A 57,671-nucleotide genomic window follows, 5' to 3' on the forward strand; every position below is an offset into this window, starting at 1 on the left:
GCCGCGCGAGCGCAAGGTGGAGGAAGAGCGGGACGACCTGCCCTTCAACCGCAACCTGCTCCGCAAGGTCGATGAGCTGGAGCTGTCGGTCCGCTCGGCGAACTGCCTGAAGAACGACAACATCGTCTATATCGGCGACCTGGTGCAGAAGACGGAGCAGGAGATGCTCCGGACCCCGAATTTCGGCCGCAAGTCGCTGAACGAGATCAAGGAGGTCCTCTCCTCCATGGGCCTCGGCCTGGGCATGACCGTCACGGGCTGGCCGCCGGAGAATATCGAGGATCTGGCCAAGAAGCTGGAAGAGCCGTTCTGAACGGCCGTTCCCGGCTTCTTGTCCACTGCTGAGTGAGCCGCTGCGCCGGCAACCTGGGAAGTTAGAACAATGCGTCACGGTATGGCCGGCCGTAAGCTCGGCGTCACCTCCACCCACCGGATCGCCATGTTCCGCAACATGGCGACCAGCCTGCTGAAGCACGAGCAGATCACCACCACCCTGCCGAAGGCGAAGGAGCTGCGCCCCTATGTCGAGCGCATCATCACGCTCGGCAAGCGCGGCGGCCTGCATGCGCGCCGCCAGGCCTATGCGCAGATCATGGACGAGAAGGTGGTGGACAAGCTCTTCACCACCATCGCCGAGCGCTACAAGGCCCGCAACGGCGGCTATACCCGCGTGCTGAAGGCCGGCATCCGCTACGGCGACGCCGCCTCCATGGCGGTGATCGAGCTGGTGGACCGCGACCCGGCCGCGAAGGGCCAGGACAGCGGCCCGAAGCCCGAGGTGGCGGAGGCCGAGCAGGACGCGGCGTAAGCCGCCAGGCCTGACGACGGGTTCTGAAGGGGCGGCGGGGCAACCTGCCGCCCCTTTCGCATCTCCGCCTCCCGGTGGCCAACCGGCATGGGCGGCGCTTGCTCTCCGGCGGGTTGGGTTTGGAACGGAATCCGCCGGGCTTGCACGCCCGGCTGCGGCCTGCGCTACCCCGGCGGCGGGTTCCGGCGCATCTCCTGCGGCACATGTCGGTCGAGGAACTCGCGCAGCGGCGCGCAGGCCGGTTGTGACAGGGAGCGGTCCAGCAGGGCCCAGCAGCGCGGGCCGTGCTGCAGGTAGTGCGGCTTGCCGTCCCGCCGGTCCAGCCTCACCCAGAGTGCGGCGACCCGCAGGTGCCGCTGCGCCCCGCAGGCCGCCATGGCGCCGAGGAAGGCGCCGCGGTCGAGGCCGGGACGGGCGCTGAGATAGGTGGCCAGCGCCGCCCGTCGCGTCGCCGGCGCCACGTCCCGCCGCGCATCCTCGACCAGCGAGATCACGTCATAGGCCGGGTGGCCCAGCGCGCCGTCCTGGAAGTCCAGGATGCCGGTGCGGCGTGGGCCGTCGCGCTCCTCCAGCCGCATCAGGTTGGCGGGGAAGTAGTCGCGGTGGACGAAGCCCTGCGCGCCGGCGAAGGGGGCCAGCATGGCGTGAATGGCCTCGTCCAGCTCCCGCCGCACGGTCTCGGCGGGCGTCTCGCCGAAGGCGGCGGGCCACCACCAGTCGAGGAAGGTGGCCGCCGTCGCGCGGGACATGGCGGCGGCATCCCAGGCCGGCAGGCCGGGCGGCGGCGGGGCGGCATGCAGCGTGGCCAGCGCCTCGGCCGCCTCGGTATAGAGAGGGACCGGATCGGCGCCGGCATCCAGCAGCGCCGCATGCGTCGCCTCGCCGAAATCCTCGATGAGGAGGAACCCCGCCTCGGCATCCTCAGCCATGATCTCCGGCACCGAGAGGCCGGCGGCCAGCAGGTGCCGGGCAAGGTCGCGGAAGGGCCGCACATCCTCGGGCGGCGGCGCGTCCATCAGCAGCGCCGGGCGTGGGCCGCCGACCAGCCGGACATAGCGGCGGAAGCTGGCATCGGCGGCAAGCGGCCGGCGCTCGGCGCCGCCATAGCCATGGGCGGCGAGGAAAGGCTCGGGGTATCTCAAGAATCCAGCTCCTTCAGCCGGTCCGGCCAGCCGGAGAAGGTGGCGATGCGCTCCTCCTCTGCCGCGCCATAGGCCATCCGCACCACCAGCGCCTCCGCTGGTCGCTGGTCGCCCAGCCGTTCCGGCCATTCGACGATCACCAGGCCCTGCCGGGCTTCCTCCCAGCCGAGCTCCGCCAGGTCGGCGGGACCGGAGAGGCGGTAGAGATCGAAATGATGCGCCTCCAGCCCGCCCGGCAACTCGTAGCTCTGCACCAGGGTGAAGCTGGGGGAGGGGACCTCGAGCCCCGGATCGCCGGCCAGCGCCCGCAGCAGGGCACGGGCGAAGGCGCTCTTGCCCGCGCCCAGCGGTCCCTCCAGCAGCAGCGCATCGCCCGGGCGCAGCAGCGGCGCGAGCCGGGCGGCGAGGCGCCCGGTGGCGGCGAGGTCGGACAGGGTCACGCTGATCGGGCCTTCCATCGCCACCCCTGTGGAAACGGGCCCGCCTTTCTGCCGGCTCGGCCGCGGCGCATCAAGCAGGCAGAAGGGTCACCGGCGAAGCCCCGCCAGGGCGAGGCGCTTGAAGGCCCGGTAGTCCTCGGGGAGATCGACGAAGCGCTCCTCCGCCTCGATGCCGCCCTCCCAGAACAGGCCGAGGCCGCTTTCCGCCTCGGTCAGCTTGCGCCCGACCTCGGCGCGGGTCAGGTACATCGCCGGGTCGAGATAGAGGGCCGCGGTCTTGGCGGTGAAGAGCAGCCGCGCGCCGCCCTCCGGGCCAAGCCAGCCTGGCTCGACGAACCAGCGATGGTGGTGGAAGCCGATCTCGGGCATGCCGCCGAAGGCCCGGCGCAGCCGGAAGCCGCGCTGCTTGCAGTAGATCTCCCGCAGCCGCGACGGCGTCTCGACATAGCCGGCCTTGGCCACCCGCGACATCTCCCGGCAGACCAGGAGGGGATCCCGCACATCCTCCAGCAGATGGCTGCAGAAGACGAAATCGAAGTATTTGTCCGGGTAGGGCCAGGGCGCGAGGCAGGCGTCGTGGACGGTCCAGGTCTCCGCGGTGACGCGCTCGGGCTCGCCGGGGTCGAGGGCCTCCTCCAGGCGGCGGGTCGCATGGGGTTGCAGGTCCATGGCATGGGTCGCCAGCCGCAGCGGGCGGTACCAGCCGCCGACATCCAGCACGCGCCCCGCGCCGCGGGCGATCTCGATCAGGCGCGGCAGATTCGCGTTCAGGATCATGCGTTCGGCGGCCCGGTGCGGTTGGGGGTTGGTTCCTCCTCATCGCCATTCCGGCGCGGACTGGCAAGGCCGGGGGAGGGGGGCTGGTGGCGTGGCCGGTCCGGGTGTTCCCAGGCGGGGCGTCGAGCGGGTATGACCGGCCGCTCCGGTTGGGAAGGACGCCGATGACGGCGGGAGTGAGCGGCATGCGCGCCTCGGGCAAGGCTTTCGGTTCGCACGCCTCCGGCGTGACGGTCGAGACGGATGTGGCGGTGATCGGCGCGGGGCCCGTCGGCCTCTTCGCGGTCTTCGAATGCGGCATGCTGCGCATGCGCTGCGTCGTCATCGACGCGCTGGACGCCATCGGCGGCCAGTGCAGCGCGCTCTATCCGGAGAAGCCGATCTTCGACATCCCCGCCCATCCGGCGATCGAGGGCGCGGAGCTGATCGAGCGTCTCGAGGCGCAGGCGGCCCCCTTCACGCCGCTCTACCTGCTCGGCCGCCGCGTGGAGCGGCTGCGGGAGCTGGATGGCGAGTGGGAGCTCGGCACCAGCGCCGGCGACCATATCCGGGCCAAGGCGGTGATCCTGGCGGCTGGCGCCGGCGCCTTCGGCCCGAACCGCCCGCCGCTGGAGGGGCTGCACGGCTACGAGGCATCGGGCGCGGTGCGCTACCTGGTCTCCCGGCGGGAGGATTTCCGCGGCAAGCGGGTGGTGATCGCGGGCGGCGGCGACAGCGCGGTGGACTGGGCGCTGTCGCTGAAGGAGGTCGCGGCGAAGGTCACGGTGGTGCACCGCCGGCCGAAATTCCGCGCGGCGCCCGAGAGTGCCGCACGCCTGGACCAGGCGGCGGCACGGGGCGAGGTGGAAATGGCCATCCCCTACCAGCTCCACGGGCTGGAGGGGGACGGCTCACGCCTCACGGGCGTCGTGCTCTCGACCCTCAAGGGCGAGACGAAGACCGTTCCGGCCGACTACCTGCTGCCCTTCTACGGTCTCTCGATGGAACTCGGCCCGATCGCGGAGTGGGGGCTGGGGCTGGAGCGCAGCCACATCGCCGTGACGCCCGCGACCTGCGAGACCAACCTGCCGGGCATCCATGCGGTCGGCGACATCGCCACCTATCCGGGGAAGCTGAAGCTGATCCTGCAGGGCTTCTCGGAGGCGGCGATGGCCGCGCATGCCATCCACCCGCGGGTCTTCCCGGGCGAGGCGCTGCATTTCGAGTACAGCACGACCAAGGGCGTCCCGGCGGGGTGATGCCGGCGGGGGCGTTCCCGGCCGAGGAGCGACGCCGCGAAACGTGACCCTGCCCCGGCGTGGGCGGGAGCGTTGTTGCGCGTGAACGGTACGGCGCGGCAACTCCTCTCCGGCCAGCCGCCCGTGCTGCATCGGCGCGGATAGGCGGCGCGGCCGCCAACGGGCTCTCCGGCGGGAGGGGCCGGGACGAGGCAGTCCGTACGCTGGCGCGACCTGGCCGGAGCGGAGATCGGCCATGACCAGGATCTTCACCGCAAGCCTCACCGGACGGCAGGAGGTGCCGCCCAACAACTCGGCGGCCAGCGGCGGCGGCATCGTCATCTGGGATGACGACGCCGACCGGGCGACCTACCAGTTCACCGCCAGGGGCCTGGATTTCGGGCCGGCCACCGGGACCGGGGCGCAGACGCCGTCCACCGCCGACGACGTCATCAGCATGCATTTCCACAGCCAGTTCCGCGGCGCGAATGGCGGCGTGGTCTTCGGGCAGATCAACCCCGCGCAGGATGCCGACGACCTCAGGATCACCCGCAATGACGACGGGTCCTGGACCATCGCCGGTGCCTGGGAACGGACCGACCCCGCCACCATCCCGGTGACCGATTTCGCGGCGGTGCTGGACCTGACGCCGGCCGGCCTCGACATCCCGCTCTATTTCAACATCCACTCCACGGCCTTCCCGGCCGGCGAGATCCGTGGCCAGCTGGTCTCGGCCGGCACGGTGGGAAGCTCCATCCGGGACGGCTTCGACGCCGACTTCTACAAGCAGACCTACCCGGACGTGGCCGCGGCGGCGCTGTTCGGCATCAACCCAAGGCTGCACTTCGACAATATCGGCTGGAAGGAGGGGCGCGACCCGAATGCGCTCTTCGACACCTCCGGCTATCTCGAGACCTATCGGGACGTGGCGGAGGCGGGCGTGAACCCGCTGGACCACTACATCGCCCATGGCGCCGCGGAAGGGCGAGATCCCTCGCGCTACTTCGACAGTTCCTCCTACCTCGCGGCCCATCCGGACGTCGCGGCGGCCGGGATGAACCCTCTCCAGCACTTCCTCATGCATGGCATCCAGGAAGGCCGGAACGCCTTCGCCGATGGTGTCTGGGGCTGAACGGGACCGGCGGGCATCCATCCGGGCGCAGGACATGCCGATGCATGTCCTGCCTCAGACGCCGGCGGCCCTCCGGGCCTTGGCCGCGGCGCGCCTTCGCGCGCGGCCTGCCCCGCGGGCCGCAGGTCGGGACGTCATGAGCCAGGCATGACTCCTGGCCCGGAGCCGTCATCGGGGCTGACGCCGCTTGCATGAATACATCGGCATCTGCGCAGGACAGTATGAAACGCCACCTGAGTGGCTCCACTCAGGCGGCGCAGCCTGCTCGTCCGGGCAAAGGGCTGGAGTGCCCGGCGCGCATCACCCTGCGCGGCGGACCAGTCTACAGCGGGTGGGCGTCCAGGACTGAACGCCCACCCGCTGGTGCCCTTTGTTTTCCGAGCAGAGTTTCGCTCCCAGGCGTCCACGCCCATCCACGATCTGCTCTAGGCTTCCATCCCGCCATGCTTACGCAGCAGCCCGTCCAGCCGCTCGCGGTCCGCGCGCGGAACCTCCAGCCGCATGGTCACCCGGTCATCGTCCAGGTCGATCTCGGCACAGCGCCGGTCGATCGGTCCCTCCCGCACCGCGGCCTCCAGCGCCAGCTTGGCGGTCTCGCTGTCCGGGAAGCGCAGGGAGAGCGTGACGCCGTCATCGCAGGGCGCGGGCTTCGAGCCCTTCGGGTCCATCATCGATTCGGGCGGCACGGCGCGGGAGCCCTGGTCGGTGGTGTAGGCGACCGGATCGCTCGCCGGGAAGGTCTGCTCCACGCCGGATTCCACATTGGCATCGGAGGTGTTCTCGGGATGCTCGGTGCCCTTCGGGTTGCGCGTCTGGGTGGCCATGGTTGAGGTGTCCCTCTCCTCTCGGGTCCCTCGAACGCATGGCGGAAGGATGGGTTCGCCCCGGATGTTGCGCTGGCGGCGAGATGGGAGGGCGGCGGATGCGGATCGAGCGCTGCGACGGGGCGGGGCTGGCGGACTGGGTGGCGCTGCGCCAGGTGCTCTGGCCGGAGGGCGGCGCGGCGGAGCACCGTGCGGAGGCCGAGGCGCTGCTCGCCCGCCCGGAGGAGGCGGTGGCCTTCCTGGCACGCGACCCGGCCGGCGCCGCCATCGGCTTCGCCGAGGCCCGGCTGCGGCGGGACCCTGTGAATGGCTGCGCGACCTCGCCGGTCGCCTTTCTGGAAGGCATTCTCGTGCTGCCGGGCTGGCGCCGGCGCGGCCTCGCCCGCGCGCTCTCCGGGGCGGTCGAGGCCTGGGCGCTGTCGCTGGGCTGTGCCGAACTGGCCTCGGACGCGCTGCTCGACAATGCGGCCTCGCACCGGATGCACCGCGCCCTACGCTTCGAGGAGACGGAGCGAGTGGTGTTCTACCGGAAGGCGCTGGCGCCGCGTCCCGGTTGACGCCGCGCCGGCAGGCCCCGGTCAGTTCCCGGCAGCCTGCCCGGGTTGCGGGCCAGCCATCCCAGGGCCTCCCTGGGGGCTCAGGCCGCCAGCCCCTCCAGCGGCCAGCGCGGCCGCGGCGCATGGCCGAGTTCGTCGGTGAGCCCGAGCCGCAGCCGTTCCACCCCCGCCCAGGCCACCATCACCGCATTGTCGGTGCAGAGCCGGATGGGTGGCGCCACCAGCGGCAGCCCGCGTTTCGCCGCGGCGGCCGAGAGCGCGCCGCGCACCGCCTGGTTGGCGGCGACGCCGCCGGCCACCACCATCGCGGTCGCCTCCGGCAGCATGGCCAGCGCATGCTTCGCCCGGTCGGCCAGCACCGCGGCGACCGCGGCCTGGAAGGCGGCGGCGATGTCCGCCTTGTCCTGGTCGGAAGGCGCGCCGCCCGGGCAGCGCGCGACGGCATGGGCGACGGCGGTCTTGAGGCCGGACCAGGAGAAGTCGCAGCCCGGCCGGCCCAGCAGGGGGCGGGGCAGCGGGATGCGCGCCGGATTACCGGCCTTGGCGAGCCGTTCCAACGCCGGCCCGCCTGGCCAGGGCAGGCCGAGCAGCTTGGCCGCCTTGTCGAAGGCCTCCCCCACCGCGTCGTCGAGGGTGGTGCCTAGCCGGCGGTAGCGCCCCACCCCTTCCACCGCGACGCACTGGCAATGCCCGCCCGAGAGCAGCAGCAGCAGGTAGGGGAAGCGCACCGGCGTCTCCACCACCCCGGGCAGGGTCGCGGTCAGGGCATGCGCCTCCAGGTGGTTCACCGCGACGAAGGGCAGGCCATGCGCCAGCGCGATCCCCTTGCCGAGGGTGCTGCCGACGATCAGCCCGCCGATCAGCCCGGGGCCGGAGGTGGCGGCGATGCCCGCCAATTGGGAGAATTCCAGCCCGGCCTTCTCCATCACCTGGGCCACCAGCCGCGGCAGATGCTCCAGATGCGCGCGCGCCGCGATCTCCGGCACCACGCCGCCATAGGGGGAGTGCTCCTTCTCCTGGCTCAGCACCGCCTCGGCCAGGATGGTGCCGTCGGCGCGGAGCACGGCCGCGGCAGTCTCGTCGCAGCTCGATTCCAGCCCCAGCACTGCGGCTTCCGTGTCCATCCAGCCTTCCTCATCCCCGGTCGCGGTTCTAAGACAGCGCCATGCCTTCCGGCCACCACCATGCCGCGGTCCCGCGCCACGGCCGTCTCCTGCCGCTCCGGGTCGGTACCCGCGGCTCGCCCCTCGCGCTCTGGCAGACGCGGCATTTCCTGTCGATCGTCACCGAGCTCTGCCCCGTGCTGCGCGCCGCGCAGGCCTTCGAGGAACATGTGATCGCCACCTCCGGCGATCGCATCCTCGACCGGCGCCTGGCGGATATCGGCGGCAAGGGCCTCTTCGCCAAGGAGATCCATGAAGCCCTGCTGGACGGCCGCGTCGATTTCGCGGTCCACAGCCTGAAGGACCTCGAGACCGAGATGCCGCCCGGCATCGTGCTGGCCTGCACCCTGCGCCGGGAGGATGCGCGGGATGCCATCATCCTCGGCGCGGGCTGCGCGGAGCCGGATTCGGCCGACCCCTATGCCTGCCTGCCCGCCGGGGCGGTCATCGGCACCGCCTCCGTCCGGCGGCAGAGCCAGATCCTCTTCGCCCGGCCGGATCTGCGCTGCGCCATGATCCGCGGCAATGTCCAGACACGCCTGTCCCGCGTCCGCGGCGGGGAGTTCGCCGCCAGCCTGCTGGCGCTGGCCGGCCTCCGCCGCCTGGGGCTGGAGGGCGAGGCGGCGGTGGTGCTGGACCCCGAATCCATGGTCCCCGCCGCCGGACAGGGCATCGTCGGCATCACGGTCCGCGAATCGGACGTGGAACTGTGCGAGCTGCTCTCGGCCATCGAGGACCGGGAGGCAGCGGCGGTCAGCCGGGCGGAGCGCGCCTTCCTGGCGGCCCTGGACGGTTCCTGCCGCACCCCGATCGGGGGCCATGCCCGCCTGCTGCCGAATGGCGACCTGCACCTGACCGGGCTGGTCGCCCGGCCGGATGGCAGCTTCCTGCTGAAGCGCGCCGCGACCGGCCCGGCGGCCGATGCGGCGCGGCTGGGTGCCGAACTCGGCCGCAGCCTGCGGGCCGACAGCCCCGCCGACCTCTTCGCCTGACGCCGTGGCGGCGGAGGCACCCGGGGTCCTGATCACCCGGCCGGAGCCGGGCGCGGCCGAGACCGCGCGCCGCGTCGCCGCGCTCGGCTGGCGGCCGGTCCCGGCGCCGGCGCTGGTGCTGGCACCGCGCCCCGTCCCCCTGCCGCCGGCCAGGGTCCTGCGGCCGGTCCAGGCGTTGCTGCTCACCAGCCGCGCCGCCGCCCGCGCCCTGCCCCCCACGGACATCCCGGTGCTGGCGGTGGGGGAGGCGACGGCGGCCGAGGCCCGCGCCCGCGGCTTCCCGCGGGTGGAGGCCGCCGCCGGCGACGCCGCGGCGCTGGCCGAGCATGCCGCGCGGCGACTCGACCCAGCGGCGGGGCCGCTGCTGCTGGCGGTGGGGGAGGGCTATGGGGCGGAGTTGGCGGCGGATCTCCGCGCCCGCGGCTTCCGGGTGATCCGGCGCGTCGCCTATGTCGCCCGGCCGGCCACCACCCTGCCGGCGGAAGCCAGCGCGGCCCTGCAACAAGATGGTGAGGTCGTTGCCGCGCTGTTCTTCTCGCCCCGTTCGGCCCGCTGTGCCATCTCCCTCATCAAGGCGTCCGGCCACGCGGCGACCGCGGCGGGGATGGAAGCGTTGGCGATCAGTCCCAGGGTGGCCGAGGCGGCGACCCGGGCCCTCGCACCCCTGGCCTGGCGCGCGGTGCGAGTCGCCGACCGGCCGGACCAGGACGCATTGTTGGCATTGCTCGGTCCCAGATAGGCTGCACGCATGAGCGAGACACCCGAGAAACCCGCCAGCGACACTCCGCCGGCCCCCCGCAACTCCCCGCTGGCGCCGCCGGCGCCGCGCCGGCTCGACCCGGCGGCCATCATGATCGGCGTCGGCGGCGTGGTGCTGCTGCTGGCGGTCTGGTGGCTGCTGACCACGCCGCGCTCGACCACCGAGGCGGCCGTCGATCCGGCGCGCGTGGCGCAGCTGGAACAGCGGCTCGGCACGCTGGAGGGCGTGCGGGGCGAGCTCGGCACGGTCACCGGCCGCCTCGGCGCCCTCTCCGCGGTCGAGGGCCGCGTGCAGGCGCTCGAATCGCGGCCCGCGCCGGCCATCCCCGACCTCCGGCCGCTGGAGGGACAGATCGCGGCGCTCAACGAGCGCATCGCGGCGAATGACCGCCGGCTGCAGGCGCTGGACGCCCGCCCGGCCTTCGATCCCGCCACGGTCGCGTCACGCTCCGCGCTCGATGCGCTCGGCACCCGTCTCGACCGGATGGGTGAGCGGATCGAGCAGACCACCGCCCGCGTGCAGCAGCAGGAGGCGGAGCTGAACCGCCGGCTGCAGGAGCAGCAGCAGGCCGTGACGCAGCGCCTGCAGGACGCGCAGCAATCCGTCTCCCAGCGCCTGCAGGAGGCGCAGCGCAGCGGCGAGCAGCGCGAGCAGTCTGCCCAGCAGGCGGCCACGCAGCGCCTGCAGGCGCTGGAGGAGCAGACCCAGCGGCGCCTGCAGGGGCTGGAGTCCTCGCTGACGCAGCGCATGGCGGCGCTGGAGGAGGCGCAGCAGAAGATGGCCGCGCTCGAGGCCCGCACCGCGCGGCTTGCCGCCCTGGACCGGGTGCGCAGCGCCCTCGTCGCCGGCCAGCCGCTTGGCGAGGGCTTGGCGCGTGTCGAACAGCCGCCGCAGGCGCTCGCCCGCTTCGCCCAGTCGGCGCCGCCGACCGAGGCCTCGCTCCGCCTCTCCTTCGAAGACGCGGCGAAGGCGGCCCGCGCCGCCTCCGACCCGGCGGCGCAGCCGGATGGCAGCCGGGCCGGGGTGGTGGACAGCGCGCTGTCCCGCATGGGCGGGCTGGTCACCGTCCGCCGCGGCGAGCAGGTGGTCTGGGGCGATGCCGCGGAGCAGCAGATCGAGCGCGCCCGCCGCGCGCTGGAGGCGGGAGACCTTGAGATGAGCCTGCAGCAGATCGAGAAGCTGCCGCCGCCCGCCCGGGATGCGATGCGGTCCTGGGTGGACCAGGCCAGGGCGCTGGTCGCGGCCCGCGCCGCGCTGCGCCAGCTGGCGGCGGGCTGAGCCGATGCGGAGCGCCATCCTTGTCCTGCTGATCCTCGCGGCCGGCGTCGCCGGCGCGATGTGGCTGGCCGATCTCGGCGGGACGGTGGAGATCCAGGTCGGCGAGGCCTTCATCGGCACCAGCTTCCCAATTGCCTTGCTGATCCTGGTGCTGGGCTTCCTCGCGCTGCACCTGCTGCTGCTGGCCATCGGCGCCCTCCGCCGCTGGCCGCGGCGGTTCCGCGAGCGCCGCAGCGCGAAGCGCCGCGTCCAGGGGGATGCCGCGGTGACGCGGACGCTGATCGCGCTGGCCGCCGGCACCGCGGAGGCGGCGCGGCTCGAGGTGCGCAAGGCCCGCAACTGCCTGGGCGACACGCCGCAGACCCTGCTGCTGGCTGCCGAGGCGGAGCGCATGGCCGGCCGCGAGGAGTCGGCCGCCGAGCTCTTCCGCCGGCTGGCGGAGCGCGACGATGCGCGCTTCCTCGGGCTGCGTGGGCTGCTGCGGCAGGCCATGCAGAAGGGCGACTGGGACGCCGCCCGCGCGCTGGCGCGGGAGGCCGAGGCGGTGCAGCCCGGCGCCGCCTGGCTGCGGGAGGAGCGGGCGCAGCTCGCGCTGCAGACCCGCGAGTGGGGGGAGGCGCTGGCCCTCTCGCCGCCCGAGGCGCCCAAGGCCGCACTGGCGCTGGCCGCCGCGGCGGAGGAGCCTGACCCGGCCAGGGCGCTGGACCTGGAGCGGCAGGCCTTCCAACACGACAAGGCCTTCGCGCCGGCGGCGCTGGCGCTGGCGAAGCGGCTGCGCGAGGGCGGCAATGCCCGGCGCGCCGGCGCCGTGCTGGAGGAGGCCTGGGCGGCCGCGCCGCATCCCGACCTGGCCGAGCCCTATCTGGATGCCGAGCCGGACCCGCTGATGCGGGTGAAGGCCGCCGAGCATCTCATCCGCCGCAATCCGGATGCGGCCGAGAGCCGGCTGCTGCTGGCGCGCACCTCCCTCGCCGCCGGGCTCACCGGCCGCGCGCGCGGCGCGCTGGATGCGCTGGTCGGCTCGGGCGAGGAGGACCGCCGGGCCTATCTGCTGCTGGCCGAACTGGAGGAGGCCGAGCACGGCGAGACCGCCGAGGCGCGCGCCGCCCAGTCCCGCTGGTTGCGCCAGGCGGCAGCGGCCCGGCCGGAGCCGCGCTGGCGCTGCACCCATTGCGGCGCGGAGCACGCGGCCTGGACGCCGGTCTGCACCAGCTGCGACACGGTCGGGCAGATCGCCTGGACGGCGGCGCCGCGCGCCTCGGTGCCGGCGACCACCGCGGCCTGACCATCGACAGCCCCGGGCGGGTTCGCCCGGGGCATCCCGCGCGGTGCAAGAATGCGCCGCCTGCATGCGGGAGAAGCCGAAAGGGGCGTTGCCCTGGAGCGGCCATGCGTGTATCCAGCCGCTCCTGGCGAAGCCGACATAGCTCAGCGGTAGAGCAACTGATTCGTAATCAGTAGGTCCCCGGTTCAATCCCGGGTGTCGGCACCATCCTTTCCCAAGGAGTCCAGCAGCTTAGGCGCGCGCTTGTCCTGCTCTCGGGACGGACTTACGCTCCCTACAGCGCACTACGGTGCGTCTCCGTTCCGTTCCTGGGCGGTGCGGCCAAAGGCGGCTGGCATGACTAAAGCTGCGGTTCCACTACGGGTCGCCGGGGTTTCACTACAGCCGCACGGTGGCCGGGACCCTGAAAGCGCCTCCGACGCGCACGCCTCCTTCAAGATCTGCGACGGCCGGGTGTTGGTCTTCCACCGGGCTGACAGCCCCAACTGGTTCTCGCTGTGGCGGACGGTAGAAGGGCAACAGGTCCAGCAAAGCCTACGCACGCCGGACCGGGCGATGGCCGCGGAGCGCGCGGCCAATACCTACTTGGAGTACGAGTTCCGCGTGCGGCACGGGCTGAGCGTGCAAACCGCCACCTTCGGCCACGTCTGCGGCGTCTACCTGGCCGAGGAGGAGCAGGAGGTCGCCCGCACGGGCAGGCGCGCGGCCCGGCTGAAGGACATCCGTGGGCGCATCGAGCGTTACCTCCGACCCTTCTTCGGGCAGAAGGCTGTCGACACCATCACTGCCGGCGAGATCGCCCGGTACCGAGATTGGCGGCGCACCTACTGGACCATCGGCCCAGGTAGCACGCAGGCGGAGCTGGCCTACGAACGCGGCGGACGGCTGGTGCGAGCGCCGCTAGGCAACCGGCGCCGCAGCGACGGCGCCAACACGCTGCCCGAGGACGTGGTGCTGCGGGCGATCTTCGCCTGCGCGGCGAAGCATGGCTGGATCAACCCCGAGCGCATTCCCGGCATCGAGACGCGCAAGCCGAAGGACAATCCCCGGGCGCATTTCACCGCCGAGGAGGCCGAGGCGCTGATCGACACCGGCAGCGCATGGGTCGCTGCGGGTAAGACGGACGAGGCCAGAGCACTCCGCCAGCTGACCGTGGACTTCGTCGAGCTGCTTTTGGCCACCGGCATGCGCCCGAGTGAGGCTGCCAAGCTGAGGTGGGGCGACGTCGAGTTCTTCAGGGATGCCAACGGCGTGAAGAACCTGCGCCTCTGGGTGAGCGACGACACCAAGACGGGCAAGCGCGAGGTTGTGGCGCTGCCTCGGGGCGAGCGAGTAGTCTACGGTATGGCGCTGGCGCGGATCAAGGAGCGCCGGGCGGCCGACAAGTGGCTGTTTGCAACGCCGGAGGCGCGACGCGTCACGGACTTCGGCAGGCTAGCGAAGCGATGGTTCGCGTTCGCGGGCATGACGACAAACCCTCGCGGCGAGGCGCGAACCCTCTACAGCTGCAGGCATACTTATATCACCAACGCCCTGGCGATGGGGCTCAGCACCCACCTTGTGGCGGTTAACTGCGGCACCAGCACGGCCATGATCGACCGCTTTTACTCCAAGATCACGGCAAGTCTGAACGCCAGCCTGCTCAGCGGGCGGGTAAGGCGCGGTGAGTCATAGGGGCGGCGACGGCGTGGTAGGGTAAGGTGCAGGGAACCGAAAGGAAGACAGCGGCCCGGCAAGGGCCGAAGGGTTGGGGTAAAGCCCGCTCAAGAAGCCCTCATCACAGGTCCGAAAAATCTTCTCGGGCCCCAGTCATACCCTGGCGAATCGATGGTATGATCTCCTTAGGAGGTCCGAAGGATCGACGCGGCCGAATATGGCTGCAGAATGAGCTCGGACCATTGGGCCTCCTGGAACCGCAACAGGAGACCCATGTGAACGATGTGTTCATGGGGCAGTGCGCCGCTATGGCGGCCTACCTGCCCATCGACTCGCTGAACACGCCCTGCGCCACCGAGGCGCATGACCTTGAGGCTGAAGAGATCGGCGACAGCGTCGCCGACCCCTCGGCCCCGACCGAGGCAGACCTGCACATCGCGCTGCTGAAGCCACGCGTCGCCGACTTCCTTGAGACGCTGCCGGCGCGCGAGCGCGACATCGTCCACCGTCACTTCTGGCAAGGCCAGTCCCAGGTCGCCATTGCGTGCGAGCTGGGCCTGACCCAGTCCGGCGTGAGCCGCGCCCTGGACCGCGTCGTCCAGCGCGGGCGCGCATTCTTCGGCCTGGGGCCGCACTAGCTCCAGCCTTCGGCCTGGGGCTGTACAGCCCCAGGCCGATCCCCGGCAACCCAGCGGCGTCCACGCCGGGAATTACAGTGGACGCCACGCAACGCGGCCGAACATGGCTGCAGAATGTGATGGAGATGAATATGCCCGATGTGAACCTGGCGACGGTGGAAGCCGACGAGCTCGAGAAGCAGCGGACCTATGCCCGTGGCCTTGCCTCTCGAGGCTTCGACTACGGCCTGGCGGTGGGCTCAGCATTCGTCGAGAGTATGCGGAACACTTACTATCGGCACACCGGAACTGCGCTCGATGAGCTGGTTGATAATGCAATTGAGGCGGGAGCCAAGCGAGTACACGTCGCGCTCGGCTATGACGGCAAGAGCGATGCGAAACCCGACGCGATTGCTATCATAGACGATGGCCATGGCATGGTTCGGGAGATGATCCGACTGTCCGTGCTGTGGGGCGGCACGCACCGCGAGGGCAGCCGCGCCGGGTTCGGCCGCTTTGGGTTTGGCCTCCCAAGCGCATCAGTCAATCAGGCGCGGCGCTTCTCCGTGTACTCCATCACGGAGAACGGTGGATGGCACGGTATTACCGTCGATCTCGATGATATCCGCGAGGGGAAGTACACCGACCAGAACGGCAAGGTGGTTGCTCCGCCGGTTTCGGAAATGCAGCCTCCGAAGTGGGTGTTCGAATACATCAGCGAGCATCACACTGGGAATTTCACGCATGGCACCATCGTCCTGTGGGAGAAGGTGGATCGCCTCAAGTGGAAGACCACGAGCGCGATGAAGAAGAACCTCTTGGAGCACTTCGGCATCACGTATCGTAATTACCTTGACCGTGTCTCGATTTTCTTCGACGGAACGAAGGTTGAGCCAACGGATCCGCTCTTTACCACTCCCGGCTTCCGCTACTTCGACCTGGACGAGGATCGCGCTACTGCCCTTGAGCCTACAAAGTTTGATGTGACGGTAAAGAGCACTGGCGAGAAGGCGCGCGTCGTCGTTCGGTATGCGCGCTTCCCTGTCACCTTCCACTCGGTGGACAAGTCGAAAGCAGCTGTCCGTGGCAATCAGAACCCTCGCTTCGCCATTGCGAACGAGAATCGAGGGCTCATCATAACCCGCATGGGACGCCAGATCGATGTGGTCGATCACACGCCCTGGGATGGCTTCGAGCGCTTCCTGAACAACGACCGCTACTGGGCCGCCGAGATAGATTTCCCTGCGGAGCTTGATGAGGAATTCACCATCGCGAACTCCAAGCAGGGCGTCGTGCTGTCTGATAGGTTCTGGGATCTGCTGGAAGATGCCGGCGTGTTGAACGCGATCAAGTCGCTTCGTAGGAGCGTCGGCGAAGACGGAAAAGCAAGGGAGCACGAGAAGGAGACCGGAAAGAAGCGTATCTCCGAGCAGTCTATGAAGGAGAGCGAGAAATTCCGTCGCAAGCGCGCTGGCACGAACCCTGTTGAACGTGAAAAGGCAGCGAAGGAGGCGCTGGACCAGTATGTGAAGCGCAAGTCGCGTGAGAAGCAGCGGCCAGAGGAAGAGGTGCGCGAGGAGGTCGTCAAGGAGACGATCGAGCATCCTTACCGCGTGAGCTTCGAGAGCATGCCTGGGGCGCCCTTCTTCCGCGTCGAGCAGCTCGGCGGCATGAGAGTGTTGCACATCAACACATCCCACCGCTTTTATACCGACGTTTACGCAGTGCCGCGCAATTCGCGTGCTGTGCGTGCCGGCCTGGAGGTTCTGCTCTTCTCGCTGGGAGAGTGTGAGCTCGACGCGCTCGGTAATCCGGATAAGCAGACGTTCTACGCGGTAGAGCGAGCTGCGTGGTCCGAAGTGCTGACTGCATCCCTCGAGATGCTAGCACGATTCGTTCACAATACGGATGTGAGCGAAGCGGACGCGGCGCCTGAAGCCGCGTAAACGCACGGAGCCGCAGGGGCGTGGCTAGCGACCACGCTCCTGCAGCATTCTTCATGTTTCAAAAAATATATTAGCTTGGTTGTGTACAGTGATGACCGCGTCCGACATCGAGTTCCGGCCTTCGCTTCTCGATCAGCTGCGGCGGTCGCTGCTGATTGCTGAAGTCCGAGACAGCGCCAATGCAGATCCCTTGACGCGCTCGGGGAAACTCAGGCGCATGGCCGAGGAGGCATCAGCACGATCATTATCGGCCGACGAAGTGGGAGAAATGCGGTTAGCAGTGGCCGCATCCGTGCTTGCCGACCTTGCCGAGCAGGGATGGGACCTTCACGCAGCTCCACACAGCGTTTTCCTAATACAACCCGACCCACATCCTCTTCCGGGTGAGACATTTGACCACGCGAAGGCGCGGGTTCGTGAGCAGCTCATGCGGGCCAGCAATCGCCAGCTGGCATCCGAAGCAGTTCAAGACTTTCTCCGCTCCGTCGAGCGCGACCGCGTCTACGCGGATCGAATTGTATCCATCAAAACACTCATTGATGACGGTACTACGCTGGCGAGCAAGTTGAGCACCGTCGCTGCGCTTCCACCCGATCGCCGCGCAGTCGCTCTCCGAAGCGTCGTCCAGCCTGCAATCCAACTCTGCGATGACCAGGCACGTTGCGAGTTTACGGGCCTGCCGTTGCAGGACGTCTGGCGTTACTTCCGGCACACTTGGTCCCTAGAGTACAACCCGCTCCCGGGCCGGACCATGCGCCTGCTGATACGCAACAAGGCCCGCCCCAACTGGCCCGTAATCGGTATTGCGATGCTGGCGAGCCCTGCCGCAAACCTTTATTCGCGCGACGAGTGGATTGGCTGGCGGCTAGATGATGTGATCGCGAGTATCCTTGATGATCGGTTGAGCGCCTCGCGCGTCGGCGAGGTGTTACTGCAGACGGTGCTGAATGCCATACGTGACATCCGCAGCGATGACCTACTTTCCCCGGCAGAGCTAGCCGATCCCACCGGGGCAGTGTTTTTGAAACTGCAGCAAGCTGCGGCAAGGGCGAGCGTTGAGCGTCAACGCGACTTAAAGCGCCGCGATAGGCAGCTATTGGCTCGACGGGATCGCGCGCCGCCCGACAGCAGCCTTGGCCTGTTTTCGGAGGAACCCTCCCTTGAGACAGAGCTGCTGCTCGGTCAACTTGCCGGCGGCGAGGAGGGCGATACTAGGGGCCAGGATTATGAAGTGCTGTTCGATGTCGACGAGAGCTCCAGCGGGCAGCCAGTCGACATTCGTGGCTTCGATCGTAGCAAGCTCACCGATGCTGACTGGCTGAAGCTTTCTGGTTCGTCGCTCTTTCGGCGAAAGCGGGCCGAGCAGCTCATCCCGCTCCTGCGGTGCCTAAAGCTGTTTAAAGCAGCAGGGTTCGAGGTCGCTCCTGGTGCCGCTCTGTGCGAGATCCTGCTCACCAAGGGCGGACGAAATGCGGTTACCCTCGCGCTGAGAGAGCTGCGTCGCCAGAAGTTAGCAACGGAAGTCGCTGACGTGGCGGTCTGCGGTGCAATAGCGCCCTACAACCACATACTGGGTGGGAAGCTCGTGACGCTCCTCATGTGCTCACAGGAGGTCCGCGATTTATATGCTGCGCGCTACGCGAACCAGGCTAGTGAGATCGCCTCTCAGCTCGCTGGCCGCACCATTACGCGTTCAGCAGATCTAAAGCTTCTCACGACAACGAGTCTCTACGGTATCGCGAGCAGCCAATACAATCGGCTCAAGGTCAAACCCGGTTGGCATCCAAAACTAAGCCAAGGGCTTGCGTGGGAAGAGTTGCGCCCCAGCGATGGGATCACAGTCACTCACCTAAGCAAACTTACGCTCGAGTACATGCGGCGTCTAGGTAAGGCTGTATATGGGACGAATCGCATTAACAGCGTCTTTGGTGAGGGCTCAAGCCCGAGGACACGCCAGGTGCGAGAGGGCCTGAACCTCATCGGGATTAACAACGATCGAGTGCTGAAGCAAAGTATTGGACGCCGAGTCTATGCGTGCGAGCTGTTTCCAGGCGCACGTGACTCTTTGACTGGGTTCGCGAAGGTGGCCGCCAGTCGCAAGAGCCCGGCTGCCGCCACGATCGCGCGCGTATGGCAGGAGCGATGGCTCTTGCCCAGGATTGAAAAGTCGTTCGTTCTCCAGCGAGTTGAGAAATGCTCGCCCGACCTAATCAGTCAAGACCTAAGAGAAAGAGCGAAGCGGGCGACACTTGAGCGCAGCGAATTTGAGTTCGAGCGGGCACCCGCCGATGCCCTAACCGCCGACGCCGTTCAGGATCGACTCGATCTCTAGGGCGAGAGATCGAGCGCTCGGATTCTGTACGAAGCCGTGCAGGCTCAGCAGGGACAGAGTTTCGATAAGTGCTGCCTTCATTCGTGGCGCGGCCCGAATGAGCGCAAGATCGGCCTCAAACCTTTCTAGGTGACGTTGGCTGCCCGCCACCAGCGTGCCGATGTGATACTCACGTCCCGGAGTTAGGCAAAAAATATTCTTCCGACCCGGGTATGGCGTATCAGTGACTTTCCAAGCGTCGACTTGGCGTTCTGGCTTCATTGTGCGCCCGATCTGAATAGGTTGTGTTAAGTTCGCTGTTATCACCACCGGTTTGGACGATCCAAGGTCAGGACGCAGCCGGGGCCGTATTGCGCTTCCAACATCGCTCTCGCTTTGCCGCTGTCATCGCTCTGAATAGTCACCCGCTGCGTGAGCCCATTGGGCAGGCGCACGATCGCCACAAACTCGTCCATGCTTCCGATCCTCCGCGTTCAAGAGCAAGCCAGCCATCGACGGCCGGCCTTGGTGGCTGCTGACGGTCGCCGTCACGCCGCCTTCGTCGTGGCGCTCCGGCGCTTGAACGCCTTGCTCCGCTCCTGCGCCGCCGTCGCCAACTGCGCGTCCAACTCGCCGGCCCGCACCGCCGCGAGCAGCGCGTCGATCACACCGGGCAGCGCGTCGAGTCCGCCGACCTCCACGCTGGTGCTTCCGGCCTTGTCCAGCAGCAGTGGCCTGGCACCATAACGGACCATGAAATGCACCGTGCCAGCTGTGTCCTCGAACCAGTCCCGCCGCACATGCACGGGCTGCATCACCCGCACCCGCTCGCCGGCCTCGTTGGTGCGGTAGACCGGCCGCGTCGCCTCGAGCGCGCGGCCCTCCCGGTGCGCCGCCAGCAGCTCCCGCTGCCATTCCAGATGGGCAATCACTTTGGCCTTCGCGCGGCTTTTCGCGTCAGCAGGCGCGGCCGTGGGCGCGGCCTTGCCCAACTTGAGGGTCTTGAGCACGGACATCCGGGGCTCCTGTTCTGCTTCCGTGCCAATCGCTCTACAGCCATCGTCCAAAAGGCCAACCGAAAAGGCGGGACCAACTCCACCTTTCTCGCCGTCACGGGGGCTGTCCGATTCGGCAGGCGTGCCCGGGCGGAGCCGGGCGCCATGGGCGCGCTACGGAGCCCGTACAGGGGCGGGAAGGGCTGAGACGCATACGGAGTGCAGGGCAGTGGCTATGCCCCTCGATGACCTGCGCAGGGGCGGGAAGGGACATTCTCCACACAAGGCCTGCGAAGCGTAAGCGTAAGCCTGTCGTGGCCTTGCGTTGACCACGGCGCGTCGTGGATGTCATGTGGATGCCCGACGACGCGACACCGCCTGCACCACTTGCAAACCGCTCATACGACGGTCGTAGGAGCGGTCCCGGATTGGGGCCCGACCCTGCCGTTGAGGTCCGCGTGCGCGCGGTCCGCCGGCGCGACTGGCCGCCGGAGGAGCGGCTCCGGATCGTGCGGGAGACCCTGGAACCCGGCGCGGTTGTCCAAACCGTGGCGGACCGATACGGGGTGAGCACGGGACAGCTCTACACTTGGCGCAAGCAGATGCTGGCGACCGCGATGGCGGGGTTCGCGCCGGTGGCGATGGTGCAGGAGCCGCCACCCCCTGCCTTGCCTGCCCCGCCCGCGGTGCCGGCAGCCGTGGAGGCGGCGGGCAGCCTGGAGATCGTGCTGCCGAGCGGCGCGAGCATCCGGGTGACGGGCGCCGTTGATGCGGTGACGCTGCGCATGGTGCTGGCCGAACTGGGTGGTCGGTGATGTTCGGCCCGCCGCCCGGTACGCGCGTCTACCTGGCCTGCGGCGCGACCGATATGCGCAAGGGATTCGACGGCTTGGCCGCGCAGGTGCAGACCGTGCTCTTGCAGGATCCGTACAGCGGCGCGGTATTCTGCTTTCGTGGGCGCCGGGGTGACCTGCTGAAGATTCTGGTCTGGGACGGCCAGGGCCTGGTTCTCGTGGCCAAGAGGCTGGAGAAGGGTCGCTTCGTGTGGCCGCAGGCGACGAGCGGTGTGGTTTCTCTGACCCCGGCTATGCTCTCGATGCTCTTGGAAGGCATAGATTGGCGCATGCCAGCTTGGACGGCCCGGCCCGAGGTGGTCGGGTAACACCATCCTCATTTGGCGCGACGCGGCGAAGCCGGCGACGATTCAGGCGTGGCCCCCGAGCTCGACACCGCGGCATTCCCGGACGACGTCGAGACGCTGCGCGCTCTGCTGGCGCAGCGCGATGCGGCACTGGCCGAACGCGATGCCGAGTTACGCAACGCGGGCTTCGAGATCGAGAAGCTGAAGATCCAGCTGGCGACGCTGCGGCGCGACCGCTACGGCCGGTCCTCCGAGAAGCTGGCGGCCGAGGCCGACCAGCTCGAGATGCTGATCGGCGATCTCGAGGAGGACCAGGCCGAGCGCGAGGCCGCGGCGGCGGAGAAGGAGCGCCGGACCAAGGGCAAATCTGGCAACCAGCGCAAGCCCGCCACGCGCCGGCCACTGCCGGAGCATCTGCCGCGCGAGACGGTCGTGCACGAGCCCGTCCTCGCCTGCCGCTGCGGCTGCACCGATCCCGCCCGCCTGACGCGGCTCGGCGAGAGTGTCACGGAAGTGCTGGAGAAGATCCCGGCACGGCTGAAGGTGATCCGGCACGTCCGGCCGCGCTATGCCTGCCGGGCCTGCGAGGCCATGCTGCAGGCGCCCGCCCCGGCCCTGCCCATCGAGCGGGGCCGGCCCGGTCCAGGCCTGATGGCCCATGTGCTGGTCTCCAAATACCTCGACGGCCTGCCGCTGTTCCGGCTCTCGGGTATCCTGGCGCGCGAGGGGGTGGCAATCCAGCGCCAGACCCTGGCCGACTGGGTCGGCCACGGCGCCTGGTGGCTGCGGCCGCTGGCCGAGGCGATCGGCACCTATGCTCTGGCGCAGGGCGTGGTCTGGACCGACGACACCACCATCCGCGTCCTTGCCCCGGGGCGCGGCCGAACGCGCATCGGCCGGTTCTGGGTCTATGCCTTCGACCCCAGGCCCTGGGGCGGCACCGGCCCGCCGGCGGCATTCTACTGCTACTCGCCGGACCGCAAGGGCGAACGACCAAGGGAGCACCTGGCCGGCTATGCGGGCTGGCTGCACGCCGATGCCTATGCCGGGTACGAGGCGCTGACCGCGGCGAAGGGCAGCAAGCCACCAGCGATCACCCATGTGGCCTGCATGGCCCATGCACGGCGCGAGTTGTTCAAGGTCTACGACAGCACCAAATCGCCGATCGCCGAGGAAGCCCTGCGGCGGATCGCCGAACTCTATGCCATCGAGGCGGCGATCAACGGCCAGTCGCCCGAGCAGCGCCGCGCAGCGCGCCAGGCGCAGAGCAAGCCGTTGCTGGAGGCCCTGCACGCCTGGATGCTGCAGCAGCGGCGCCGGCTCTCCGGCAAATCGACGCTGGCCAAGGCGCTGCAGTATGCGCTGAACCGCTGGGATGCGCTGGCGCGCTACATCGAGGACGGCAGGCTCTCGATCGACAACAACCTGTCCGAGCGGCAGCTGAGAGGGATCGCTGTCACACGCAAGAACTTCCTGTTCGTCGGCAGCGACACCGGCGGCCATCGCGCCGCAATCATCTACACCATCGCGGAGACCGCGAAGCTGAACGGCCTCGACCCAGAAGCCTACATCGCCGCCGTGCTCGATCGGCTCGCAGGCGGCCACCCCATCACCCGCATCCACGAGCTGCTGCCCTGGAACTTCAAGGCAGAACGTCAACCCGCCGCAATGGGCTGACGCTTACTGCGAAGCTCGTGCAGGGGTAGAATCAAAGTATACGACAGCCGATCTACGCGGCTTGACGGCTTGGCTTGAGGTTCCAGGGCAGCAGTTCATCGAGGCGGCTGATGGTGTGGCCGCGGGCCAAGCGATCGAGCACGGTGGCGATGTAGGCCTCGGGATCCAGGCCGTTCAGCTTCGCGGTCTTGGCGATGGTGTAGATGATGGCGGCGCGCTCGCCGCCGGCATTGGAGCCGAGGAACAGGAAGTTCTTGCGGGTGACGGCGATGCCCCGCAGCAGCCGCTCCGAGAGATTATTGCCGACCGACAGCCAGCCGTCTTCGAGGTGGCGGGTCAGCGCGTCCCACCGGCTGAGGGCGTACTGCAGGGCCTTGGCGAGACCCTCCGCGCCGAGACCGCCGGTCAGCAGGTCGCTGCCGTTGGCCTCGTCGTACCGGGTCACCAGGACCTCGCCGTGTACGAAGTCGGGCTCGGCGGGGCCGCTGGCAGGCCAGGCAGGACTCGCAGGGAGCAGCAGCGCGGCGGCGCCCAGCCAGAGCTTCAGCAAGGTCCAGGGGGTCATGTCGCGCTCTCCAACCGGTCCCGGCCATTGGCGTAGGCCTCGGGAAGGGCCGGCAGCGAAGATGGCGCCTCAGCCCAATTTCCGAAGGTCTCTCGCATCGCCGCGCCTAGCAGGTCGTCGAAGGCTTGCGCGAATTCCTGGACGATGCTGTCCATGTTGGTCGAGGTCATGGGCCCATCCTAGCGCCCGGTGCGCTTGGCATCACATGCCCTCGCCTCGCGAAGGGCAGTGGGGCGGTTTGCTCCGGCCGGGACCACGCCCGTACGGGCTTTGGGCCGCAGGCTAAGAAGATTGCGCGGAGAAATCGAAAAGGAATTTTTCCTTGCGCGATCTGTGCATTTCCGTTCTCGACGGGGACAGTCGTGGCCCCGCATAGGCTAACGGGTGGGCCGCCCCGCCGTCCTGTCAGAGCACCGCTTCCGGTCCGCCCACCAAATTCCTCGCTGCTCGTGCTTCAGGACGTCTCTGGCGTTACAGGCGCCTGCCGAGTGAGCGCATGATACTCTTGATCTGCCTCCGTCGGTCGGCATCATCGGCTGTCGTGCGCAGGTGCCGCTCAATTTCCGGCATGCTGAGGCCCAGCCGTCTCAGCTCAAGCCCGAAGCGGAAGAAGGCCGCGTTCCGCAGCCCCGCGCCCTTCGGAGTGGTGGCGTAGACCTGCCGCGCGCGGTCAACCTGCGGGTCGATGCCCGACGCAACAATTAGGCTGCACGCGGTGTCAGCTTCTGCCGAAGCCAGTGGCGGTGGGGCCGGGGACTGTGGCACGGGAGGCGTCGGCAACAGGATAGGCTCCGGCACGTCGAAGAGGCCGGCCACCGTCGGTCTGGCAATCCATGCTTGCGGATCCAGCTCCTCGCCTGGAAACTCGATGAAGAAGACGTCTGCTCCAGGCTGCCGACACGGTAGGAAGAAGAGGCTTGACGCAGTCAGTTTCGAGGTGTCGAAGCCGTGGCGCTTGCCCCTCTCGGCGCTGGCGTCGTGGTACCCCGCCTGGCACAACTGATCGAAGATCATGCGCTTAACCGCAGCGTCAGCCTCGACCGTCATGGGCTGGCTGGTGGGGATGAACACGCGGTACCTATCGCCCCCGCTGTAGGTGGAGAAGCACGCCATCCAGAGCCCTGGGAAGATTCCCCGCAAGGCATCGGGCGTGAGATCACCGCCGTCGTTGTCGAGCCAAATGCCGTAGACCTGGGTGATATTGTCCAGCCCGCGTCGGGTCTCCGCGCCTTTGGTGACCTCGAATAGTGCGGGGCTGATGAGGATATTCTGCTTCTTGCCGCTGACCTCCGTGTTAAGGGCGTGCCGGAGCTCCTGCATCAGCGCCTGGTTGGACGTGACCTCGTGATGCAGCACGTCGCGGCTGTAAATGCTGGGGATCAACGAGACACAGCTCTTTGCCTCCTGGTGCAGCGCCGCGAGCTCGCCAAGGACCCTGGCTCGGTTGCGCTCTGCGCGCTTGCGTGCTGCCTCGTCCCGCCAAAGTGCTGGACGGCCGACACGACCGCTCTTGGTCCTCGGCGTCGGTGCTTTGGCGACAGTCGCACCTAGGAACTGGGACGCTAGGTAGTCCGCGGCCATCCTATCCATGACCACAACGTGCTTGGGGCGCGTGCAGGAGGGATCGCGCAGGCTGGTGCGCATCACCGCCTGGTAGACCGACTGCAGGTAGTGGGCGCGATCGAGCTCGTCTCGATTGACATCTAGGGTTTCCAGGCACTTGTACCGGTCGCCGGTGAACTTGAGCGCGCTGAGGAAGACGCAGTTGTCGATGTGGCTATATGCGTTGAGCCCGTGGCAAACCGAGGGAACCTGAATCCCGCCCGGCAGCGCGTGACCTGCGATATCCTCGCCGTCCAGGTTGGCCACGTAGATGAATTCCTTGCCGGCCATGATCCCACAGGCGTGCCGCAGCGACGTCTCGAACACGGTGCTGCGGTCGGAAAGCGTGCTGTCGCGGAACCTCTTGCTCCAGTGGTGTTCCCACAGGTACTCGATGGTGAGCTGCGCACCGTTGTCGTGGCGGTGGTACCGCAATCTATCCTGGATCACCGGATGCGGCTCAAAGACCGCGCCGTGGCAGCGCCACACCATTGCGAGCACGCTCTCGCGGAACATGGCGCCCATCACCGTCAAGGACGCGAAGCCCCCCAGGGCCGCCGGAAGCATGAGTCCGAACAGCCCGAGAGAGCTCCCCCGTGCCGTGGCTCGACCGGTCGAGAACTTCTCATAGTTTGCGGTGTGGGCGAGCACCAGCCAGTTCGGGTCCAGGATGCGCGAGGCGGCAGGCGCGAAGATCTCTTGGGATTCATCGTCCAGCTCATTCTCGGCGATGGCCCGCAGGACCGCCTCCGCACCGTCGCGTGCTCCTATGCGACTGTAGACGTGGTTGCGGCCGTGGAGCTCGAGGTGCTGGGTGAGGGTGTGATGGCTAACGGGGACTCGTCGGGACAGGTCCTCGACGACGTTGGGGATCTCGTCGACGATGATGTGCCAGGCGGGCCGGTTGTGCCAGTAGGGCAGGCCGAAGAACGCGGCGTGAGTGACGAAGAGGATTTCGCCCTCGGGATAGGGCCTGTTGAGGTGCGCGATCAGTGCCGCTCGTACGCGCCTCGGATTGGTGCTGCTGTCCAGCCGCGTGATGAGGAGATCTGGCGCGATCTGAGTGGCTTGAATGTAGCTCTGCTGGATCAAATGCCTAGAGGGCTGGACAATAGCGACCTTGTCGCCGCGCCTTGCGCGCTCAATCGCGTGCTCGATAGCGCCGTGAGTCTTGCCTGCGCCCGCGAGGGCGTCGACGTAGTAGATGAGCATTGGCATGCCTTCTTGTTTTTGGTTCCTCGGTTGTCCCCGCGCTTGGCGACGCGTCCACTCGGCGGAAGATTGTGAGAGGAGCAAACAAGAAAGCTCACCGCCAAGTGAAAGAGGAACGAGCCCCTCTCACACATGTATTTATGACGGTAGATCCGAGATCAGGCCGGTCCAGCCATGTGCGAAGAAGTTGGCTGCCATGCCGATTTTGTAATGCCAGTCAGGTTCTGCAACCTAGCTTTGTCTCCTAGTTCTATCTCGCGTACGGAAACTCTTAAATTATTATAGTATTTCCGTACTCATCGACGGGCATACTCAAGGACAACGAGGGCACTGGCCGGCAGCCAGCCCATGCGCAATGACTCCTGGCCGGCTTCGGTGTTCGCTGCAGACGCGCCGAGCGGCGCAGCACTCAGTCGGTCCCTCGCACTACGAGATGGCCGGAATCTCCTGCTACCAGGACATTGGAACCCTCCAAGCGTGACTGAAAGACGATGAACAAGCCAGACCAGAGCTAAGAGACATCGTCAGCATAACAAGCACCCATCTTATAGATCAGCTACATGGCTCCCGCATGGCCGTCGAAATACCGACAATCACGGCTACATTTCACGCGACATCACGCACCCTCCGCCTTCTGCCACCTCTCGGCACGGCGCCGTCGTCGGGCTCCAGTTCCTCGCATATCTGGGCGTAGTCCATGCCTCGGCTGATCACGCAGGGGAGCAGCACCTCCAGCACGGCACCGCCGCCGAGCGGCGTCCTGAGCGCCACGCCCGCGTCCGCGACCTCCACGTCGACGAAGCTGCCGTCTGCCTGGATGTCGCGCGGCTCGAGCGCGCGGCACACGGCCTCCAGGTCCCTGACGGAGAGCCATCGCTCGGGTGCGATCTTCCCCCCGGCGTGCAGGCGGAAGAGTGAAACTTCGTGATTGGGTTCCTCCTCCACCGTGACCGCTACAGCACTGCCTACGGGGATGAGGCCTAGGCGCTCCGGCATGGGCCGAGCCTGCCTGCGGGAGAGATTGCGCTTCGCTACGCGGCCTCGGACCCCCTCGATCCAGCGCAGGTAGCCCGTCATCGCGTCGACGGTCAGCGTAAGGTGCTTGGAGTGGCGCATCGGCCTGGCCGCCGTGCGGAGCGGTGGCGCGCGATCGCTCGGTTCCAATGGCCGCAGCGGCACCGAGCACCTCGCCGAGTTCAGGTGGCAGGCGCCTTGCCCATTGTCCGGTCCTTCGATGCTCCACTCGTCCACGCCGGGAAAGGCTCGCACGAACCGCCTAGCGCCCGCCGCGTCGAGGAGGTACCGACCATTCGGCCCAATGCCCGCGGCGTGGTGCGGGACAGTGACCCGCGCGAACGGGAAGGTATGTGCCGCGCAAACTGACGAGACCCGGCAGATCGGCGCGCCGTCGTCCATGGCGTTCTCCACTAGTATTAGGCGCTCGTTCTTCTGCACCTCGTCTCCCGTCAGGGCGCTCACCAGACCGACGGCTTCGTGCAGCCGGGACAGCGGCCTGGCCACGAGCGCCTGCTGCCTCGCCTTCTCGGGCGGCCCAAATTCGAGAAGCACGGGCTCGAGCTTTTGTTCGTTCTGCTCGAGCACGGCGACAATCACGGCTTGGCCATCCGCGATGCGTACGAGCGCGGTGGCGTACCCGTCGATGAATCTCCGGCCACCGATGAGTTTCACCCGCGACGACATCGCCATCCTGTCGAGGTTATCGCGCGCGAGCGCCAGCCTGTGCCGCCTCGCGTCCTCCCTGACCTCGTGCGCCCCGGGATTGTAGTAGAGTCGGGCTTCCCCGTATCGACCAGCGATGCCACCCCCGTGGCCGAGCCACTCCACGAAGCCCATGGTCGCTGGCTTCGTGTCGTGGGCCAGCCTCAAAACGGAGCTGTACTGCGAGACACTCGCCTTGCTGATGTTCGGAAACGCCAGCCTTACGAGGCCATTGTATGGGTTAGCCTCGGTCACTTTGTTCCAAGGAAGCTTTCTCGACTGCAGGAATGCCTCGAGCAGCTGCGGCTCGGTCCGGAGCCGCTCTCCGAAGTCGAAGAGGGCCTCCAAGGCTCGGCCCAGGCTATGCCGCGCCACCTCGTCGTGACCCGACGCCTCGGTGGCAGCGGCGGCGACGGCCGCAAACTCGCGCTCGACTGCGCGCATCTGCACATCAGCGGCGCTCCGGCGGCTGCGTCGCCTGGCGTGGCGCATGGCCTCGTGTCCTCCCGCCCGTAGCGCATGGAAAGTTTAGGGCCTAAACTTTAAGCCGGTTCGCCGCGTCGTCAACGCGGCGCCGGGGATCTCAAGGATGATGCGGGCCACGGATGCCGGGCTGCCGACGTTGCCGGCGACCCTTTACCTGCCGGCGGTGAGCAGCACCTACGCCGAATTCGTGCTGGCCGGCGCGTTCCGGCGGCAACTACCCGTGCGGGTGCAGCAGCTGAACTTCCTGGCCTCCCCCGTGGCGGCGCTGCACAGTCATGGCGGCGACGTGCCGCACTCCAGCGGTCCGCTCTTCAGTTACCCCTACGCCCTATACAGCGCGGGTCAGGGCGCCAAGACGGCCGCAGCGGCGGCCAAGCCCAACATCTTCGATCATCGGGACCGAACCCGAACCTTCGTGGTGGCCGACAGCATCGGCCATCAGATTGAGAAGGGCACGGTGCCCTTTGAGGGAGTGGCAACGCTTGACCGGGTGCTGCGGTGGGAAGAGAGGACCGGCGACCTCCGCATGGTGCTCGACTTCGCCGTGGGCGGAATATCGAAGGGCTTGGCCCGGCGACACGTGAGGCGCTTGCTGGACGAGGGCCAGGACCTCCATGCCATGTGCGCCGAAAACGGCCAGGGGCTCGACTTCAATGCCTGCCTCAAGCAGACAATGATCAACAACGACTACTTCCTGGAGAACGCGGTCGAGCCAGAAAGCCTGCTGCAGGTGATCCAGGGGCGCAACGACGGGGAGAGCGGCACCTGGTATCGCACCATGAGACGGCACTACCCCTTCCGGGATTGGGCCATCCCCGGCAATCACGCGGCTAGCCTAGGCCTGCTGCTGCGGCGGCTGATCGACATGCGCGACGACGGCATCTTAGGCGAGATGCGGTGGCTTCATGTGCTAGGCGAGGCGAAGCTGCCGCTCGTGTGCCTCTACTCGACTATCCAGGAATGCGTCCGGCAGCACGGCAACCCGGAGTTCCAGCTCAGCTACGACAGCGCCGCTCCATTCCGAATGGGTGCCAAGTTGCAGGCATGCACCGGCCAGACGCTGGACGCACACGGCTGGGCCCTGCACGCGGTGAACGTCGCCAAAGTCGGCCGCATTGGTGATCCCACGTCGCTCAACGACTTCTGTGTTACCCGCCTGCCTCGAAGCCGGAGAGTGGGTGTGCTGCGCCGGCGCTTCCGGGCACGAACGCAGATCGGAGAGCGGATCGCGGTGGGAGACCTCTGCGTCGGCAGTGGAGGCTCCTCTGACCTCGACGGCGACAGCATCTACCTCCTCATGAACCACAACCTCGAGGCCTTCGTGCAGGCGCACGCGCGTGCCCAGGCGGCTTTCGCCAACGAGGAGTACGCTGCCTTCCCCGAAGGCTTGCTCCTCGCACGCCGACTAATCGAGATGGTGTTCGAGGCACCAACTCCGCGGCACCTAAGGAACATGGGACTCCGAGTGTCGGAACCACTGGAGCTGATCGGCCAGTGCGAAGCCCACCTGGATCGGTTCTCGTAGCCGAGCCGACAGAAGCTCACTCCCAAAGCCGGCGCGCATCCGCCACGGACAACTCCTCGTCCGGCCGGACTGAAACGTCTTGCTTCGATCCGCGTCCGGCACAATCGTTAACTGGTGCTGACCGATAGGAGCCCGGCGGATGGCCCACACTGATTCCATCGACAAGATCGTCACGGTGTACCTCGCTGGCCTGTGCAGGACGCCGTTCACCTACCGGGAGAGTGTGTTCGAGCCTCGCCCGGTTGTCGTCTCGCCGCTGCTACTGCGGGGGTTCACCTGCCCCTCGGGCTGCGGTGCGTGCTGCGCAAAGTACACGATGGATTACCTGCCGGGCGAGGCCCGACCGGGGCAGGAGGAGGCACGCACCATCGTGGTCAACGGACGACCCATCGACGTCTTCTCCGACCTGCAGGCGGACGTCGCCGGCAACCGGTGCCGGAACCTGGACACGACAACTGGGCGCTGCGGCATCTACGAGCGACGAGCCTTCTCCTGCGACTTCGAGCTTATCCGTGTGCTCCACTTTGCCGACAAGGTGTTGCTCACGCAGAAGCTGTACGGCCGCGGCTGGGCCATGCGCCGGGTAGACGGCGGCCAGGGTGCGCAATGCGAAATGCAGCCGCCCAATCCGCACACCGTCGCCGATGTCGACCGGAAGCTGCGCCGCCTCCAGGAGTGGGCCGACCACTTCGGCGTCAAGACCTGCGTGCCGGCTATCCTCGAGTGGGTGCGCCTCGGCGAGCATGGCCGAGCTTTGCTCGTCCCGATCTGATTGTGCCCGGGCGCTGAGCGCCTGGAGAACATTCGAGAAGACCGCACCGACTGCCAGATAACCCACCTGCTCGCGGTCCGACGAGAAGTTTGAATGCCGGAGGGCACATGCCGAAGAGCAAGACCAGGGCGCCAAGGCGGAAGGCGGTGAACGCAAAGTACAAGCGATTGACCCGCATTACCGAGAGCTATTTCGCCGCAATGGAGCGCGTCCCCATAGGGAGCCCGGACCGTCGTCCCGAGCACGATACGCGGCAAGAGCGCTTGTCGGCAAAACTGAACGGACTTTTGGTGCGGCTCGCAACGGCGCTGAGGCTGCTTGACCCCGCCTTGCTTACTGGGCGCGACAAGTTCGTCCTCGCGTTTGTAGCACTCCAAGACCAGGTCGCCGCTTTCGACTGGTCGAAGGTCACACCGGCGACCTTCCCCGCTTTCGCCACTCGCTTCGAGCAATACGAAGGGGTGTTCCTTGACGTGGTAAGCGGCCGCACGCGAATGGAATTGGCGTTGCTCCAGCTCGACGCGGCGGACGTCGGCTTCCGGCGAGCTGCGCGGGCGTATGTCGACCGCAAGGCTGCCGAATCCAGAGCGCGACGATAGTGGTATGCCTGCCCAGTGGCAGCCAGGTCGATGCTGGTAGCCTCACCTCACCGGACTCCGCCGAACCTTGCGCACCACGGCGTTTAGGCCGATGCTTCAGTTGTAGCCGACGCGGTGTGACGCGCGACAGCAAGCAAACGGCTCACTGTGGCCGGATCGACAGCGAACAACCTAGCCACCTCTGCGGCCGTCTTCTGGCCGCTCTCGACCAGCCGCACCACCATGGCCCGCTGCTCGCTGTTGAGCTTCGGCCGCCGGCCACCCTTCCGGCCCAGGGCCGCGGCAGCGGCAAGACCGGCGCGTGTCCTCTCCCTAATCATGGCCCGCTCAAATTCGGCAAACGCACCGAGAAGCTGCGTGAGCATGCGGCCGGCAGCGGTGGTCGTGTCGATGCGCTCTGTGAGTGAATGGAAGCCAGCGCCGGTGGATTCGATCCGCTCAAGGAGGAGGATCAAGTCCTTCAATGAACGACTTAAGCGGTCCAATTTCCAGACGACGACAACGTCGCCGGGACGGAGTTGGTCGAGTAGGCGGTGGAGTTCCGGCCGGTTCCACCTGCCACCGGACGCGCGCTCGGTGAAGATGCGGTGCGCGCCGGCAGCCTTGAGCGCGGTCACTTGCGCTGCAGCGTCTTGGTCATCGGTCGAGACGCGTGCGTACCCCAGCTGCATGTGCAAATCCGTTGCATTTTGAGCTCATATTGCAATTAATCTGCGCAACTTGCGACCGCGCAGGGCAGCTGAGCTACACTCAGCGTTGCGCAGACGTGCATCTGCGCAATGCTTAGAAACCGAGTAGCTCCAGGGGTACGCGATGCAGGAAGATGTGATTCCCTCGCCGGTGAGAATCGGCCAGTGGCGCGGCCGCGCTTGGTTCCGAGGTGCGGGTCATGTACGCCGCCGAGCGCGTTCGATCGGGCTAGATATACCTTGTCGTGAGCGCGGTGGAGCCGTGGAGTCGGCATGAGCACCTGGCGTGCCGCTTTGGCGCTGAGCCAAAAATATCTAGACGAGCAAAGCCAGCCGGCGGGCCCGCTGCTTCAGGTCGGCCAATTAGGCGCCTGGATGCGCCGATGCGCGTGCGGAGGACCGATGCGCGTGCCGAGGATTCGTGGATGGCGCCGCAGATCGGGTCTCTCGCACGAGTCTCCAGGGCGCTGGGCTGACCCGCCCGAGCTCACGCGGGGGCGGCCATCAGAACCACCTCACGGCGCAGCACGGCCGCGGATGAGGCGCCTTGGTGCCCGGTCGCCCGGCACTCGTGGTGTCGCTACAAGCCGGGCAACTGCTCACGGTCACTGTCGGTAAGGGTGCTAGGGAAGCGAGCCTGGAGCACATTCGTGAGACACTGTCAGTTGAATGCGTTTTAACTCCTCGTTCGTGGCCGTAGCCGAGATGACTTGGATACGGTAACGTATAGGTGGCGGTGTGCCATCAGGGGGGGACATGCGGCAACTCAGCCTGATCGCGCGCCTGGAGCAACAGCTTGGGGGTATCCTCCGGCGCTGGGCTCGTGAGAGCCCAAACCATAGGCGCTGTTTGATCGAAGCCGTTGATGAGGCTGCCGTCTGGGAGGACCCGGACTCGGTCATCCCAATGGCGGCTCGAGGATTGCCTCTCATCACGCTCGCCGAGCAGTACCCGCTGTTCACCTGCGGTGCCGCCTCCGAAGTTGGCCATCGCTACGAAGGCGTTGGTACCGTTTTCTGGGCAAGGCTCGAACTTCTTCTGGGTGCGCCGGTCGCCCCCTCTGAGCGTGGCGCGCTCGCGGCAGCCTACGACGAACTGGCGAACCGTTACCCAATCGTGAGGCCGATCGAGAGTGGATTTGCGACTCAATTCTCGATCATCGCATGGCCGATAGCAAACGCCCTGATGCCTGCGGAGCTCGCCGGATCGATCGCCCGATTACTCGCGCGGTCGCCGGCGTCGTCCCTTCCAACCACCGGCGGAAGCCGTAACCTCGAAGGGCTGAGATCTTGGGCAGCCTCATACGAAGGTATGCGCCTGACGGACTGGCTGAGCGACGAGCAGACGGCCAGAAGGGTGCTGATGGCGCTGCTGACCAACAATGCAGCCAGCGAGATCAACGATGCGACATTCTCGCGGCTGAAGGATGCCTATCGTGCGCAGGCTGACGCACTCCTCACCCTTCGCTCAGCCCAGCAACGCGCGAAATCCTTAAGCCGAAGGCCAGACGCGACGCCCAGCGACCCGGGTCAACTGACGCTGAAGCGCTCCGGGGCGAAGTTCGCGCTTTTTGTCTCATGGAGCCCATTGCCGTCGGAACTCCTGGACGTGATGCGCAGAACCGCCAGGGCGAAGGGCTGGCGTCCACGGCTTTGGGGAGGCGGACCTCCGGTCCCACCCGATCACGCACTGGGGACGCTTCCTATCCCGATCGGCATGAATTCGCCACCAAGCGGTGCCGCCTACGGTGATACTGACGCCGTATTCGGGCCCGACACACCGGCAGCAAGAGCACTTGCAGCGAGGACAGTGGATTGGTCTCTGCCTATTCTGTTCCTCGAATCCGGCGACGACGCTGCGCAGAGGGCCACGGCGCCGTTATCGCAACAGGAAGGGAAACTCTGGATCGCCACAGCGCCCGCTGATCCGGGCTGGGCTGGCTTTCCCATTGAGGGGGAAGTTTGTGGCTTGGTTATCCGTTCGGCGGACCTCTCATCTTCAGCGACACGCGAGGCGCTTACCGCAAAGGGCGTGCTGCAAGTGCGAGGGCAACTCTCACCCAGCAGACGATGCGTGCGCTCGCCCGTCGACGCGATTGCCAAGCCGCGCCGGGTTGCGACCGTGGGCCGCGCTCTATTCATCGCAGCGGCCGATGCGGGGAGCGGGGAAGTAATTCGGTTGAATCGTAGGGGAGGTTCTGCCGCGACTACCGCCGCCTCGCTAGGGGTCCGCATAGTAGAACCGTTTTCGGTCGGTGAAGCGCTTCCCGCTGTCCAAATCTTCGAGCGGGACTCACTTTTCGACGCAATTCTTCAACAACGCCTTCACTTGCGACTTGAGTCGCGTTTCGGCATTGGGGAGTGGCCACTCGAGATCACCCTGCTTTCAGCGGGTAAAATCCTAGCCCACGCGAGGGAACGGGTAACGACAGGCTCGCAACTCTCATCCAGCGGAGCCATTCTGAAATCTTTGTATCGGTCGGACGTCCTGGAAACGCTCGTAGATAATGGCCGTGGCGAACTTCGGTTGCGGATCGGACACGCTTACAGGGAGTCTATCCCGCTCGCAGCAAGACGTGGCGAAGTCGACTGGGGACCGGACCCAAGCGCTGCTTTTGCACGCTCAATACCGGGGATCGTGCGCGCCGAAGCGCCACGGCCGCATCGTTTTACCAACGTGCAAGCAGTCGACGAGCCAACCCATGGCGCGACGCTCCTGGCCGTGAGGGAAGGTGAGAACGGCTATGCAGTTCCAGGATTAATCGTCGCAACCGACCGGATGAACCTGAATGACCTCGCCGCGGATCTATCTGATCTGTCGGGGTTGCGCCGGCTCCGTGGTGCCGGCGCTGGCCTCCGCACTCTGGTGGAAGCCCGTCGGGCTTGGTCCACTGCCGTTTGCCCTTCGTTGGCGGCACATGCGGTGCGCGCTCGGGTCGTGAAGCAGTTCGAAGAACCTCTGGTCCTCGCCCTGTGCGGACGCGGCTGGGCGGACGCAGAAGCGCGTGAGCGGGAGGTGCCACGTGATCCAGGCAAAGCACTGTTCCTTGCCGCGCGCCACCTCCGGCTTTTCGAACTGCCAGAGGCATTCACGCCAGGCGACGTATCAAGATTCGGGTATGCATTCGTACGGCTGCTGCAGTCTGAGTCACCTTCCTGGCCCTGCAACCCCGTCGATTTCGATCCTGCGCTCGCCGATCAGGCACTTGCCGACGCGTATTCGGAGACTCTATCGCTCGCGAACACGGAGGGGCGCCTGCCCGAAGTGGGCGCGGACGATCACGACTTCGGATCACCGGAGGAGGACTGGCATCGCGCGTGCGAACTCGCACTTTCGGCGGTTTTCCGCACAGGGCTGCTGGAGCTGATAGTGCCGCAGGCAGGCGTAGAGGCGCTCAGAGGTCACCCATATCAAGGGGCCGAACTCGCCGACTGTGCGGAACTGCTTGCCGCCTGGAGTGCCACGCACTGCCTGCCACGCGGACACCTCACGCTAGACGCAGCGATGGCGGCGCTCCAGTTCTGGATGGCGCAAGAGGACCGTGGCATCCACAGCGATGCCCTCCGCGCCATGGCGCACGACCCCTTTGTGGCCAGAGCTGTCAGGTATGCCGCCCTTCGCTGGCGCGATAGTAACGAGTTTTGATCGGTTATGGCAATGGACGCAATGAACCGGTTCTGGCTGCAGGTCCACGCACAGGCCCGCGCCATTGATGGGCGGCAAGCTCTACTCAGTTCGCTGGGCGTCGCGGCATTCGCGTATCCGCACCAGGTAGACACCGTGCGGAGAGTCCTCACCGGCACCCACTGTCGTTGGCTGATCGCAGACGAAGTCGGATTAGGCAAAACCGTTCAGACGCTAATGGTTCTGAGAGGCTTGGCCTCGCGCCGGCCAGGCGGGCTGAGGGTCGCACTGGTCGTCCCAGACGACCTGACCTTGCAGTGGGAGAAAGAACTGCTGGCCCGAGCCAACGTCGTGGCGATTGAGCCGTCGGGCGACGGGGTACCACCACCGAAACTCGGTGGGCTATTCCTGAATCTGTTCAGGTCCACCCGCCTTTCTCTGGGAGAAGTGAGGCTCGAGGCCGACGAATACGACGTACTGGTCGTCGACGAGTTTCCGAGACACCCGCAGCAAGTGCGCGCTGTCGCCGCTGCCGCAGGACGCGTCATCCCGCACGTACTTCTGTTGAGCGCTACGCCGGCTCTCCATCAAGAGGACATGCGCCGCGAGATCCTGGGCATCCTTGAGCCGGATCTCTCCCGGCGGGCAGAACTTCTGAACGTCGATGTCTTAAACCTGTTGGCCGAGCGCGAAGATGTCGCGAGGCAGATGCTGCAAAGCGGAACACTCCCAAGCTTTCTGCGCGCCCAACCTATCGCTGACGTTCGCCACAAGCTCGGGGAGGTCCACGGTCTGTTTCGGAGAGTAATTCGCACCAGGCGCCGTGATGTGGCGGTAGGGCTTCCACGCCGCGTCTATCAACCCATTTGCGTCGAGGGGACGGACGGTGATTTCGGCAGGGTCGAGACAGTCCGGCGCTATCTCGATGCACTCGAGGACACCGGCGTCAACGTCAGAGGACAGCGCCTGCTCCAGATTGCCTGCCGCAGCCCTCAAGCATTGCTGCGCCGTGCGAGCACCTTGCCTCGAGGCAGCTCCGAGTTAGCGAAGCGAGTGGCAGACATGGAGGTCGAAGCCCGCAACCCGGGAGATGCTCGCCTTGATGAACTCGTCGACCACCTGACGATCAAGTTCCGCGAGCACCCGGAGAGCCGCGTGCTCGTTGTGGCCGAGGACAACCCCACGGTGGATTACCTTCGGGACGCACTTGAGCCGCTCGTCGGTGTACATGTTGCGACGAAGCGGAACATCGGCAGCAGTTCAACAACGGAACTGGAGTCTCAGATTGTAGACCTTGCAGAAGAAATGGATCCATTCGAAGCTGGTGAGGCCCGTGTCCTGGTCGCGGCGGAGGCGTCCGTAGTTGGTCTGAACCTTCAACTGGCGGACGAGATTATTTTCTATTCGCTGCCGTGGTCGCCACTTCTTGCGGATCAGTGGATCGGCCGCATCGACAGACTGGGCATCCGCAGAGGCGCCGGCATCCAGAACGTGTGGATCACGCCAATCGTGGTCAGCGGGTCGATTGGCGACAAGGTCGTCCAGGTCTTCAAAGCGGCTGGCGTGTTCGAAGGCGGTCAAGTCTATGATGATGAGAGTTGGAAGGGGGTTGTGGCGGCCATTGAGGCGGCTGCGTACGGCTTTGGCGGGGAGTGGGCGGCGCTAGTTCATGCGGCGGGTGAGGCTGCCGCTCGGGCGGAGGGGTGGCTCTCACTTACCCAGTTTCCACCATTCCCGAGCGCAGCACGCATGGCTGAATGCTACGACGGGTTGCGCGGCCAGCGCTACGCGCTTCCCCTCCTGAGCGAAGGAGGAAACGGCTTCCGGTCATGGTTTCACGAACGGGAGGCCGCAGCAGAGTATTTGCTGCGCCTGAGCCAAGCGGTTCACTGGCTCGACCTTCGGAAGTATCGGGACGAGAAAAGTCGCCAGCGTTTCAGGACCCTCTGGTACGCGCGCCGCCCTGAGGGCGAGGATATCACCGTGCCCGAGTTGGACGACCGAGGGCCCTGGCACATGCAGGCTCTGCTGCTGAAACGCGGGGAGATTCGTTCGCCGGTAGTCAGCCACATCACCGTTCGTGATCAGCGCGAACGCGTCCTGCACTTCTTCGATCACGGCGACGCACTCCACGACTCGCTTGTGGAGCGGCTCACCAACCTCCCGGCTCTCTCAAGCGAGATCGAGTACAGTGTTGCCTTCCCGTCCGGACATCCCGCCGAAGCATGGAAGGGCAATAGGGTCGCAATCGCCGTCGGTGCGCTCTTGCCACCAACGTTTCCTCCATTGCCCGAAGGTGAGCTGGACTCAATAACCGGCGGCAGTTTGAGCCGCACGGAAGCGCAAGCTCTAGATATGGTTAAGCGGCGCACGTTCGAGGATTACCTAGCCGATACCCGCTGGCTTGAAGAGCAGCATCCCCCCCGGTTCATAGCTCTCGGGGCGGTGCAGGTAGGGGCCGAGTTCGAAGCAGTCGACGCTACCCCATTTGTTTGCCCCCTTTGGGGGGACGGCATGGCACGCTGCATCAAAACGGTGCGCCTCGACGAGAGCGGCCGCTCGTTCGTCGGATCAGCGAGGCAGTTTCTCCAGAAGGGGATTATGGATCGGCTGCTCCGATCGTCGGAAGAATTGAAGAGGCGCCTTGCAGATACGCTCGCCGTGCGGCTGTATCAAATAGAGCAGGGCGCACTGGTGCATGACCAGACCGCTGCTGCTCTGGTGGAGAGTGAGGCACGCCGCGATCAGCGATTCGACTTCAACCGTGCCCGTTCCCGTTCGGCCAACCTGGCTCGTGAAGCAGCAACCATCGCGAACCGCAGCAGAGTCACGCGGCTTGAAGCATATTCGAAAGCTCCACGATGCAGGGCTAGCGCTAAAGTCTACGTCCTGCGAATTAGTTAACCTGGGCTTCGCCGAGCAGCATACCTACGATGCCCGGCATCTTGGCACCCACCGACCAAGACCAAGCTTTCATCGGCTTACCGGCGATCGAGAGGGCACGTCGAATCTGAACGGGTACGGGGACATGGAACTGCAGCACCCCGGTTTGGCCGTCCGCGATGTAAGTCGGTTGAGGTAGCGTCTGCGTGTAGCCAATGACGGCCCAACGCCAGAGATCAAGATCCGGCACGTCCCAGTATGTGGCTCGTCGCTCCTCGATATGGACGATGCATTGCTCCCATCGAAAGCCCGATCTCCGTACGGCGGGGAAGGCGCCATCGAGGCCTATTACTCGCCATCGCCCTTCCGGTTGCTCCGAGTCGTGGCGCCCGAAGTAGGACCCACGGCCCGATAAAATTCTTATCTGGTCCGCTCCAGCCAGCGCCAGCCTGTCCCCGCCGCGTGCCAAGTCAACCGCCCGCGAAAACAGCGCAGGAGGCCCCTCGATCGTATCCGCCCCGCCTAGTTCGACGTGTCGGAGCCGCCAACCCGGCGGGCCGAGTTCTTCCTGAAGTGTCACCAGCGGCGGCGCGTCTGCGATGTCATACCCTGTCTTCGGCAATCGCCGCACCACCTCTGAGACGCTGGAGGGCTCTAACGCTGAAGCACCCAGTATGACAACCTCGTCGCTTCCCCAGTCGACGAGACGCGGCGGCGTCGCGGAGAAGGCCATTCCTGCCGCCGATGAAAGCTGGACCAGATCGCCAGCTAAAACCAGGGACGAGAGCACTTCGTTGACCACTCGGCGGAGTTCCTCGGTCGGCGGCGAGAACGGTTCGTACGCCTCGGCTAAGCCGCGGATGATCTGATGGCGGTGGATCTGGCCTGCCTCAAGGACGGCTCCGCGGATGTCCCGAGCGAGCACACCCGGGTTTGGTAGGTTCCCTTCCCCGCTCGAATATCCGAGCGCTTCCGCCCATGCATCTGACGTCATGGCGTAACTCCGAGCATCGCTGAAGCGGTGGCGGCGCTTTCGAGCGACTGCCCGAGCGAGGATGGCGTGATGACAATCACAATATGACCTCGCGCCCGCGTCAACGCCACGTACAAATCGCTTTCAGAGAACACGGGTCCAAGGGACGTCGCGTCATAGAGCACCACCACGTCAGCTTCCAAACCCTTAAAGCTCCTGGCGGTGGTGCAGAGAAGACTGCCGCCCCGCCTCCATTCGGACGCCGAGTCAACGATGGGGACGCCGGCAATCGACTCGACCCGCGCCAAGGAGCCCTTTCTCCAGGAACTCGGTCCGATCAGCACGATCTGGTCCGGACGGAGACGGTGATCCTGCAGCAATCTCCGTATCTCCATTTGGATCAGACCTGCGACCGCCTGCTGTGAGGGCGGGCTCAGGCTGCGAACAGGTCGACCGAGCGGCGCCAAAGGAGCGGGTTGGCTCTGAACGCCGGATGCAAGACTGGCGCAGTGTACAATGCGTCGAGTGTTCCGGCAGTTCACGTCGAGTGGGAGCTTGATCGCACCCGCAATCGGAGGGTCCGTTGGTTCCCGCCGAAGGCTCTGCGCCCTGTCCAGAAAGGCCCAAAGCGGCACCGAGTCGTCGAGCCCAGTTAGGTATTCAAGAGCGTCCCACCACCCAGGGCTGAAGTCCTGCGCCTCGTCGACCACTAGGGCATCGAAGAGACTGCCGTCTCCTTCGATCGACGTCGCTGCTTGAACCATTTGGTCGGGCACCACTTGGTCCCAGAATACCTCGGGAGCCCCAACAGGTCGGAAGTCGATGCCAGCCCGACGGCAGACATCAGAGGCAAGCCCGTGGAAATGTCGGACGGTGATAGGGTGCGGGCCAGGCAGCGGTTCTTCATCGAGTTTCTCGCCCATCCACTTGGCTAGCTCGGCGTTGAAACAGGTCAAGAGCACCCGCCGTCCGTCCATGGCAAACTTGCGAGCGCATCGGAGCGCGAGCAATGTTTTCCCCGAGCCCGCCACTCCGTGTACCACCGCCCGGGAGTTCACCGCGAAGCCCTGTAAGACCTGGAGTTGCTGTGAGGTGAGTTGTGCCAGCGCCTCCGAGTCTCTCCCTACATGCAGACTGAGCGGCTCATACACACTGAACTCGGGAGCGAGCGCCTTCCGGAGGCGCAAGAAGCTCTCCGGTGAGAGCTTTGCGGTGGGCCGGCCAGCCACGGCATAGGCCCGCGCAACCGCACGGTCGATCTCAGTTAAGTCGTCCATACAGATTATGCTTTCCGCAGGTAGATCGGCCGGCGGCTGGTCCTTGAATACGCAATGCGGGAAGGCGACGGCGGTCGCAAACCGAACGGAGTCTGCGAACTCCTCTCCACATACGAGCCCAACGCGCTTCTTCAGGGCCCGCATTGCCCGCCGCGCCTGCTGGGCGGGATCCCTTATCTCCTTCAGTCCTCCGCCCGTACGACGCCGCCAGCGGCGCTCTCGAAGGACGATCTCTCCTCCCTTCGCTTCGACCACCAGAATGCCAGCATTTGCGTTCAAGATGACAAAGTCAGCTTCACCCTCGCGCGCCGGTGCATCCATGTCGTCTCGGGCAGGGTACAGCCACGGAAACGAATGTAGGACGATGTGGTCATCGCCAAGCTGATCGCGGAGGGCCGTCATGAGCTTCGCTTCCGAGTCATGCGGCATGGAACCGGGATCGATGTCAGGAACACAGATAGCCAAGCTAATCACCCTGCTTCCGCACGAACCGCGCTAGCGCAGCCAAGGCGCCGGCAGACGGCAGCACTTCACTGACGCACTCCAGCCTATCCGCCGCGGCTCGATACCTTACGCGCACCTTTCCATCCGCCAGATACTGAACCATCCCAACGGTCCAGGGCGCCTGCGTCGCCCCAAAGGCCTTGCCGTCGGTACGAACAAGCAGATAGATGGCCTTGGCATTAGGTTGCTCCTGCGAGGGCCGGAAAAGGCAGAGCGAGCCTTTCGGCACCGGTCGTTCGCCATCGCCCTTCGGTCCGTCGAGTGTTCTCGCGTCGAGCCGGAACAGGAAATCGCCTGGGTCGGACGACCCAGCATCGTAAAGCGGTCCACCCTGAAGCTGGAGCGGATGCCGAAGGTCCTCAGGTCGCAGCAGCGGTACGCCGCGGTCTGAGGGGCTAAGCCCGGGCCGCCTTGTTGTGCGGCGCCCGAGCGCCATGGCCGTGGCGACGGGCAACGCGCGCTCCACGAGCAACGCGTCCACCGGAACGACGTCCTGGCACTCGGCTGCGAACTGCTCCGCTTCTTCGTCGCCGGGATCGGCCGGGAGAAATGGGTGAGCCAGAACTACCCTCCGGCCCGCTTCATCCACTAAGCCGCCGGATCGCCTCGTAAAGGACCCGCCGCTGTCGTTTGCATCGGCGGCAAGCCTGGATAGCCCGGCCAGCATCCACCGGGGCGAGAGACGCGGCGCTTCCCCGAGGAAGCACGCTCGTAGGAGGTCGCCGCCCAGTCTGCGGTCCAGGTGTTTGTGCTCAAAGCGATTCTTGAATGAGCGTAGGCACTGGTAGCAACTGTCCTCACAGGAGCAATTGTCGAGGATGCGGATGGCATCGCAGGCCAAGCGTTCTGGGTCTGCAGAGGCTGCCCTCACAAAGCCCGCACCTCCGGCGGCCTGATCGTAAAGGTAGAGGTCAAGAACGCGGGCTCCATCTGGCCCTGGAGCGAACCTGAAGTCACCGTCGATATCATTGGGTTCCAAGTCCACCGAAGCGGCCCGGACCAGCGCCTCGACCGCCGAACGAGCTGCGATCAGCGTCGCCGGCGATGATGGCCTAATTTCCCATGTCGCCGGTGTGGCCAACCTGAAGACGGCGATGTCGGTCGTGAAGCGATTTCCGAGGACAATCTCGATCGGCTTACCGTTGCAGAGATCTGGCTCCTTCGGACGGCGAGGCCGTGGCCGGTCGTGCGTCGGCTTATCGAACTGCTTGTACTCAGGGTCGAAATCACCCGGCTCGGTTCGGCCACAGCTGGGGCAATATCGAAAGCCCGACCTTTCGGATGAGAGTGTGCCCCGATTGGTCACCACCAGTTCTCGTGAATCGTTCCAAGCCTCCCATGCCGTGCCGACTGGCCAAGTGCGGCCAGTGTTGTGCTGTGAACTGCGCAGGATCGGTGCGTCAAGTTTAGCGCGCGTGACGCGGGTGGGGGCAACTCCCTCCAATGACGGCGGATCCGCTTGGATTGCGGGAGGATGGGCAAAGCCAGTCGGACGAACCCAACGCCTGGACGGGCCAAGCGCGCCTGGCACTGCGCACGCGGGACAGTCAAGTGTTTGATGGACGAAATAACTGCCCCCACGATCCTGAAGCTCGGCGTAATCGCACTCATGGCAATGGAAGTAGAGTTTGTGCTCACGGTAGGCTTTCAGCCGCTCGTCGTCGAAGGCACTCCAAAGGCCAAGTGAGATATGCCGCTTGCCATCGACCCACACTTGTCTGCCCGGTGCGTACTGGCTTAGCGCAGCATTAAGCGCCTGCTGCGGGGAGTAGCGGAGCTTCGCGCGAAACGGGTCCTTTGTCTCATCAAAGACGGCAAAAGTTGCAACATCCGTCGGGAAAGCGTAGCGCGGCATAAGGCCGACCGCGAAGAGGCGGTCGAGAAGCTTCGACGCAGCCACGCCATTCTGGTCGATATCGGCATCTTCGGCCTCTACCGAGTCATCGGCGTCGTCGGCTTCAGGCAGCAATGGGGCGTCGTTTCCGTCACCAAGCCTCATTGCGATCTCATCGGGCAAGCTGTGAACAATTTCCGATGCGCATAGGCCGGAGCACGATGTAACGAAGAGGCGGCGAATGTCATCTTCTAACTGCGGGCGCTTTTGCTCGCTCCAGTGACGCAGGCCAGCCAACGAAAACTTATTCTCATCGCCTCGCAAGAAGTCAGCCGTGTGGCCCAGCGACTCGAAGATGTTAGCGTTTTGGACGTCGTTGTCGGCGCGGTCCTGCTGAAAGCGGCCGAGAAGGAACGCATACGCCTGCCGACGCGCGATGACGGGGTTGTCTAGGTTCAACACGGGATCGGGCGCTGGTCCGGCCACCATCGGTGCCGGCTCTCGGAAAAAAGTTTGGTCGTGGTTATCCGGCCCACAGAACATGATCACTGTCGACAGGCCCGCGCCGCGGCGGCCCGCGCGACCAGCACGCTGCTGATAGTTCGCCCGACCAGGGGGCACGTTTCGTAGTGCGACGGCGGTGAGACCACCGATGTCGATGCCGACCTCCATGGTCGTCGTGCAACTGAGGATGTCGATCGGGTCTCCCGAGGCCCCCTCGTGGATTACGGGGACGTCCTGGAATCGCAGTTCATACGCTTCGTTCCGAGAAAGCGCTCGGACGGTGTTTGCGTCGTTCAGTTGCGCCGAGTGCTCCTCAGCGACGAGTTGATGCGGAGCGTACGTTGCGTCCCCATTCCTCAGGCGCTCCCAGTTGTGCCGGAAGAAACTCTTTTCGCTTCGGAAAACCGGGTCGGAGTCTGGGTCCATAACACGGGTAAGGCCGCCGCAGTGCGGGCAATTCCCGGCGAGTAACAGATTGTCTGGGGAGACCGCTGAACAGGTGCCGCAGCGGCGCCACAATAGGTGCCGCCCATCCAGTAGCGCGACCTTCCGGGCGTTGATGTAGAATGTCGCTTCGTTTGTCCCCGCGAAGACAGCACGCAGCGCTGTGACGCCCGCCTTGTTGAAATCTTTTCCCCATGCCGCAAGGCCAGCCTTGGCCAATGCCGCCTGTACGCCCTTCGGAAAGCGCCCGCTCCAGCGGCGGATGGACGATGCTCCAGCTGCAACTTCCACGTTACCCGGTGTGCCACGTAGCTTGATCGACCGCTCGAGGAGAGCGCTCCAGAGCCACAGATTGAGCGTCGCGTCGCGGACGTCCTTTTCTGTCGCGTTCAAGATAGATGGCAGTTTCAGTTCCCGTGCGAGGCGGTCGACATCTGCCTTTGTGAGCTTTGGCTTGACGGAGGCGAGTGCGAGCGAGCTCAGCCCTGTGTGCCGGTCCTGCATGACCGCATACAGGTTCTGGAACACGGAGAGCTGGGTGTTGCCTGACGTAGTCTCGGAAAGGTTGCGGATATCCTCTATTTCGGCCTCCGCGTCCTCAAGCAGCTCTGCGGCTTGGCGGCCGAATTCGTTGAGAGCTCCGGTGTCGTCGCCGACGGGCCTTAGGCGGACGCCTTTGCGTACCGCGCTCAGCGCCACCGCGAGCGGCGCGTCGTCGAGGGTAGGCGCGTATCGAGGCGTGTGGAGTTCCTTCATCCCGTCGAGCAGCAATGGGCGGAGTGCGTCTCTGAACGCAAATGTCTTCATCAAGCCCGCGAGTCGGGATGCGCTCTGTCGACCATCGGAAAAAACAAGCGCCTTGCGGCCCTTCAAGGGTGCATCGGAGTCGGGCCTTGGAGCCTGCTCAAGCACCTGAACTGCTACGAGCTGCTGAAAGGGTTCCTCGCCTTTGGTCTGCAAGTCACTTATCTTGCCTTCATCTCCGCACCGCGGACACTTGGCAAAGCGACCTGTCCCGTAGGGCGCAGGCATCCAGACCTCGCGCTGATGCTCGCCGGCTCCGTTGAGGCGGCCCGTCGTAGGATCAAGCAGCATCGGAACGGCGGCGTCAGACATGGCACTTTCCGACGGGGGCTCGAGGCAGACATGAACCGCCTCGACCGCGTCGTTCTCGCCGATGTAGGCTGAGCCGTCGTCCTGCCACAGGTGTCGCTCTCCGGCAGGTGCCCCGGCGAATGCACTTGCTACTGCCAAGCCGCAGGAGCGGCACGAGTGCAGTTCATACACCTGCGCCCCGCAGTCGCAGTGGCGCCTCGGCTCTGCGAAGAGCTTTCCCGTGGGGCCGCCGCGAACGTCGGCCGGCACTTGGGCGCAGTCAGGATCCGAACAGGCCCACAGGCCCGGGAGTCCGCGAAACATCAGGTGCGCACGCGCCGGAAGGAGAGGGGCGGCTCCGGGCGCTGGGCGCGCGAAACTGGCCAGCTCCAGCAGTGCATCGGTCGCTGGCAACGCGAGATCGGGCGCGACGCCAGGGAACAGCAGTTCGGCCAAACGAGTCAGCGACTTAGCCGGCCCTCCGATCGGGCCTGAGCCGCCCTCCTCCGTCGCTCCAGAGGCGATATTTTTGGCCAGCTTCAGCACTGGCAGGTCGCTGAGGGACTCCCAGGTCGCGAGTGCAAGGTCGTCGAACGACCAATTTGTGCCATCGGTGGTCGCCGTCCCGAGCGGGCGATCACCGGTGCGGGCGAACTCGACCGACCCTGCCTCGGGCCGAACGCTCGTCACAGCAGCGAAGTTCGCGCTCGTGCGCGCCTCATCCGCGACTTGGACTGCCTCCGAAAACGCTGAGCCGTCCTCGGCCAATCCCGCCACATGGACCGTTGAGCTCCCGCCGGAAGCACGTCTGCGGAGGCGAACCGGAGCGGACGTTGCGGCCGTGCTCGACGCAAGCAGTGGTTCAATGATGCGGGCACGCACGGCAGGGTCGGCAGATCTGAGGAGATCCGGGTCGCATTGCGCGAGCACTTCAGCGAGACGAGCATCGCCCGGTCCGGCACCCGCGAGCACCTGCTTGCGGCCCGTGAGCACCGTCGTATGCTCGCGCCGCACACCAACTAGCTTGGAGGCGAAAGACGCAGCGGCGTCCACTCGCGAGAAGGAAGCACTCGTGCATATGAAGACGATGCGTGATACGGGTAGCTGTAAGCGCTCCAGCAACCGGCGAATGAGGTAGGCCACCTCGGTCCCATTCGCGCCGCGGTAGAGATGCGCTTCGTCCAAAACGAAAAAGAATTTTTCCTCGGGAAACCTTTCAAAATAGTCACGGGTCTCGTCAAATATGCTGCGTTCGAGTGGTCGCAGAAGCATGTACTCCAGCATGGAGTAGTTGGTCACAAGCAGGTCCGGGGCGGCAGCCTGCATTTCATGCCGAGTGAGTAGTTCCGCGTCTTGGAGGCGCTCTATTGCCCGCTTCGGCGCTCCGCTAGCGTCCTCCCACCGTGTTTGCGGTTCTCCAAACCAACCTCGCAGCCCATCGTAAGCGCCAGGCGAGCTGTCTGGCTTAGCTGGCCAGCGCCCCTTTTCCTTCAGTCTGTCGACGAGCTGGCGCTCTCGTTGATTACCTTTGCGTGCCTCATCCTCAAGGGCGAGGTAGTACTCCAAAGACTTAAGGCGCTCTTGGTCGCGCTTGCCGCTGCGGACCCCCGGGTAGAGGGTTCTGCCCGTGTAGCGCCCGAACTTAGCTGGTCGCTTCGCTGCCTTCTGAAACCAATCACGCGTCACCTTGGCTCCGAAGAGGGTGCGCAGACGGCCAAGCTGATCATTTACCAACGCGTTCATCGGGTACAGCAGTAGGGCGCGCACCGCCCGATGTGCGAAATGGGTCGGCCGCTCCGCTGCTTCCTGAGCGAGACGGCTTAGGACCGGAAGCAGGAAGGCCTCTGTCTTGCCCGACCCCGTCCCCGTCGTGATCACCACAGCACTTCCGCCGGCCTGCTCCCCTAGCGTCAACTCCAAAGCTTTCGCTTGATGCTCGTATGGGGGATCAAACAAGAGGTGACCGGCACTGGCAGAGGCCAGCTTCGACAGCATAGAGCGTACTGATGCGGGTAAGTCCAGTGTATCAAAAGTGCGCTCGCCAACGTAGACAGGCGTGCTCTCTATGTAGGGTTCTTGTGAAATGCCGCCTGCCTGATTGAGAAGGTTGCGACGTATCTGGACTGTCTTGGGATTTGAGAGGTGGTATGTCGCCTCTATATAAGAGGCTAGCCTCGAATGCATTTCCTCAATTTCGTGGCGCATCGCAGATCCTGGTTCAGGCTTGTGAGCACGCTATCCGATGGATGCGTTTGGTTGAAGGCCCAAGGCGCTTATGCAGCGGGATGATGGTGTCGCCGGGCTAAACGTGTCCGTGTTTCTGGGAAGTTCGCCCCGCCGCGTGTTCCGGGAGGGCTGCAAGGTGCTGTGAGACCGCTCGCTGGGCACGGTCCCTTAACCGGGCGGCGCTAGGTCCCGAGCCTAGCAGGAGGCTGTGGGCTCAATCGACGCATACCGACACTACAGGGCACTACAGCATCAGGTTAGGTCTGAAATTCATTAGATAATTCAATAAACTACGGATTGATGCCACTTCTTCGTAATCAGTAGGTCCCCGGTTCAATCCCGGGTGTCGGCACCAGTTCTCTCAGGCATTTCCGGCTTGTTGCGTTTTCTTTTGGCGCCTTGCCGAAAGGCGCACCGGAACATGCGGGCGGATGCACCGGAACCTGCGCCCAGGTGCACATCTCTGCCGCGCCAGGCGGAAGGGGCCGCCACCACCCGCCACATGGACCTTCGCCCGCGCGGCCGCTTCGTCCTGGACGCCGAGCAGGATTGCCGGCCTCGGCATGGGACGACGCCCTTGGCTCTCAGACCGCTGAGATGCGGGACTACAGCGAATTGCGTTCAGAACTGAACGCTCATCCGCTGTAGCACCTTGTTTTGCGAGCAGATTCACGCCTTCGGTCGTTCACGGCCTCCGGCGATCTGCTCTAGCCCGGCCAGCGTGCCGTCACGTCGAACTCGATCAGTTCCTTCTTCGAATTGCGCTTCCGGAGCGGCATGCACCTGATGTCGGTGAAGCCCAGGCTGCGCAGCATCGCGGCGTAGATCTCTTCCACGGGCAGGAGCACCCCGTAGAAGGTCGAGTTCCCGACGATGTAGTGAACCTCCGCCTCCGCAGCCAGCACGGGTGTCAGGCCGCGAAAATGAGCCCATATGTCGTCGAAGTACTTCGCGACGTAGTTGGCCAGGAGGCGCCCGTTCTTGTTGTCGGCATGGGCGATCCGCTCCAGCGCGCTGTCGAGTGCGGGGTTCATGTAACGGTCATCCGCCCGGTTCCACTCGATCAGGCGGCTGGTCGCGATGCCCCAGGTGCCGCCAATCGCCGACCAGTCGAGTTCGCCGGCATCGCGGCCATTCACCAGATGCCCGGTCCAGTACATGTAGGGGCGGAGTTCGCGGATATAGGACATCCGGTTGGCATAGGGCGGCGATGTGATGACGCGCTCGAACGGCCCCTCCACCACGGCCGCGGCGTTCCTGCTGTCGGCCTGAAGGACCCGGCCCGAGCCGGGCGGGTTCTCGGCTGCGCCCTTCAGCACGAAATGCACGTCGTCCGTGAACCGGCGCGGCATGTCGATCCCGAGGTCAGGCGACAGGTTGCCATCCTCCTTGAAGGACATGGACTGATGGTTGAAGGCCGCATTCGAGAGCGCAATCAGGGACCGGCAGAAGGCGATCAGGAGCAGCGTCCTCTCGGGCGATGCAGCCGCCGTGGTGGCCTCGATGGCGGCCCGCAAGCGCTGCAGGAAGGTCAGGGCAGGGGGGGACCACCACCGCCTGATGTTATGGATCGGCGGCGCCGGCGCCGGGGCCAGGTCGGCGCGCTCCACCAGCTCCACCGCTCGCCGGCAGGCCGAACGCGCGGCGGCCAGCATGTCATCGGTATAGATGGCCATCTTTGCCTGGCCCAGCCAGACCAGGAAGGGATTGATGTCCGTCGTCACCCCTTCATGGCCGTGGTAGGCGGCACTCAGCGCCGTTGTCCCCGTGCCGGAGAACGGGTCGAATACACGCATCGGCCTGTCGCACCGCTCGATCAGGTCTTCGACCACCTTGACCGAATAGGCAGGGGTCAGGCGCAACCACCCGTGCCGGCCACTCTTCAGGTTGTGCTTGTGGGTGTAGTCTGCCCTCCGGCGCAGCAGTTCACGCGCGGTCATGCTCATGTCGTCTCCGGGGCCAGGAGCGCCTTCAAGACGGCATCCATTTCTGCGCGACGGGTCTTGCTGTTGCGCCGGAACAAGGCGGCAGGGCCATGCCCGACGACATCGCGCATGATGCTCCGGGTCGGAGGGAGGGGATCATTGGTGCCGATGACCCCCGTCACGACCGCCCCCATCGGGTGGCCCACACGGAATCTTAGTCCAGCGCCGGTCCGGGCGCTACCGCTTGTGTGGCTGGCGGGGATGGATCGGTACGGCGCCGCGGATGGGCAGTACCACCTCCGGCGCCGGCGGCCTGAAGCCGGTGAAGCCGGCAAGGCATGGCGGACCCGGGTGCATCGCCAGGCGGGCCATCCAGGGCCAGCGCATCGCGCAGATCCGTTCCAGGCGCGGGAAAAGGGGGCGATCGGCCCCGTCCCACCCGCAGCTACAGCGGATTGGCGTTCGGAACTGAACGCCAATCCGCTGTAGACCGTTGTTTGCAGAGCAGATTCACGCTCCCGGGTGTTCACGCCCGTCCGCGATCTGCTCTGGCAGGCACAGGTTCCGGACCGGGTGCCGGCATCAGCCTTCGACAGCCAGGCAGCACCCGCCGCGGCGCGCATCCGGCCTCGGCATGACCCGTGCCCGCGGCGGAATGCCGCGCCGTCGGTGGCTGCAATGTTTTGTCATATCCAGGCAACGCTGCGGACGTGCTGCGGCCGTACCGGGGTGGCATGACGCCGGTCCCGGCATGGCGCGCCCTGCCATTTCCCCCTCTGTCCCTCCTGCTGGCCGGGTTGCTCGCCGCTGCCCCGGCTGCCGCCGCGGGGGTGCGGGAGGGCTTCCAGGGCGCCCTCGCCCTCAGCCCGGACCTCCGCGCGCTGGAGGCCGAGCGGGAGGTCGTCACCGCGCGCCGCGCCCAGGCGGAGGCGCTGCTGCCCGGGGCGCCCATCCTCGGCCTCGGCTACCGCAGCGATGCCGTGACCCAGAACCGTGGCTTCCGGGAATATGAGGGCAGCCTCGGCCTGCCGGTCTGGCTGCCCGGCGCCGCCTCCGCCCTGCGCGGCAGCGCCGAGGCGCAGGGCCTCCGCCTCACCGCCCGGCAGGCTCGCCAGCGCCTGCTGCTGGCCGGGGAGGTGCGCGACGCCTACTGGGCCTGGGCCCTCGCCGCCGCCGAGCGCGATGCCGCCCGCGCCCGCCTGGCCGCCGCGCAGGCGCTGGAGCGCGACCTGGCCCGCCAGGTCGGTGCCGGCAACGCCCCGCGGGCCGACCTGCTGCTGGCCCAGGCCGATGCGCGCGATGCCCAGCTCACCCTGCGGGACCGCGAGACGGCGGTGCGCGAGGCGGCGCTGGCCTTCCGCAGCCTGACCGGCGCCGAGCCCACGCCGCAGGGCGGCGAGCCCGACCGCAGCGCCACCGCGGCGCCGGGCGAGGATCCGCGCCTCCGCGCCGTCCGGGCCGCCGCCACCGCCGGCCGGGCCGATGCCAACCTTGCCCGGGTGCGGGACCGGCCGGACCCGGAACTCGGCCTGCAGCTGCGGCAGGAGCGTGGCAGCTTCGACGAGCCCTATGGCACCCGCATCCAGCTCGGGGTCCGAATCCCCTTCGCCCATGCCCCCGCGGTGCGGGAGCGGGTGGCGCTCGCCCAGGCCGATATCACGGCGGCCGAGGCGGAGGCGGCGCAGCTCGACCGTGCCCTGGCCCTCGCCCGGGACCGCGCCCGCGTCCGGCTGGAAGCAGCGCGCGATCTCGCGCGTGGCGCCGAGACGCGGCACGCCGTGCTGGCCGAGCGCGCCGGGCTGGTCGAGCGCGCCTATCGCGGCGGCGAATTGCCGCTGGTCGAACTGGTGCGCGCCCGCGCCGCCCTGGCGGATGCCGATGCCGCGCGGCGGCGCGCCATGGTCGAGGCCGGCCGCGCCGTCTCCCAGCTCAACCAGGTCTCGGGGGTGGAGCCATGACCGCGACCCGCCGCTGCCTCCTCCTCGGCGCCGCCGCGCTGCCGCTGGCCGCGCGCCGCGCCGCCGCCCATGCCGGGCACGACCATGGTGAGGAGGACGCCGCCGCGCCCGCCAGCGCCGCGCCGCGCGTCACCGCGAGCAGCGAGGCCTTCGAGTTGGTCGGCCTGCTCGGCCCGGATGGCGCGCTGACCCTCTGGCTCGACCGCTTTGCCGACAATGCGCCGGTGGACGGCGCGACGATCCTGGTCGGCCTCGATGGGCAGGAGATCGGCGAGGCGCGCCGGGTGGCGGAGGCGGTCTATGCCCTGCGGCATGAGGCGCTGGCCCGGCCCGGCACGCATGACCTGACCTTCACCGTGACCGCGGGCGGGGAGATGGACCTGCTCGCCGGGACGCTGGCGGTGCCGGAGCCGACCGCGCCGGCCGCCGCGCCGCATGGGCTGCTGGAGACGGTGCGGGAACAGCCCGTGCTGCTTGGCATCGGGGCCGGGCTGCTGGCGCTCGGCGCGCTGCTCGGCCGGTTGGCCGCGCCGCGCCCGCTGCCGCCGATGGCGGAGCCGGAACCTGCCCCCGCCCGCGCTCCCGGCGCCGGGGAGGCACCGCCGCTGCGCCGCGCCGCCGGCCCGCTGCGCTGCCTCGCCCTGCTGGTCCTGCTCGCCCCCGGCCTCGCCCTCGCCCAGGGCATGGAGGCGCCGCGGCGGCTGCCGGATGGCTCGGTCTTCGTCCCCAAACCCTCGCAGCGCCTGCTCGGCATCCGGACGGTGATCGCGGAGACCGGGGAGGCCACGCCCACCACGCGTCTGGTCGGCCGGGTCGTGCCCGACCCCAATGCCACCGGCCGCGTCCAGCCCAGCCAGGCCGGGCGGATCGAGCCGGGCGAGGCGGGGCTGCCCGCGCTCGGCCAGCGTGTCGAGCAGGGCCAGGTGCTGGCCTGGGTCGCGCCGATCTACAGCGCCGCCGAGCGCGGCCAGCTCCAGCAGGGCGCGGCGGAGCTCGATGCCCAGATCACCATCGCCGAGGCCCGCGTCGCCCGCCTCGCCCGGCTGCAGGGCTCGGTGGCCGACCGCGAGATCCAGGATGCCCGGACCGAGCTGCAGGGCCTGCGCCAACGCCGCGCCGCGCTGAACCCCGTCATCGCGGGGCGGGAGGCGCTGCGCGCCCCGGTCGCCGGCGTGGTCTCGGCCGTTGCCGCCGCGGTCGGGCAGGTGGTGGATGCGCGGGAGACGGTCTTCGAGGTGGTGGACCCCGCCCGGCTCTGGGTGGAGGCGGTGGCCTTCGATCCCGCCACCGCCTTCGGCCCGATCGCCGGCGCCACGGCAACGGGGCCGGCGGGGGAGCGGCTGGCGCTCGATTTCGTCGGGCGGGGGCTCGCGCTGCGGCAGCAGGCGGTGCCGCTGAACTTCCGCATCGCCGCGCCGCCGGCCGGCCTTGCCGTCGGCGCGCCGGTGACCGTGACGGTGGAGGCCGGGGCGCGGCGCGTGCAGGGCATCGTGCTGCCCGCCGCCGCGCTGGTGCGGCCCGCCGAGGGGGCGCCCGTGGTCTTCGAGCATGCGGCGCCGGAGCGCTTCATCCCGCGCCAGGTCCGCACGGAGCCGCTGGATGCCAGCCGCGTGCTGGTGGCGGCGGGGCTGGAGCCGGGGGCGCGGGTGGTGGTTCAGGCGGCCGGCCTGGTCGCGCAGGTGCGCTGAGCCGTGCTGTTCAACCTCCTCGTCTCCGCCAGCCTGCGCAACCGGCTGCTGGTACTGGCCGCGGCGCTGCTGGTCGCGGGCTACGGCCTCTTCCTGCTGCCCCGCATCCCGGTGGATGTCTTCCCCGACCTCAACCGCCCGACCGTGACGCTGATGACCGAGGCCGAGGGGCTGGCGCCGGAGGAGGTGGAGCAGCTCGTCACCTTCCCGCTCGAGACGGCGATGAACGGCATGCCGGGCGTGACCCGCGTCCGCTCCGTCTCCGCCGTTGGCCTTTCCATCGTCTTCGTCGAATTCGACTGGGGCACCGATATCTGGCGCAACCGCCAGCAGGCGGCCGAGCGCCTCGCCTTGGTGCGGGACCGCATGCCCGCCGGCGTCGCGCCGCAGATGGCCCCCGTCAGCTCCATCATGGGCGAGATCATGCTGGTCGGCATGACCGGCGAGGGCGTCCCGCCCATGGAATTGCGCGACCTGGCGGACTGGGTGGTGCGCCCGCGGCTGCTGACCATCCCCGGCATCTCCCAGGTCATCCCGATCGGCGGCGAGGTGCGGCAGTACCGCGTGGTGCCGGACCTCGCGCGGATGCATGCGCTGGAGGTGGCGCAGGAGCAGCTGACCGCGGCGCTCCGGCAATTCGGCACCAATACCGGCGGCGGCTATGTGGACCAGGCGGGGAAGGAGTGGCTGATCCGCAATATCGGCCGCACCACGCGGCTGGAGGACCTGCGGGATGCCGTGGTCGCCTGGCGGCAGGGCCAGCCCATCCTGCTGCGCCAGGTCGCCGAGGTGGATTTCGCGCCCCGCTTCCGCCGCGGCGAGGCCGGGCTGGACGGTGCGCCGGGCGTGATCCTCTCCGTCCAGAAGCAGCCCGGCGCCGACACCGTGGCGCTGACGCGGGCGGTGGAGCGGGCGCTGGCCGAGCTGCAGGGGGCGATGCCGCCGGGCGTGCGGGCGGACCGCATCCAGTTCCGCCAGGCCGATTTCATCGAGACCTCCATCGCCAATGTCGAGCGCGTGCTGGTCGAGGCGCTGGTCGTGGTTGGCCTCGTGCTCTTCGCCTTCCTGATGAATGTGCGGACCACGGCCATCTCGCTGCTGGCCATCCCGCTCTCCGTGCTGGTGACGGCGCTGGTCTTCACCGCGCTCGGGCTTTCCATCAACACCATGACGCTGGGCGGCCTGGCCATCGCCATCGGCGAGCTGGTGGATGATGCGGTGGTGGATGTGGAGAACATCCTCCGCCGGTTGCGGGAGAACCGCGAGCGCGCGGACCCCCTGCCCGTGCTGGCGGTGATCGCGGCGGCGAGCCGGGAGGTACGCTCCGGCATCGTCTATGCCACGCTGATCGTGGTGCTGGTCTTCCTGCCGCTCTTTGCCCTGTCGGGCATCGAGGGCCGGCTCTTCGCGCCGCTCGGCATCGCCTATGTCGTCTCGATCCTGGCTTCGCTGCTGGTCGCCGTCACCGTCACGCCGGTGCTCGCCTCCTTCCTCCTGCCGCGGATGAAGCGGCTGGAGCGCGGGGATGGCTGGCTGCTGCGGCGCCTGAAGGCGGGGCAGGAGAGGCTGCTGCTCTGGGCCTTCCGCCGGCCTTCCCTGGTCTATGCGGTGGCGGGCATCGCGGTGCTGGGCGCGGCCGCCACCGTGCCGCTGCTGCCGCGCTCCTTCCTGCCGCCCTTCAATGAGGGCACGCTGACCATCAATCTCACCTTCCGCCCCGGCATCTCCCTCGCCGAGAGCGGCGCGCTCGGCGCCGTGGCGGAGCGGCTGCTGCTGCAGGTGCCGGAGGTGAAGGGCACCGGCCGCCGCACCGGCCGCGCCGAGCTGGACGAGCATGCCGAGGGCGTGCATTCCACCGAGATCGATGTGGACCTGCATCCCGGCCGCCCGAAGGGCGAGGTGCTGGCCGATATCCGCGCCCGCCTCGCCATGCTGCCGGCCGCCGTCAATATCGGCCAGCCCATTGGCCACCGGCTGGACCACATGCTCTCGGGCGTGCGGGCGCAGATCGCGCTCAAGATCCACGGCGACGACCTGGACACCCTGATCGCGCTGGCCGAGCGGCTGCGGGCCCGGCTGGAGGCGGAGGTGCCCGGCCTCGCCGACCTGCAGACCGAGCGCGTGGTGCGCATCCCGCAGCTCCGCCTCGCCGTGGACCGCGAGCGGGCCGCGCTCTACGGCGTCTCCGCCGCGCAGCTGACCGAGGCGTTGCAGGCGCTGACCGGCGGCCAGGTGGTCAGCCAGGTGCTGGACGGCCCGCGCCGCATCGATGTGGTGCTGCGGCTGCGCGACGAGGACCGCACCGGCGCGGCGCTGGCCGCCGCGCTGGTCGAGACGCCGGGCGGGCGCGTGCCGCTGTCCCTGCTGGCGCGCGTCGAGGAGGCGGACGGGCCGAACCAGATCCTGCGGGAGAATGCCCGGCGCCGCATCGTCGTGCTGGCCAATGCCGCGCCGGGCGCCGATCTCGGCGCGGTGGTGGAGCGCATCCGCGCGGTGCTGGCGGAGACGCCCCTGCCGCGCGGCTATGCGACCGCGCTCGAGGGCAGCTTCCAGGCGCAGGAGGAGGCGAACCGGACCATCCTGGCGCTCTCCCTCGTCTCGCTCGGGCTGATCTTCGTGGTGCTCTACTCCCGCTACCGCTCGGCGGTGCTGGCGCTGGTCATCATGGGCAATGTCCCGCTCGCCCTGGTCGGCGCGGTCGCGGCGCTCTGGATCGCCGGCCAGCCGCTCTCGGTCGCCTCCCTCGTCGGCTTCGTCACGCTGACCGGCATCGCCACGCGCAACGGCATCCTGAAGGTCAGCCACTACCTGAACCTCGCCCTGCTGGAGGGCGAGCGCTTCGGCCTCGCGCTCGTGCTGCGCGGCAGCCGGGAGAGGCTCTCGCCGGTGCTGATGACCGCGCTCTCGGCCGGCCTCGCCCTGGTGCCCCTGCTCATCGGCGCCGAGGCGCCGGGCAAGGAGATCCTGCACCCTGTCGCCGTCACCATCTTCGGCGGCCTCGTCAGCGCGACCCTGCTGGATACGCTGCTGACGCCGCTGCTCTTCCACCGCTTCGGGCGCCCGGCGCTCGCCCGGCTGCGCGCCCGCGCGGCCGAGGGCGGGCTGGCCGGCCGCCCCGCCGAGGCCTATTGACCAGGGAGACCCGCCATGACCCGACGTGCCTTCACCCTCGCCCTGCTCGCCGCCTTGGCCGCGCCCGGCCTGGCTTCCGCCCATATGCCGGCCGGGGCGCGGGGACCGAATGGCGGCCAGGTGCAGGATATCGGCCCCTATCACGGGGAGCTTCTGGCGCGGGACGGGGAGCTGGTGCTCTTCCTCTTCGACCACAATGACCGGCCGGTGGATGCGCGCCGCGCCAGCGGCAATGCCGTGGTGCTGGCGGGCGGCCACCAGCACACGCTGCCCTTCGAGGCGCGGCCGGATGGCAGCGCGCTCGTCGCGCGCGGGGAGTTCCATGCGGTGCCCGACCTGCGCGTGGTGGTGCAGCTGGTGCCGGGGCCCGGCATCTCCCGCGCCCAGGCCCGCTTCACCCCCCTGCGGTGACGGCCGGCCCGGCCTAGACTCCGCTGCATGGAGAGCACCGAGTCCGCCCGCCGTGGCCTGGAGCCGGAGGCGCATGTGCTCGTCGTCGAGGATGACGGCGAGATGCGCCACCTCATCGCCCGGCTGCTGCAGGAGAACGGCTTCCGCGTCACCGGCGCGCGCGACGGGCGGGAGATGTGGGAGACGCTGGACCACGCGCCGGTCGATCTGGTGCTGCTGGACGTCATGCTGCCCGGCCGGTCCGGCATGGATCTCTGCAGGGAGATCCGCGCCCGGCGCGGGCCGGCGCTGCCCGTCATCATGCTGACCGCGCGGGCGGAGGAGACCGACCGCGTGCTGGGCCTCGAGCTCGGCGCCGATGACTACATCCCGAAGCCCTTCGGCCGGCGGGAGCTGGTGGCCCGCATCCGCGCCGCGCTGCGCCGGGCGCAGGCGCCCCGCCCCGGCGAGGGCGCCGCCCCGGCGCATCGCCGCCTGCTGGGCTTCGCCGGATGGACGCTGGATACCGGGCGGCGGGAGCTGACCTCCCCCACCGGCGCGGTGGTCGATCTCTCGGGCGGCGAGTACGACCTGCTGCTCGCCTTCGTCGAGCATCCGCAGCGCGTCCTCTCCCGCGACCAGCTGCTGGAGCTGGCGCGCAACCGCCTGGCGGACCCGTTCGACCGCAGCGTGGACGTGCAGGTCAGCCGGCTGCGCCGCAAGGTCGAGCCGGACGAGGCCAGCCCGACCATCATCAAGACCGTGCGCGGCGCCGGCTACCTCTTCGTCCCGAAGGTCGAGCCGCGGTGAGGCTCGCCGCCCGGCTCTGGCCGCGGACCCTGGCCGGGCGGACCATCCTCGTGCTGCTGGTCGGCCTCTCGGTCTTCCATCTCGGCTCGGTCTGGCTGCATGAGCGCGCGGTGCACGGCGCGGCGCTGGAGGCGCGGGAGCGCCAGGTGGCGGAGCGGCTGGCGGCGGCCAAGCGGGCGGTCGCGGCGCTGCCGCCGCAGGAGCGGGACGCGACGGCGCATGCGCTCTCCTCCGCCGGGCTCGACGTGCACTGGAGCCCGCGGGCGGCGGTGCGGGAGGGCGCGCCGGACGTGCCGGATGCGACGCTCGGCGCGTTGCGGGAGAGGCTGCTGCGCCTGGTGCCGGAACTCGGCGCGCTCCGCCTCGGCTATGCCGATGAGGGCGCGCATGTGGGCGGCCACCTGATCGTCGGTGCCATGCGCCTGCCCGACGGAAGCTGGCTGAACTTCGCCGCGCCGGTCTTCCGGCCCGCACCGGCGGAGGCCGCGCATGCCTCGCTCGCCTCGCTCAGCGCCAT

The 57,671-nt window shown here is 67.3% G+C and carries 42 protein-coding genes, 1 tRNA gene and 1 pseudogene (2 of these 44 cut by a window edge); 28 read left to right on the forward strand and 16 right to left on the reverse strand.

The window, feature by feature from the left end:
• Positions 1–313, forward strand: partial view of a DNA-directed RNA polymerase subunit alpha gene (locus LHA35_RS05675; protein ID WP_226605628.1) — the end only. 710 nt of this gene lie to the left of the window's left edge; 313 of the gene's 1,023 nt are visible here — the last part of the coding sequence; its start codon lies off the left edge, out of view; its stop codon occupies positions 311–313.
• Positions 314–382: 69 nt separating this feature from the next.
• The gene (gene rplQ / locus LHA35_RS05680) at positions 383–808 is read left to right on the forward strand and encodes a 50S ribosomal protein L17 (protein ID WP_226605632.1); all 426 of its coding nucleotides are present in this window, start codon (positions 383–385) and stop codon (positions 806–808) included.
• Between the two features lie 164 nt (positions 809–972).
• On the opposite strand, the gene LHA35_RS05685 is transcribed toward rplQ, so the two are convergent.
• The 3 genes from LHA35_RS05685 to LHA35_RS05695 all read right to left on the reverse strand — a co-directional run bounded on the left by LHA35_RS05685 (position 973) and on the right by LHA35_RS05695 (position 3,167).
• On the reverse strand, positions 973–1,950 hold the full coding sequence (locus LHA35_RS05685) for an aminoglycoside phosphotransferase family protein (protein ID WP_226605635.1): 978 nt from the start codon (positions 1,948–1,950) through the stop codon (positions 973–975).
• Positions 1,947–2,408, reverse strand: a complete 462-nt coding sequence (gene tsaE, locus LHA35_RS05690) for a tRNA (adenosine(37)-N6)-threonylcarbamoyltransferase complex ATPase subunit type 1 TsaE (RefSeq protein ID WP_226605638.1) — start codon at positions 2,406–2,408, stop codon at positions 1,947–1,949. The genes LHA35_RS05685 and tsaE overlap by 4 nt, the downstream gene beginning before the upstream one ends.
• 69 nt (positions 2,409–2,477) lie before the next feature.
• Positions 2,478–3,167, reverse strand: coding sequence for a methyltransferase domain-containing protein (locus tag LHA35_RS05695; protein WP_226605643.1), 690 nt, complete (start codon positions 3,165–3,167; stop codon positions 2,478–2,480).
• Between the two features lie 185 nt (positions 3,168–3,352).
• Here LHA35_RS05695 and LHA35_RS05700 point away from each other — a divergent pair, with 185 nt between their 5' ends.
• A complete protein-coding gene (locus LHA35_RS05700) occupies positions 3,353–4,405 on the forward strand; it encodes an NAD(P)/FAD-dependent oxidoreductase (RefSeq protein WP_226605837.1) in 1,053 nt (350 codons plus the stop codon).
• A 235-nt stretch (positions 4,406–4,640) separates the two neighbouring features.
• A complete protein-coding gene (locus tag LHA35_RS05705) occupies positions 4,641–5,516 on the forward strand; it encodes a CHRD domain-containing protein (RefSeq protein ID WP_226605646.1) in 876 nt (291 codons plus the stop codon).
• 425 nt (positions 5,517–5,941) lie between these two features.
• On the opposite strand, the gene LHA35_RS05710 is transcribed toward LHA35_RS05705, so the two are convergent.
• Complete coding sequence (locus LHA35_RS05710; RefSeq protein WP_226605845.1) at positions 5,942–6,340, reverse strand: hypothetical protein; 399 nt, start codon at positions 6,338–6,340, stop codon at positions 5,942–5,944.
• Between the two features lie 98 nt (positions 6,341–6,438).
• Here LHA35_RS05710 and aac(6') point away from each other — a divergent pair, with 98 nt between their 5' ends.
• On the forward strand, positions 6,439–6,897 hold the full coding sequence (gene aac(6') / locus LHA35_RS05715) for an aminoglycoside 6'-N-acetyltransferase (RefSeq protein WP_264185386.1): 459 nt from the start codon (positions 6,439–6,441) through the stop codon (positions 6,895–6,897).
• Positions 6,898–6,977: 80 nt separating this feature from the next.
• On the opposite strand, the gene tsaD is transcribed toward aac(6'), so the two are convergent.
• Positions 6,978–8,021: a tRNA (adenosine(37)-N6)-threonylcarbamoyltransferase complex transferase subunit TsaD gene (tsaD, locus tag LHA35_RS05720; protein WP_226605649.1), complete on the reverse strand. Its 1,044-nt coding sequence runs from the start codon at positions 8,019–8,021 to the stop codon at positions 6,978–6,980.
• 41 nt (positions 8,022–8,062) lie between these two features.
• Between tsaD and hemC the strand changes: the two genes are divergently transcribed.
• The 9 genes from hemC (at position 8,063) to LHA35_RS05765 (ending at position 18,926) form a co-directional block, all read left to right on the forward strand.
• Entirely contained in the window at positions 8,063–9,052 is a 990-nt protein-coding gene (gene hemC, locus LHA35_RS05725; RefSeq protein ID WP_226605652.1) for a hydroxymethylbilane synthase, read from the forward strand.
• A gap of 4 nt (positions 9,053–9,056) precedes the next feature.
• A complete protein-coding gene (locus LHA35_RS05730; protein ID WP_226605655.1) occupies positions 9,057–9,791 on the forward strand; it encodes a uroporphyrinogen-III synthase in 735 nt (244 codons plus the stop codon).
• A gap of 9 nt (positions 9,792–9,800) precedes the next feature.
• A complete protein-coding gene (locus LHA35_RS05735) occupies positions 9,801–11,090 on the forward strand; it encodes a hypothetical protein (RefSeq protein WP_226605659.1) in 1,290 nt (429 codons plus the stop codon).
• A 4-nt stretch (positions 11,091–11,094) separates the two neighbouring features.
• Entirely contained in the window at positions 11,095–12,375 is a 1,281-nt protein-coding gene (locus LHA35_RS05740; protein WP_226605662.1) for a heme biosynthesis HemY N-terminal domain-containing protein, read from the forward strand.
• 132 nt (positions 12,376–12,507) lie between these two features.
• A tRNA-Thr gene (locus LHA35_RS05745) sits at positions 12,508–12,582 on the forward strand.
• Positions 12,583–12,711: 129 nt separating this feature from the next.
• Positions 12,712–14,049 (forward strand): tyrosine-type recombinase/integrase, encoded by a 1,338-nt coding sequence (locus LHA35_RS05750; protein WP_226605665.1) that lies wholly within the window; start codon positions 12,712–12,714, stop codon positions 14,047–14,049.
• Between the two features lie 257 nt (positions 14,050–14,306).
• Positions 14,307–14,669, forward strand: coding sequence for a sigma-70 family RNA polymerase sigma factor (locus LHA35_RS05755; RefSeq protein ID WP_226605667.1), 363 nt, complete (start codon positions 14,307–14,309; stop codon positions 14,667–14,669).
• Positions 14,670–14,746: 77 nt separating this feature from the next.
• On the forward strand, positions 14,747–16,594 hold the full coding sequence (locus tag LHA35_RS05760) for an ATP-binding protein (protein WP_226605669.1): 1,848 nt from the start codon (positions 14,747–14,749) through the stop codon (positions 16,592–16,594).
• A gap of 91 nt (positions 16,595–16,685) precedes the next feature.
• Positions 16,686–18,926 carry a Druantia anti-phage system protein DruA gene (locus LHA35_RS05765; protein WP_226605671.1) on the forward strand — a complete coding sequence of 747 codons (2,241 nt, stop codon included), beginning with the start codon at positions 16,686–16,688 and terminating at the stop codon, positions 18,924–18,926.
• A gap of 302 nt (positions 18,927–19,228) precedes the next feature.
• On the opposite strand, the gene LHA35_RS05770 is transcribed toward LHA35_RS05765, so the two are convergent.
• Both LHA35_RS05770 and LHA35_RS05775 read right to left on the reverse strand, forming a co-directional pair.
• Positions 19,229–19,381: a hypothetical protein gene (locus tag LHA35_RS05770; protein WP_226605674.1), complete on the reverse strand. Its 153-nt coding sequence runs from the start codon at positions 19,379–19,381 to the stop codon at positions 19,229–19,231.
• A 72-nt stretch (positions 19,382–19,453) separates the two neighbouring features.
• Positions 19,454–19,921 carry a hypothetical protein gene (locus LHA35_RS05775; RefSeq protein WP_226605678.1) on the reverse strand — a complete coding sequence of 156 codons (468 nt, stop codon included), beginning with the start codon at positions 19,919–19,921 and terminating at the stop codon, positions 19,454–19,456.
• A 437-nt stretch (positions 19,922–20,358) separates the two neighbouring features.
• Here LHA35_RS05775 and tnpA point away from each other — a divergent pair, with 437 nt between their 5' ends.
• The 3 genes from tnpA to tnpC are packed head-to-tail and all read left to right on the forward strand — an operon-like array spanning position 20,359 to position 22,718.
• On the forward strand, positions 20,359–20,715 hold the full coding sequence (tnpA, locus tag LHA35_RS05780; protein ID WP_226605680.1) for an IS66-like element accessory protein TnpA: 357 nt from the start codon (positions 20,359–20,361) through the stop codon (positions 20,713–20,715).
• Positions 20,715–21,062 carry an IS66 family insertion sequence element accessory protein TnpB gene (gene tnpB / locus LHA35_RS05785; protein WP_226605684.1) on the forward strand — a complete coding sequence of 116 codons (348 nt, stop codon included), beginning with the start codon at positions 20,715–20,717 and terminating at the stop codon, positions 21,060–21,062. The genes tnpA and tnpB overlap by 1 nt, the downstream gene beginning before the upstream one ends.
• 48 nt (positions 21,063–21,110) lie before the next feature.
• Positions 21,111–22,718: an IS66 family transposase gene (gene tnpC, locus LHA35_RS05790; RefSeq protein ID WP_226605687.1), complete on the forward strand. Its 1,608-nt coding sequence runs from the start codon at positions 21,111–21,113 to the stop codon at positions 22,716–22,718.
• A 52-nt stretch (positions 22,719–22,770) separates the two neighbouring features.
• On the opposite strand, the pseudogene LHA35_RS05795 reads toward tnpC, so the two are convergent.
• The 4 genes and pseudogenes from LHA35_RS05795 to LHA35_RS05810 form a co-directional block, all read right to left on the reverse strand.
• Positions 22,771–23,112 (reverse strand): annotated as a pseudogene (locus tag LHA35_RS05795) (transposase domain-containing protein); the annotation flags it as partial.
• 167 nt (positions 23,113–23,279) lie between these two features.
• Positions 23,280–23,453: a hypothetical protein gene (locus tag LHA35_RS05800; RefSeq protein WP_226605689.1), complete on the reverse strand. Its 174-nt coding sequence runs from the start codon at positions 23,451–23,453 to the stop codon at positions 23,280–23,282.
• 301 nt (positions 23,454–23,754) lie between these two features.
• Entirely contained in the window at positions 23,755–26,097 is a 2,343-nt protein-coding gene (locus LHA35_RS05805) for a DEAD/DEAH box helicase family protein (RefSeq protein ID WP_226605692.1), read from the reverse strand.
• A gap of 606 nt (positions 26,098–26,703) precedes the next feature.
• Positions 26,704–28,260 (reverse strand): hypothetical protein, encoded by a 1,557-nt coding sequence (locus tag LHA35_RS05810; protein ID WP_226605696.1) that lies wholly within the window; start codon positions 28,258–28,260, stop codon positions 26,704–26,706.
• A 145-nt stretch (positions 28,261–28,405) separates the two neighbouring features.
• Between LHA35_RS05810 and LHA35_RS05815 the strand changes: the two genes are divergently transcribed.
• The 3 genes from LHA35_RS05815 (at position 28,406) to LHA35_RS05825 (ending at position 31,198) form a co-directional block, all read left to right on the forward strand.
• Positions 28,406–29,827: a hypothetical protein gene (locus LHA35_RS05815; protein ID WP_226605698.1), complete on the forward strand. Its 1,422-nt coding sequence runs from the start codon at positions 28,406–28,408 to the stop codon at positions 29,825–29,827.
• Between the two features lie 139 nt (positions 29,828–29,966).
• Entirely contained in the window at positions 29,967–30,599 is a 633-nt protein-coding gene (locus LHA35_RS05820; RefSeq protein WP_226605701.1) for a YkgJ family cysteine cluster protein, read from the forward strand.
• A gap of 107 nt (positions 30,600–30,706) precedes the next feature.
• Positions 30,707–31,198, forward strand: coding sequence for a hypothetical protein (locus tag LHA35_RS05825; RefSeq protein WP_226605705.1), 492 nt, complete (start codon positions 30,707–30,709; stop codon positions 31,196–31,198).
• A gap of 83 nt (positions 31,199–31,281) precedes the next feature.
• On the opposite strand, the gene LHA35_RS05830 is transcribed toward LHA35_RS05825, so the two are convergent.
• A complete protein-coding gene (locus tag LHA35_RS05830) occupies positions 31,282–31,869 on the reverse strand; it encodes a recombinase family protein (protein WP_226605707.1) in 588 nt (195 codons plus the stop codon).
• Positions 31,870–32,643: 774 nt separating this feature from the next.
• Here LHA35_RS05830 and LHA35_RS05835 point away from each other — a divergent pair.
• Together LHA35_RS05835 and LHA35_RS05840 are read left to right on the forward strand one after the other, a co-directional pair.
• A complete protein-coding gene (locus LHA35_RS05835; protein WP_226605709.1) occupies positions 32,644–35,532 on the forward strand; it encodes a hypothetical protein in 2,889 nt (962 codons plus the stop codon).
• Between the two features lie 12 nt (positions 35,533–35,544).
• Entirely contained in the window at positions 35,545–38,415 is a 2,871-nt protein-coding gene (locus tag LHA35_RS05840; RefSeq protein WP_226605710.1) for a helicase-related protein, read from the forward strand.
• Here the strand turns inward: LHA35_RS05840 and LHA35_RS05845 are convergent.
• From LHA35_RS05845 to LHA35_RS05860, 4 genes are all read right to left on the reverse strand, one after another.
• Entirely contained in the window at positions 38,408–39,388 is a 981-nt protein-coding gene (locus LHA35_RS05845) for a hypothetical protein (protein WP_226605712.1), read from the reverse strand. The two genes, LHA35_RS05840 and LHA35_RS05845, sit on opposite strands and share 8 nt — an antisense overlap.
• Positions 39,385–41,073, reverse strand: coding sequence for a nuclease-related domain-containing DEAD/DEAH box helicase (locus LHA35_RS05850; protein ID WP_226605714.1), 1,689 nt, complete (start codon positions 41,071–41,073; stop codon positions 39,385–39,387). Before LHA35_RS05850 ends, LHA35_RS05845 begins: the two co-directional genes overlap by 4 nt.
• A gap of 37 nt (positions 41,074–41,110) precedes the next feature.
• Complete coding sequence (locus LHA35_RS05855) at positions 41,111–47,230, reverse strand: DEAD/DEAH box helicase (protein ID WP_226605716.1); 6,120 nt, start codon at positions 47,228–47,230, stop codon at positions 41,111–41,113.
• Positions 47,231–47,958: 728 nt separating this feature from the next.
• A complete protein-coding gene (locus LHA35_RS05860; RefSeq protein ID WP_226605718.1) occupies positions 47,959–49,197 on the reverse strand; it encodes a DNA adenine methylase in 1,239 nt (412 codons plus the stop codon).
• Positions 49,198–49,910: 713 nt separating this feature from the next.
• Here LHA35_RS05860 and LHA35_RS05865 point away from each other — a divergent pair.
• The 6 genes in view from LHA35_RS05865 to LHA35_RS05890 are tightly spaced (at most 27 nt apart) and all read left to right on the forward strand, a layout consistent with a single transcriptional unit that may run on beyond the window.
• Positions 49,911–51,134 carry a TolC family protein gene (locus LHA35_RS05865; protein WP_226605721.1) on the forward strand — a complete coding sequence of 408 codons (1,224 nt, stop codon included), beginning with the start codon at positions 49,911–49,913 and terminating at the stop codon, positions 51,132–51,134.
• A complete protein-coding gene (locus LHA35_RS05870) occupies positions 51,131–52,822 on the forward strand; it encodes an efflux RND transporter periplasmic adaptor subunit (RefSeq protein WP_226605723.1) in 1,692 nt (563 codons plus the stop codon). The genes LHA35_RS05865 and LHA35_RS05870 overlap by 4 nt, the downstream gene beginning before the upstream one ends.
• Positions 52,823–52,825: 3 nt before the next feature.
• On the forward strand, positions 52,826–55,954 hold the full coding sequence (locus LHA35_RS05875) for an efflux RND transporter permease subunit (protein ID WP_338050843.1): 3,129 nt from the start codon (positions 52,826–52,828) through the stop codon (positions 55,952–55,954).
• A 15-nt stretch (positions 55,955–55,969) separates the two neighbouring features.
• Positions 55,970–56,365 carry a hypothetical protein gene (locus tag LHA35_RS05880; RefSeq protein ID WP_226605726.1) on the forward strand — a complete coding sequence of 132 codons (396 nt, stop codon included), beginning with the start codon at positions 55,970–55,972 and terminating at the stop codon, positions 56,363–56,365.
• 27 nt (positions 56,366–56,392) lie between these two features.
• The gene (locus LHA35_RS05885; protein WP_274707755.1) at positions 56,393–57,154 is read left to right on the forward strand and encodes a response regulator; all 762 of its coding nucleotides are present in this window, start codon (positions 56,393–56,395) and stop codon (positions 57,152–57,154) included.
• A protein-coding gene (locus LHA35_RS05890; RefSeq protein ID WP_226605728.1) for an ATP-binding protein crosses the window boundary here: on the forward strand, positions 57,151–57,671 show its beginning. It continues 823 nt past the right edge of the window; 521 of the gene's 1,344 nt are visible here — the first part of the coding sequence; the start codon lies at positions 57,151–57,153; its stop codon lies beyond the right edge, outside the window. Before LHA35_RS05885 ends, LHA35_RS05890 begins: the two co-directional genes overlap by 4 nt.

Origin of the sequence: Roseicella aerolata (assembly GCF_020523605.1) — a bacterium.
Lineage (GTDB): Bacteria > Pseudomonadota > Alphaproteobacteria > Acetobacterales > Acetobacteraceae > Paracraurococcus > Paracraurococcus aerolatus.

Coding starts and splice junctions, on each gene's coding strand:
- LHA35_RS05850 (WP_226605714.1), bottom strand. CDS start 41,073: ATGCCGCATGACTCGGAAGCGAAGCTCATGACGGCCCTCCGCGATCAG.
- LHA35_RS05870 (WP_226605723.1), top strand. CDS start 51,131: ATGACCGCGACCCGCCGCTGCCTCCTCCTCGGCGCCGCCGCGCTGCCG.
- tsaE (WP_226605638.1), bottom strand. CDS start 2,408: ATGGAAGGCCCGATCAGCGTGACCCTGTCCGACCTCGCCGCCACCGGG.
- LHA35_RS05805 (WP_226605692.1), bottom strand. CDS start 26,097: ATGCTCATCTACTACGTCGACGCCCTCGCGGGCGCAGGCAAGACTCAC.
- LHA35_RS05830 (WP_226605707.1), bottom strand. CDS start 31,869: ATGCAGCTGGGGTACGCACGCGTCTCGACCGATGACCAAGACGCTGCA.
- LHA35_RS05860 (WP_226605718.1), bottom strand. CDS start 49,197: ATGAGCATGACCGCGCGTGAACTGCTGCGCCGGAGGGCAGACTACACC.
- LHA35_RS05880 (WP_226605726.1), top strand. CDS start 55,970: ATGACCCGACGTGCCTTCACCCTCGCCCTGCTCGCCGCCTTGGCCGCG.
- LHA35_RS05835 (WP_226605709.1), top strand. CDS start 32,644: ATGCGGCAACTCAGCCTGATCGCGCGCCTGGAGCAACAGCTTGGGGGT.
- LHA35_RS05855 (WP_226605716.1), bottom strand. CDS start 47,230: ATGCGCCACGAAATTGAGGAAATGCATTCGAGGCTAGCCTCTTATATA.
- LHA35_RS05695 (WP_226605643.1), bottom strand. CDS start 3,167: ATGATCCTGAACGCGAATCTGCCGCGCCTGATCGAGATCGCCCGCGGC.
- LHA35_RS05700 (WP_226605837.1), top strand. CDS start 3,353: ATGCGCGCCTCGGGCAAGGCTTTCGGTTCGCACGCCTCCGGCGTGACG.
- LHA35_RS05765 (WP_226605671.1), top strand. CDS start 16,686: ATGACCGCGTCCGACATCGAGTTCCGGCCTTCGCTTCTCGATCAGCTG.
- rplQ (WP_226605632.1), top strand. CDS start 383: ATGCGTCACGGTATGGCCGGCCGTAAGCTCGGCGTCACCTCCACCCAC.
- LHA35_RS05820 (WP_226605701.1), top strand. CDS start 29,967: ATGGCCCACACTGATTCCATCGACAAGATCGTCACGGTGTACCTCGCT.
- LHA35_RS05750 (WP_226605665.1), top strand. CDS start 12,712: ATGACTAAAGCTGCGGTTCCACTACGGGTCGCCGGGGTTTCACTACAG.
- LHA35_RS05815 (WP_226605698.1), top strand. CDS start 28,406: ATGATGCGGGCCACGGATGCCGGGCTGCCGACGTTGCCGGCGACCCTT.
- LHA35_RS05865 (WP_226605721.1), top strand. CDS start 49,911: ATGACGCCGGTCCCGGCATGGCGCGCCCTGCCATTTCCCCCTCTGTCC.
- LHA35_RS05885 (WP_274707755.1), top strand. CDS start 56,393: ATGGAGAGCACCGAGTCCGCCCGCCGTGGCCTGGAGCCGGAGGCGCAT.
- LHA35_RS05810 (WP_226605696.1), bottom strand. CDS start 28,260: ATGCGCGCAGTCGAGCGCGAGTTTGCGGCCGTCGCCGCCGCTGCCACC.
- LHA35_RS05740 (WP_226605662.1), top strand. CDS start 11,095: ATGCGGAGCGCCATCCTTGTCCTGCTGATCCTCGCGGCCGGCGTCGCC.
- hemC (WP_226605652.1), top strand. CDS start 8,063: ATGCCTTCCGGCCACCACCATGCCGCGGTCCCGCGCCACGGCCGTCTC.
- LHA35_RS05845 (WP_226605712.1), bottom strand. CDS start 39,388: ATGACGTCAGATGCATGGGCGGAAGCGCTCGGATATTCGAGCGGGGAA.
- LHA35_RS05775 (WP_226605678.1), bottom strand. CDS start 19,921: ATGTCCGTGCTCAAGACCCTCAAGTTGGGCAAGGCCGCGCCCACGGCC.
- LHA35_RS05825 (WP_226605705.1), top strand. CDS start 30,707: ATGCCGAAGAGCAAGACCAGGGCGCCAAGGCGGAAGGCGGTGAACGCA.
- LHA35_RS05710 (WP_226605845.1), bottom strand. CDS start 6,340: ATGGCCACCCAGACGCGCAACCCGAAGGGCACCGAGCATCCCGAGAAC.
- tsaD (WP_226605649.1), bottom strand. CDS start 8,021: ATGGACACGGAAGCCGCAGTGCTGGGGCTGGAATCGAGCTGCGACGAG.
- tnpB (WP_226605684.1), top strand. CDS start 20,715: ATGTTCGGCCCGCCGCCCGGTACGCGCGTCTACCTGGCCTGCGGCGCG.
- LHA35_RS05800 (WP_226605689.1), bottom strand. CDS start 23,453: ATGACCTCGACCAACATGGACAGCATCGTCCAGGAATTCGCGCAAGCC.
- LHA35_RS05705 (WP_226605646.1), top strand. CDS start 4,641: ATGACCAGGATCTTCACCGCAAGCCTCACCGGACGGCAGGAGGTGCCG.
- LHA35_RS05840 (WP_226605710.1), top strand. CDS start 35,545: ATGGACGCAATGAACCGGTTCTGGCTGCAGGTCCACGCACAGGCCCGC.
- LHA35_RS05770 (WP_226605674.1), bottom strand. CDS start 19,381: ATGGACGAGTTTGTGGCGATCGTGCGCCTGCCCAATGGGCTCACGCAG.
- LHA35_RS05735 (WP_226605659.1), top strand. CDS start 9,801: ATGAGCGAGACACCCGAGAAACCCGCCAGCGACACTCCGCCGGCCCCC.